This is a genomic window from Corallococcus sp. AB038B (assembly GCF_003668955.1).
Lineage (GTDB): Bacteria > Myxococcota > Myxococcia > Myxococcales > Myxococcaceae > Corallococcus > Corallococcus exiguus.
Genome location: NZ_RAWO01000007.1, coordinates 56,005 through 112,487, shown reverse-complemented (window position 1 = coordinate 112,487; position 56,483 = coordinate 56,005). Strand labels below are relative to the sequence as shown.

Annotated in this window: 50 protein-coding genes (2 of these 50 only partly in view); 31 read left to right on the top strand and 19 right to left on the bottom strand. The window is 69.4% G+C overall.

The genetic code is table 11. From position 1 onward, the window contains the following. Window positions 1-383, top strand: the 3' portion of a protein-coding gene (locus tag D7Y04_RS25855; RefSeq protein ID WP_158627589.1) for a hypothetical protein. It extends 298 nt beyond the left edge of the window; the window shows 383 of its 681 coding nt (coding positions 299-681); its start codon lies beyond the left edge, outside the window; it ends in the stop codon at window positions 381-383. 2 nt (window positions 384-385) lie between these two features. Here D7Y04_RS25855 and D7Y04_RS25850 read toward each other — a convergent pair whose 3' ends face one another. After that, on the bottom strand, window positions 386-1,873 hold the full coding sequence (locus D7Y04_RS25850; RefSeq protein ID WP_121760998.1) for a DUF4397 domain-containing protein: 1,488 nt from the start codon (window positions 1,871-1,873) through the stop codon (window positions 386-388). A gap of 360 nt (window positions 1,874-2,233) precedes the next feature. On the opposite strand from D7Y04_RS25850, the gene D7Y04_RS25845 reads away from it, so the two are divergent. The 5 genes from D7Y04_RS25845 to D7Y04_RS25825 all read left to right on the top strand — a co-directional run bounded on the left by D7Y04_RS25845 (window position 2,234) and on the right by D7Y04_RS25825 (window position 8,311). Then, window positions 2,234-4,267, top strand: a complete 2,034-nt coding sequence (locus D7Y04_RS25845; RefSeq protein WP_121760997.1) for an alpha/beta fold hydrolase — start codon at window positions 2,234-2,236, stop codon at window positions 4,265-4,267. A 90-nt stretch (window positions 4,268-4,357) separates the two neighbouring features. Next, window positions 4,358-4,903, top strand: a complete 546-nt coding sequence (locus D7Y04_RS25840) for a hypothetical protein (RefSeq protein WP_121760996.1) — start codon at window positions 4,358-4,360, stop codon at window positions 4,901-4,903. Window positions 4,904-4,926: 23 nt separating this feature from the next. Further along, entirely contained in the window at window positions 4,927-6,654 is a 1,728-nt protein-coding gene (locus tag D7Y04_RS25835; RefSeq protein WP_147477195.1) for a hypothetical protein, read from the top strand. An 11-nt stretch (window positions 6,655-6,665) separates the two neighbouring features. Further along, the gene (locus tag D7Y04_RS25830; protein WP_121760994.1) at window positions 6,666-7,298 is read left to right on the top strand and encodes a hypothetical protein; all 633 of its coding nucleotides are present in this window, start codon (window positions 6,666-6,668) and stop codon (window positions 7,296-7,298) included. Then, window positions 7,295-8,311, top strand: coding sequence for a hypothetical protein (locus tag D7Y04_RS25825; protein WP_121760993.1), 1,017 nt, complete (start codon window positions 7,295-7,297; stop codon window positions 8,309-8,311). Before D7Y04_RS25830 ends, D7Y04_RS25825 begins: the two co-directional genes overlap by 4 nt. On the opposite strand, the gene D7Y04_RS25820 is transcribed toward D7Y04_RS25825, so the two are convergent. Next, on the bottom strand, window positions 8,308-10,878 hold the full coding sequence (locus D7Y04_RS25820) for a GAF domain-containing protein (RefSeq protein ID WP_121760992.1): 2,571 nt from the start codon (window positions 10,876-10,878) through the stop codon (window positions 8,308-8,310). The two genes, D7Y04_RS25825 and D7Y04_RS25820, sit on opposite strands and share 4 nt — an antisense overlap. Before the next feature lie 182 nt (window positions 10,879-11,060). On the opposite strand from D7Y04_RS25820, the gene D7Y04_RS25815 reads away from it, so the two are divergent. Beyond that, window positions 11,061-13,058, top strand: coding sequence for a potassium transporter Kup (locus D7Y04_RS25815; RefSeq protein ID WP_370457230.1), 1,998 nt, complete (start codon window positions 11,061-11,063; stop codon window positions 13,056-13,058). 401 nt (window positions 13,059-13,459) lie between these two features. After that, complete coding sequence (locus D7Y04_RS25810) at window positions 13,460-14,476, top strand: hypothetical protein (RefSeq protein WP_120595822.1); 1,017 nt, start codon at window positions 13,460-13,462, stop codon at window positions 14,474-14,476. A gap of 64 nt (window positions 14,477-14,540) precedes the next feature. On the opposite strand, the gene D7Y04_RS25805 is transcribed toward D7Y04_RS25810, so the two are convergent. Continuing rightward, window positions 14,541-15,122 carry a DUF2378 family protein gene (locus tag D7Y04_RS25805; RefSeq protein WP_120575540.1) on the bottom strand — a complete coding sequence of 194 codons (582 nt, stop codon included), beginning with the start codon at window positions 15,120-15,122 and terminating at the stop codon, window positions 14,541-14,543. 174 nt (window positions 15,123-15,296) lie between these two features. Beyond that, a complete protein-coding gene (locus D7Y04_RS25800; RefSeq protein WP_120595823.1) occupies window positions 15,297-16,034 on the bottom strand; it encodes a metallophosphoesterase in 738 nt (245 codons plus the stop codon). Window positions 16,035-16,429: 395 nt separating this feature from the next. Here D7Y04_RS25800 and D7Y04_RS25795 point away from each other — a divergent pair, with 395 nt between their 5' ends. Beyond that, a complete protein-coding gene (locus tag D7Y04_RS25795; RefSeq protein WP_121760991.1) occupies window positions 16,430-18,040 on the top strand; it encodes an N-acetylmuramoyl-L-alanine amidase in 1,611 nt (536 codons plus the stop codon). Between the two features lie 76 nt (window positions 18,041-18,116). Further along, window positions 18,117-19,163 (top strand): PD40 domain-containing protein, encoded by a 1,047-nt coding sequence (locus tag D7Y04_RS25790; protein WP_199749731.1) that lies wholly within the window; start codon window positions 18,117-18,119, stop codon window positions 19,161-19,163. Here D7Y04_RS25790 and D7Y04_RS25785 read toward each other — a convergent pair. The 4 genes from D7Y04_RS25785 to D7Y04_RS44565 form a co-directional block, all read right to left on the bottom strand. Further along, window positions 19,160-20,332, bottom strand: coding sequence for a Fic family protein (locus tag D7Y04_RS25785; protein WP_199749727.1), 1,173 nt, complete (start codon window positions 20,330-20,332; stop codon window positions 19,160-19,162). The two genes, D7Y04_RS25790 and D7Y04_RS25785, sit on opposite strands and share 4 nt — an antisense overlap. A gap of 127 nt (window positions 20,333-20,459) precedes the next feature. Beyond that, window positions 20,460-22,433: a cell wall metabolism sensor histidine kinase WalK gene (locus D7Y04_RS25780; protein WP_147477194.1), complete on the bottom strand. Its 1,974-nt coding sequence runs from the start codon at window positions 22,431-22,433 to the stop codon at window positions 20,460-20,462. A 150-nt stretch (window positions 22,434-22,583) separates the two neighbouring features. Continuing rightward, a complete protein-coding gene (locus D7Y04_RS25775) occupies window positions 22,584-23,432 on the bottom strand; it encodes a carboxypeptidase-like regulatory domain-containing protein (protein ID WP_121760988.1) in 849 nt (282 codons plus the stop codon). 218 nt (window positions 23,433-23,650) lie between these two features. Continuing rightward, window positions 23,651-24,604, bottom strand: coding sequence for a hypothetical protein (locus tag D7Y04_RS44565; RefSeq protein WP_158627588.1), 954 nt, complete (start codon window positions 24,602-24,604; stop codon window positions 23,651-23,653). A gap of 184 nt (window positions 24,605-24,788) precedes the next feature. Between D7Y04_RS44565 and D7Y04_RS25765 the strand changes: the two genes are divergently transcribed. Further along, a complete protein-coding gene (locus D7Y04_RS25765; protein WP_121760987.1) occupies window positions 24,789-25,775 on the top strand; it encodes a hypothetical protein in 987 nt (328 codons plus the stop codon). 60 nt (window positions 25,776-25,835) lie between these two features. Here D7Y04_RS25765 and D7Y04_RS25760 read toward each other — a convergent pair whose 3' ends face one another. Beyond that, a complete protein-coding gene (locus D7Y04_RS25760) occupies window positions 25,836-26,507 on the bottom strand; it encodes a DsbA family protein (protein WP_120575548.1) in 672 nt (223 codons plus the stop codon). Window positions 26,508-26,702: 195 nt separating this feature from the next. After that, window positions 26,703-27,722 carry a RimK family alpha-L-glutamate ligase gene (locus D7Y04_RS25755; RefSeq protein ID WP_120597888.1) on the bottom strand — a complete coding sequence of 340 codons (1,020 nt, stop codon included), beginning with the start codon at window positions 27,720-27,722 and terminating at the stop codon, window positions 26,703-26,705. Window positions 27,723-27,799: 77 nt separating this feature from the next. On the opposite strand from D7Y04_RS25755, the gene D7Y04_RS25750 reads away from it, so the two are divergent. The 8 genes from D7Y04_RS25750 to ileS all read left to right on the top strand — a co-directional run bounded on the left by D7Y04_RS25750 (window position 27,800) and on the right by ileS (window position 37,174). After that, window positions 27,800-29,236: a sigma 54-interacting transcriptional regulator gene (locus D7Y04_RS25750; RefSeq protein ID WP_171807157.1), complete on the top strand. Its 1,437-nt coding sequence runs from the start codon at window positions 27,800-27,802 to the stop codon at window positions 29,234-29,236. A gap of 168 nt (window positions 29,237-29,404) precedes the next feature. Then, on the top strand, window positions 29,405-30,196 hold the full coding sequence (locus tag D7Y04_RS25745; protein WP_120597887.1) for a TadE/TadG family type IV pilus assembly protein: 792 nt from the start codon (window positions 29,405-29,407) through the stop codon (window positions 30,194-30,196). Between the two features lie 5 nt (window positions 30,197-30,201). After that, window positions 30,202-31,872, top strand: a complete 1,671-nt coding sequence (locus D7Y04_RS25740; RefSeq protein WP_120597886.1) for a pilus assembly protein TadG-related protein — start codon at window positions 30,202-30,204, stop codon at window positions 31,870-31,872. Then, window positions 31,872-32,864, top strand: coding sequence for a pilus assembly protein (locus D7Y04_RS25735; RefSeq protein WP_120597885.1), 993 nt, complete (start codon window positions 31,872-31,874; stop codon window positions 32,862-32,864). The genes D7Y04_RS25740 and D7Y04_RS25735 overlap by 1 nt, the downstream gene beginning before the upstream one ends. A 2-nt stretch (window positions 32,865-32,866) precedes the next feature. Then, window positions 32,867-33,196, top strand: coding sequence for a hypothetical protein (locus D7Y04_RS25730; protein ID WP_120597884.1), 330 nt, complete (start codon window positions 32,867-32,869; stop codon window positions 33,194-33,196). 13 nt (window positions 33,197-33,209) lie between these two features. Continuing rightward, complete coding sequence (locus D7Y04_RS25725; RefSeq protein WP_120597883.1) at window positions 33,210-33,899, top strand: hypothetical protein; 690 nt, start codon at window positions 33,210-33,212, stop codon at window positions 33,897-33,899. A gap of 30 nt (window positions 33,900-33,929) precedes the next feature. Next, entirely contained in the window at window positions 33,930-34,226 is a 297-nt protein-coding gene (locus tag D7Y04_RS25720) for a hypothetical protein (RefSeq protein ID WP_120575555.1), read from the top strand. A 53-nt stretch (window positions 34,227-34,279) separates the two neighbouring features. Next, on the top strand, window positions 34,280-37,174 hold the full coding sequence (ileS, locus tag D7Y04_RS25715) for an isoleucine--tRNA ligase (protein WP_120597882.1): 2,895 nt from the start codon (window positions 34,280-34,282) through the stop codon (window positions 37,172-37,174). A 62-nt stretch (window positions 37,175-37,236) separates the two neighbouring features. On the opposite strand, the gene D7Y04_RS25710 is transcribed toward ileS, so the two are convergent. Together D7Y04_RS25710 and D7Y04_RS25705 are read right to left on the bottom strand one after the other, a co-directional pair. Continuing rightward, on the bottom strand, window positions 37,237-39,540 hold the full coding sequence (locus tag D7Y04_RS25710; protein WP_120597881.1) for a hypothetical protein: 2,304 nt from the start codon (window positions 39,538-39,540) through the stop codon (window positions 37,237-37,239). Window positions 39,541-39,647: 107 nt separating this feature from the next. Continuing rightward, window positions 39,648-40,403 carry a Mut7-C RNAse domain-containing protein gene (locus D7Y04_RS25705; RefSeq protein ID WP_121760986.1) on the bottom strand — a complete coding sequence of 252 codons (756 nt, stop codon included), beginning with the start codon at window positions 40,401-40,403 and terminating at the stop codon, window positions 39,648-39,650. 240 nt (window positions 40,404-40,643) lie between these two features. On the opposite strand from D7Y04_RS25705, the gene D7Y04_RS25700 reads away from it, so the two are divergent. After that, a complete protein-coding gene (locus D7Y04_RS25700) occupies window positions 40,644-41,867 on the top strand; it encodes an endonuclease/exonuclease/phosphatase family protein (protein WP_121760985.1) in 1,224 nt (407 codons plus the stop codon). A gap of 64 nt (window positions 41,868-41,931) precedes the next feature. On the opposite strand, the gene D7Y04_RS25695 is transcribed toward D7Y04_RS25700, so the two are convergent. Continuing rightward, window positions 41,932-42,288, bottom strand: coding sequence for an FAM210 family protein (locus D7Y04_RS25695; protein ID WP_233601580.1), 357 nt, complete (start codon window positions 42,286-42,288; stop codon window positions 41,932-41,934). Between the two features lie 141 nt (window positions 42,289-42,429). Between D7Y04_RS25695 and lspA (D7Y04_RS25690) the strand changes: the two genes are divergently transcribed. The 7 genes from lspA (D7Y04_RS25690) (at window position 42,430) to D7Y04_RS25660 (ending at window position 47,726) form a co-directional block, all read left to right on the top strand. After that, the gene (gene lspA, locus D7Y04_RS25690; protein WP_120597877.1) at window positions 42,430-43,059 is read left to right on the top strand and encodes a signal peptidase II; all 630 of its coding nucleotides are present in this window, start codon (window positions 42,430-42,432) and stop codon (window positions 43,057-43,059) included. Window positions 43,060-43,091: 32 nt separating this feature from the next. Continuing rightward, window positions 43,092-43,709: a signal peptidase II gene (gene lspA, locus D7Y04_RS25685; RefSeq protein ID WP_121760984.1), complete on the top strand. Its 618-nt coding sequence runs from the start codon at window positions 43,092-43,094 to the stop codon at window positions 43,707-43,709. A gap of 83 nt (window positions 43,710-43,792) precedes the next feature. Beyond that, window positions 43,793-45,094 carry a prolipoprotein diacylglyceryl transferase gene (locus D7Y04_RS25680; protein ID WP_121760983.1) on the top strand — a complete coding sequence of 434 codons (1,302 nt, stop codon included), beginning with the start codon at window positions 43,793-43,795 and terminating at the stop codon, window positions 45,092-45,094. A 39-nt stretch (window positions 45,095-45,133) separates the two neighbouring features. Continuing rightward, on the top strand, window positions 45,134-46,252 hold the full coding sequence (locus D7Y04_RS25675; protein ID WP_120600270.1) for an MXAN_5187 C-terminal domain-containing protein: 1,119 nt from the start codon (window positions 45,134-45,136) through the stop codon (window positions 46,250-46,252). 11 nt (window positions 46,253-46,263) lie between these two features. Then, the gene (locus D7Y04_RS25670) at window positions 46,264-46,779 is read left to right on the top strand and encodes an HAD family hydrolase (RefSeq protein ID WP_120600269.1); all 516 of its coding nucleotides are present in this window, start codon (window positions 46,264-46,266) and stop codon (window positions 46,777-46,779) included. 22 nt (window positions 46,780-46,801) lie between these two features. Then, window positions 46,802-47,152, top strand: coding sequence for a hypothetical protein (locus D7Y04_RS25665; RefSeq protein WP_147477193.1), 351 nt, complete (start codon window positions 46,802-46,804; stop codon window positions 47,150-47,152). Between the two features lie 199 nt (window positions 47,153-47,351). Beyond that, window positions 47,352-47,726 carry a hypothetical protein gene (locus D7Y04_RS25660; RefSeq protein ID WP_233601579.1) on the top strand — a complete coding sequence of 125 codons (375 nt, stop codon included), beginning with the start codon at window positions 47,352-47,354 and terminating at the stop codon, window positions 47,724-47,726. 4 nt (window positions 47,727-47,730) lie between these two features. On the opposite strand, the gene D7Y04_RS25655 is transcribed toward D7Y04_RS25660, so the two are convergent. Continuing rightward, window positions 47,731-48,564, bottom strand: coding sequence for an SDR family NAD(P)-dependent oxidoreductase (locus D7Y04_RS25655; protein ID WP_120598426.1), 834 nt, complete (start codon window positions 48,562-48,564; stop codon window positions 47,731-47,733). A 202-nt stretch (window positions 48,565-48,766) separates the two neighbouring features. On the opposite strand from D7Y04_RS25655, the gene D7Y04_RS25650 reads away from it, so the two are divergent. From D7Y04_RS25650 to D7Y04_RS25640, 3 genes are all read left to right on the top strand, one after another. Next, complete coding sequence (locus tag D7Y04_RS25650) at window positions 48,767-48,994, top strand: hypothetical protein (RefSeq protein WP_171812029.1); 228 nt, start codon at window positions 48,767-48,769, stop codon at window positions 48,992-48,994. Continuing rightward, the gene (locus D7Y04_RS25645; RefSeq protein WP_120575569.1) at window positions 48,994-49,914 is read left to right on the top strand and encodes a tetratricopeptide repeat protein; all 921 of its coding nucleotides are present in this window, start codon (window positions 48,994-48,996) and stop codon (window positions 49,912-49,914) included. Before D7Y04_RS25650 ends, D7Y04_RS25645 begins: the two co-directional genes overlap by 1 nt. 111 nt (window positions 49,915-50,025) lie before the next feature. Further along, window positions 50,026-50,775, top strand: coding sequence for an SDR family NAD(P)-dependent oxidoreductase (locus D7Y04_RS25640; RefSeq protein ID WP_120598427.1), 750 nt, complete (start codon window positions 50,026-50,028; stop codon window positions 50,773-50,775). A 72-nt stretch (window positions 50,776-50,847) separates the two neighbouring features. Here D7Y04_RS25640 and D7Y04_RS25635 read toward each other — a convergent pair whose 3' ends face one another. The 5 genes from D7Y04_RS25635 to D7Y04_RS25615 all read right to left on the bottom strand — a co-directional run bounded on the left by D7Y04_RS25635 (window position 50,848) and on the right by D7Y04_RS25615 (window position 55,745). Continuing rightward, on the bottom strand, window positions 50,848-51,771 hold the full coding sequence (locus D7Y04_RS25635; protein ID WP_121760981.1) for a hypothetical protein: 924 nt from the start codon (window positions 51,769-51,771) through the stop codon (window positions 50,848-50,850). Between the two features lie 21 nt (window positions 51,772-51,792). Beyond that, on the bottom strand, window positions 51,793-53,121 hold the full coding sequence (mgtE, locus tag D7Y04_RS25630) for a magnesium transporter (protein WP_120598429.1): 1,329 nt from the start codon (window positions 53,119-53,121) through the stop codon (window positions 51,793-51,795). A gap of 199 nt (window positions 53,122-53,320) precedes the next feature. Further along, on the bottom strand, window positions 53,321-53,707 hold the full coding sequence (gloA, locus tag D7Y04_RS25625) for a lactoylglutathione lyase (protein ID WP_120575573.1): 387 nt from the start codon (window positions 53,705-53,707) through the stop codon (window positions 53,321-53,323). Window positions 53,708-53,745: 38 nt separating this feature from the next. After that, complete coding sequence (locus tag D7Y04_RS25620) at window positions 53,746-54,441, bottom strand: HNH endonuclease (RefSeq protein ID WP_121760980.1); 696 nt, start codon at window positions 54,439-54,441, stop codon at window positions 53,746-53,748. Beyond that, window positions 54,438-55,745: an AAA family ATPase gene (locus D7Y04_RS25615; RefSeq protein ID WP_120598431.1), complete on the bottom strand. Its 1,308-nt coding sequence runs from the start codon at window positions 55,743-55,745 to the stop codon at window positions 54,438-54,440. The genes D7Y04_RS25620 and D7Y04_RS25615 overlap by 4 nt, the downstream gene beginning before the upstream one ends. Window positions 55,746-55,938: 193 nt before the next feature. Here D7Y04_RS25615 and hemL point away from each other — a divergent pair, with 193 nt between their 5' ends. After that, window positions 55,939-56,483: the 5' end (the start) of a glutamate-1-semialdehyde 2,1-aminomutase gene (hemL, locus tag D7Y04_RS25610; protein WP_121761162.1), read on the top strand. The gene runs 751 nt beyond the window's last position; the window shows 545 of its 1,296 coding nt (coding positions 1-545); its start codon is at window positions 55,939-55,941; its stop codon lies off the right edge, out of view.

The following is a 56,483-nucleotide window of genomic DNA, read 5'->3' as shown; positions in this document are numbered from 1 at the left end:
CCTACCAGTTCGGCCTTGCGCCTTCGGTGCGCTTCTACCTGACGGGACGGGCGCCCCAGGGCCTGTGGGTGTCACCGCGCCTGGAGGCGAGCCTGGGGCGCAGCACGAACGAGACGGTGTTTCGCCCCGAGGAGGGCCAGCCATCGAGCGACAACCCCACGGACATCTGGTCCGTGGGTGGGTCGGCGGTCGTGGGCTACAGCGTGGTGCTGGAGCCCGGCTTCACGGTGCAGGGCGGCGTGGGGTTCGGGGCCCGCCGCGAGGCGCTTGCCTACGACTCGTGGCGCTCCAGTGAGAACGGCCTTCCGGAGCTGACGCGGGTCCACCAGTCGGCGTGGCTGTTCACCCAGCGCATCGTGCTCAACGTGGGCTGGGCCTTCTGACGTCAGGGCGCGTCGGCCTGCGTGCTCACGGTCCATGGCGTGCGGGTGGTGTCCACCCACAGGAGCTGGAGGTCCCAGCTTCCAGGCGCGGCGCCGGGCGTGTCGGTGGCGACGGCGAAGACGCGTGTGTCCGGCTGGGGCGTCACGGAGAAGCTCGTGCGCGGCGCACGGTTGGCGTCGTCGGACGGCACCACGCCCAGCGTGACGGTGCCACCGGAGGGCAACGGCAGGCCGTCCTGCGCGGTGGCGGAGGCGAAGGGCACGTCGAGGAAGGGCGCGTCCGGCAGCACGCGGCGCTCCGAGCCCAGCGGCCCCACGTCCACGGCGGGCGTGTCCGCGGCCGCGTGCACCCAGCGCAGGCGCAGGTTGGACGGGTCGCTCGCGAAGCGGTCCGTGAGGGGCAGCAGCGTGAACGGAGACGCCGCCGGCCGGGGCGGCTCGAGGTAGCCCGCGGCGACCATCAGGTAGCGCTCACCCGGGACGAGCGTGGGCGTCGTCGCCGTCGCCACCGGCGCGTTCGAGGGACGCTCCGTCCCGGACGCGGCGGCGAAGAAGTCCAGCGTGTACGCGCCCGGCGGCACCTGGAGCGGCGAGGACAGCGTGCCGTAGGAGAGGTCACCGGACAGCTCACGCTCGCCAGCGAAGAGGTCCAGCGCGGGCGCGTCCGGTGACGCGTGCAGCACGTACACCGTGGGGTTCTGTCGGAGGATGGCCAACGTGCCGTCGCGGCCCGCGGTGAGCAGCGAGAAGCCGTCGCCCGCGCGCGCGGAGGCGGACATGAGGCCGGTGGCGACGATGAGCGTGTCGGTGCCGGAGCCGGGCGCGGGCACGGTGAAGGACGTCAGTGCCTGGCCGCCCGTGCGGAGGCCCACCTGGAACGCGGCGCCCGAGGGCAGCACCTGGGCCTGCTCGCCGGAGTCGCGGAAGCGCGCGAGCGACGCCACCTCCACCGAGCCGTCATTGCCCAGGTCCACGTCCACCGTCGGCGCGTCCGTGCCAGCGTTGACGATGCGCACGCGCGTCTGGCCTCCGTCAGCGGGCACGGTGTTGTCGCGCAGGAGCAGCGTGCGCATCGCCACGCCAGAGTCCGAGGCGCCGAAGGCCCCCGCGGTCACCACCGTCCAGCGCGTCCCTGCCTCCATGCCCACGCGCTGGGACACGACGGGCGCGGTGCTTGCCGCCGAGCCCGCGGGCCGCAGCTCCACGGTGACAGCGCCCGCGTCGCGCGTGAGGTAGGGCGTGGTGGCGCCATAGGCCACGGCCCGGGCCACGGGCGTGGGGTCGCCCGCGAGGTAGACGTCCATCGCGGGCGAGCCCGGTGCTGCCTGCACGATGCGCAGCTGCGCCTCGGTGGGCGGAACGAGCACCGGCCCGTCCTGGGTGGGCGGCGCGTCGGAGTCCTCCGCCGAGCCGCCGCCGCACGCGGGCGCGAACACCCCCAGCGACGTGAGCGCGACGACGAGCAGTGTCTTCTCCCGCATCCAGGCCATGTCGAAGTCCCCCTTCCTCGGCGGGCCGCGGACGCGGCTCGGCACCGATGTCGACAGGGGTAAGGGTGGGCATCACCCCCACGCGGGCGAACCCCCACGCAAGGGCCACTGTCCGCCCGCGACGTTGTGCACCGGCGCACGTCGCAAGCCCCGGGCATCACAGGCGTGGAGGGCTTCGACGTGAGGCCGGGAGCGATCACCCTGCCCCGCGGTCACGCTCGTTCGGCCGCCGCGGCGCGGCATCCAACAGGGGGGCCGCCCGGGCCATCCAGTGTTCAACACGCATCATCGCGCGGAGATGAGGGAACGGCGCGCGTGGGTGCCGGGGAACGTGACGGCGCTGGTAGGGTCGGCGGCACCATGAACCTCGCGTCCCTTCCACTCATCGTGTCCCTGCTCGCGGCGCAGACGCCCGCGCCGGCCCCGTCGAAGGCGCCCCCCGCGCCGGCCGCCGCGAAGGCACCGTCCGCCGTCCCTGGCATCGCCCCGCTGCCCGGCCTGCCCAACCTGTGGGTGAGCGGCGTGCCGCCGGTGCCGCCCGCGCTCTCCCAGCGCGTGCAGCAGTACCTGGAGTCCCGTTCCGCGCAGTTGCTGGACGTGAGCGGGGATGGCCAGCAGGTGCTCATCTCCACGCGCTTCGCGGACGTCAATCAGCTGCACCTGGTGGAGATGCCGCTGGGCGCGCGCACGCAGCTCACCTTCACGAAGGAGCCCATCAACCGGGCGCGCTTCCTGCCGGGCAATCCGCAGGTTGTCTTCTACCTGCAGGACACGGGCGGCGGAGAATTCTACCAGGTGCTCAAGCTGGACCGGCGCACGGGCCGTTCGGAGCTGCTGACGGACGGCAAGAGCCGGCATGAAGAGCTGGTGGTGTCGAAGGACGGGCGCTGGCTCGCGTACGCGGGAACGGGGCGCAACGGCAAGGACACCGACGTGTACGTGGCGCCCACGGCGGACCCCAAGCAGGCGAAGCGGGTGACGGAGGTGGAGGGCAGCTGGGCGCCGCTGGAGTTCTCCCAGGACGGCTCGAAGCTGCTGGTGCGCCAGTTCCGCGCGGCGGACGACGCGGACCTGAGCGTGGTGGACGTGAAGACGAACGCGCGCACGCAGCTGACGCCCAAGGAGGGCAAGGGCAGCGTGGACGCCGCCGTCTTCACGCACGACGGGCAGGGCGTGTACGTGGCCACGGACCGCTACAGCGACTTCGCGGAGGTGTACCGGCTGCCGCTCACGGGTGCGCCCCAGGCCGCGCCGCCGTCGCTGACGAAGTCGGTGCGCTGGAACGTGCAGAACCTGGAGCTGTCCCCGGACGGACGCAAGCTGGCGGTGGCCATCAACGAGGAGGGCTTCGGCCGGCTGTACCTGCTGGACACGCGCACGCAGGCGCTGTCGCCAGTGGAGACGCCGCGCGGGGTGATTTCACAGGTCCGCTTCCCGGCGAAGCGGTCGGACCGGGTGGCGTTCTCGCTGACGTCGGCGCGCGTGCCGCTGGACATCTTCACGGTGGACCTGGGCACGAAGAAGACCACGCGCTGGACGCGCTCGGAGGTGGGCGGGTTGGATCCGGAGACGTTCGTGGAGCCGGAGCTGGTGCGCTACCCGTCCACGGACGGCGTGAAGGTGCCGGCGTTCCTGTACCTGCCGAAGAACGCGAAGGGGAAGGTGCCGGTGGTGGTGATGTTCCACGGCGGCCCGGAGGGACAGAGCCAGCCCATCTTCAGCGCGCAGACCCAGTTGATGGTGACGGAGCTGGGGATGGCGGTGCTGCTGCCCAACGTGCGCGGCTCGGAAGGGTACGGCAAGGCGTACCGCGCCATGGATGACGGCGTGAAGCGCGAGGCGAGCCTTGCGGACATCGGGGCCACGCTGGACTTCGTCGCCTCCCGGCCGGAGCTGGACGCGGCGCGGGTGGGCATCTACGGCGGCTCGTACGGCGGCTACATGACGCTGGCGGCGGCGGCGTTCTTCCCGGAGCGCATCAAGGCGGCGGTGGACGTGGTGGGCATCTCGTCGCTGCCGTCGTTCCTGCAGAACACGCAGGCGTACCGGCGGGACTTGCGGCGCGCGGAGTACGGCGACGAGCGGGACCCGGAGGTGCGCAAGGTGCAGGAGCGCATCTCGCCGCTGGGGTCGGTGGACAAGATTCGCGCGGCGCTCTTCGTGCAACAAGGGGCCAACGACCCGCGCGTGCCGCAGTCGGAGGCGGAGCAGATCGCCCAGGCGGTGCGCAAGAAGGGCGCGGACGTCTGGTACCTGCTGGCCACGGACGAGGGGCACGGGTTCCAGAAGAAGACCAACCGGGACATGGCCCAGACGACGGCGCTGATGTTCTTCGAAAAGCACCTGCTGGGCCCGGCGGCAGGGCAGGGGAGCGGGGCAGCGGGCGGAAAGTAGCCCCCACTTCGGAGCGACCCGGGCGCGGCCGATATGTCGCCGCCCCGGGGACGTTACACATTGTCCATGTCAGCGAGGAGAGTCCTATCCATGAAGCGAGACAGACAGTCATTGCGTCGGGGTGTGGGAGTGTTGGCGGTACTCGCGGGTGTGGGCGGAGCGTGGGCGTCCTCGGAGCAGGACCAGATTGCCTTCAGCGTGGCGCGGACGCAGTTCAACCTGCGGATGACGCCGGACAACGTCACGGGCCCCGAGTTCCAGGTGTCCCGTCTCCCAGGCGAGCTGCGAGGCCGCGTGGCGGACGCCCCGGTGACGCTGAGGCTGGAGGACGAGAAGGTGAAGGGCAACATCGGGACCTCGGTGGTGAACCTGGAAGTGAAGAAGGACGGCGACACGGTGAAGGCGAAGGGCGGCTTCTACGGGCGCCCCGTCAACCTGACGCTGTCGCCGCAGGAGTTGACGGTGTACGTGCGCGATTGCACATACCGGCTGAAGGCGAAGGAGGAGGGCCGCACCTACGAAGGGAAGCGCAGCTGCGACCGTTCGTTCATGCCGCCCACGGTCATCACGCTGCCGGACGCCTTCCTCGCGGCCTCGCCCGCGGAGCAGGCGTCGCTGCTGCTCCTGGCGCTGTAGTTTCCCCATAGGCTCGGGACGCGATGACGCGTTCCGTTTCCCGTGGAGAGGGGGCCTGGCACCGGATGCCGCCGGTGCTGGGACTCTTGTGTGTATTCGCGCTGGCCGCGTGCGCGAGCGATGGCTCCTTCGAGCGGGAGTCGTTCGAAGCCGCGACGGGTGACGACACCCCGGCCGAGCGCGCGGGCCTCGGATTCACGCGAGAGGGGGCGTTGGAGCGTGCCGGGCCCGTGGGAGATGAGCGCGCCCGGCAGGCGGAAGCGGCCCGGGTGGTGCGTGAACTCTGGGAGGTCGCGGGTGCGCGCGGAGTTCCGGGCGAGGCGTGGACCTTCGACTACCAGGTGCACGACGGCGCGCTGACGTTGGTGTCCTTCCGGCGCACGGCGACGGGCCAGGGTGCCGGTGCGGCCGTGGAGTGGAGCGGGTTCTCCCGCGAGCTGACGCGGAGCCTGTCCACGCTGGTGGGCGTGAAGCCGCGCCGCCTGCGCTTCACGCTGGAGCGCGGGTCGGAGCGCTGGCGCTTCGACCTGGAGACGGTCCGTGGCCCGGTCGCGGTCCACGCGCGAACGGTGCCCGAGTCCCTGCCGGGAGCATCTGAGCCCCTGGTGTCGGATGCGCTGACCGTGGCCCGGCAGTTGCTGCCCGCGTCTCGCGTGCCCTGGGAGGGCCGGGTGCATGAGAGGGCAAGACTCCAGTTCGAAGGACTGCGATTGAAGCCGGAAGTAGAGCTGGGCGTGTTCGAGGTCCAGGAAGGCTCAGGCCGCCGGAGCGCGCCCGGGAGCGCTGACTTGCGCATGCCGGTGGTGCAGGCGCTGTTGCCCTTCTCGAGCGCGGTGGGAAGCCGCACGGTCGAAGTGGAGCTGGAGGGACGGCACGTGCGCGGTGAATCCGAGCCACGCTGGCGGGTGGTGGCGGCGACGACGCTAGAACCCGCCGCGCCTCCTGAGGAGATGCAGGACATCGCCAGGGAGTACCGGGCGATGCAGGAGGAGATCCTCCGGCACTGGCGTGAGGAGGTGAAAGACAGTGCGCGCCTCGCGGGCGTATGGTCCTTCGAGCAGCTCGCGTACTGGTACGTGGGAGGCTTCATCGCGAAGGGCGCGCTCGGAGCGATGGAGGCAGTCGCACCCACGGTGGTCTCGGTGCTGGGGAGGGGCGGGGCGAAGGCCGCGCAGTGGTTCCGCACGGTGTTGATCCGCACGCCGCCTGCCGAGCGCGAAGCCCTCCAGCGCATCTGGATGAAGGTGGAGGCAGAGGGCCTGATGGCACTCAAGGCTGGGGAGCAGGCCGAGCTTCGGCACATCCTGGCTCGGGTGGAAAAGGCCCTGCATGAACCACTCGACCGGCAGGCGAAGAAGCGGCTCCGGCAATGGGCGCGGCGTGAGTACTTCGACACCGTGAACCCCCGGCTCGCTCGGGAGTTGGGACCCTTGAGGATGGAGGAGTATGAAATCCACCACCGCATCCCCTTGGAGTATGCGCGCCTGTTTCCGCGCATGGACATCAACCAGGGCACGAACCTGGTCGCTGTCGAGCGCACGGTGCACCGGAGCATCAACAGGGTCTGGGAGTCCGTGGGGCAGCAAGCCCAGCGACTGGACAACAGACAAGTGGAAGCGCTCTCCCAGGTGATCGATCAGCAATATGGTTCGTGGTTCCATCGCGTCCACGTTCCAGCGGAATCCGCTTCCGCGCTCGCGACCGCGGAGCAGAATGCGCTCCGTGCGGTGAAGGGACTGCTGGCGCGGTGAAGGGAGCGTGGATGGAGTCCTCACTCAAGGGCCTTGAGCGGTTGATGGCACGGTGCCGCGAACAGCGGCTGCCGTTGCGGCTGGGGAGTGCGTCCACGGAAGACTCGACGGGCCAGGAGCTGTTCCCGGGGCAACCCCTGGACCCCCTGCTCGCAGCCGTCTTCAGGCGGGTAGGGGACGCGCGTCTGGCGGAGCTCGTCCTCTACGCCCCGGAAGGAGCGCACGGATTGGAGGCCATCAACAGGACGCTCCGGGAGCAGGGAGCGGCTCCTTTCCCTTCGTGTCTCGTGTTTGGTCAGGCCCCCAGCCTGGCGTATCGGTTCGCGCTCGTGCCCGGGCTGGCGGACTCGCAGGGGCTGCAACCCGTGGTCTTCATTGATGACCACATCGAGAAGGAAGTCCTGCCGGTCGCATCGAATCTCGACCGTTTCTTCGATGCCTATGCCCGAAGCATCGAGAGCGTCGCGATGGGGACAACGCCCTCGCCGGACGCATGGGATGACATGGACTTCCCGCGCTTCGAACCCGAACGCGTCGCGCAGGACACGGCCCTCGTGGAGATGATGCGCGCGGGTCGCTTCGACGGACTCGTGACCCGGGACGAGGAGAGTCAGCGGTGGATGCAACAGGTGCTCGACCTGTGACTCCGCGCAAGCTCAGCCTCCTCATCGCCGTCACCGCGCTCGTGACCGCCGTGGGCACGGGCGTGTGGCTCGCGTGGCCCGGACCGGACCTCACCGCTCAGGCGGACCTGTCGGACGACCCCGTCCGCCTGCACCTCGAATCCAGCGACACCGCGGACAGTGAAGGGAGCGAACCTCCGGACGTCGTCGTGCTGAGCAATGGCATCCGGCTCACCAACATCCCGTCCAACTGCCACGCGGACACCCGGGGCTCCCTCGCCTGCGAGGACCGCTGCAACGCGGACGACGCGTGCCCCGCCGACACCGTGTGCGCGCATCACCCGGACTTCGGCTTCCGCGAATGCCAGCCCCTGCACCGCTTCTGCGACGACGCGTCGGACTGCACCTCGTCCGACACCTGCCACCCCATGGACACGTCCGCCTCGGGCCAGGTCCTCCGGCGCTGCGTGCCACAGGGAACGCTGCGCGCGGGAGAACGCTGCACCGGGTACTCACGGGAGCTGGAGAGCCGCTGCGCTCCAGGGCTCCTCTGCGTCCATGAGTTCTGCGGCCCGCCGTGCAGCGTCCACGACGCAAACGCCTGCGTCACCGGCACCGAGTGCGCCCCCAATCCCTACCGCGTCCGCGGCGCCTGCGTCCCCAGCTGCCGCGACCGCGCCTGTCCGCAAGGCGAACGCTGCGAGACGGACTACGCGGGCGAAGTCCCCACCTGCCGCCCCTTCGTGGGCCCTGCCTGCCTGGACGCCGCGCCCTGCGCCGCGAACCAGGACTGCCTGCGCGGCTTCGCCGAACCCACCCTCGAAACCGGGGCCTTCGAGTGCCGCACCCGCTGTGACGACAAGGCCCCTTGTGCGAAGGGCCTCACCTGCGACGAGACCAGCGGCTACTGCTTCCAGCCCTGCACTCAAGACACAGACTGCCCCACCCCCGAGCGCTGCCACGTCCTCCACCGCCGCGAGTCCCAGCGCGGCTGCGGCTTCATCGCGGAGGGGCTCCCCGCCTTCCACCGCTAGCCACGCGGCAGCTCCACGATGAACGTGGAGCCCTCGCCCAGCACGCTCTCCACCTCGATGTGGCCGCCCATCGCCTCGACAATCTGGCGGGCGATCCACAACCCCAGCCCGAAGCCGCCGTAGTTGCGCTCGGACACCGCGCGCTCGAAGCGGTGGAACAGGCGCGGCAGGTGCTCCTTCGCGATGCCGATGCCGCCGTCCTTCACGCGCAGCCGCGCCCGGTTGGCCTCCACCTCCAGTGACACGTGCACCGGGTTGCCCCGCCCGTACTTCAGCGCGTTGGAGAACAGGTTGGTGAAGACCTGGTCCAACCGCAGCCGGTCCCACTGCCCCAGTACCTCCGGCGCGAGCACCAGCTCCAGCGGCGTGCCCGAGCGCGCGTACTCCTGCTCGAAGCGCTCGGCCACCTCCCGCACCAGCGCCCCCATCTCCAGGGGCTCCAGCACCAGCTCCAGCTTCCCCGCGCTCAACCGGGACACGTCCAGCAGGTCGTTCACCAGCAGCGTCTGCCGCTTCACCTGCCGGTCCACCCGCTCCAGGCCGCGCTTGAGCCGCTCCGGGTCGAAGGCCGCCCCCGACCGATTCAGTCCCGCCAGCAGGCTCTGCACCTGGAGCTGCAGCGCGCTGATGGGCGTCTTCAACTCATGGCTCGCGATGGACAGGAACTCCTCGCGCAGGCGGATGGCCTGACGCGCGTCCCGGTAGAGGCTCGCGTTGTCCAGCGCCAGAGCCGCCCGCCGCGCCAATTCCTGCGCCAGCGCCAGGTCCTGCGCGTCGTACGCCCCCTTCGACGTGACGAACGTCAGCGCCCCCAGCGTGTGCCCGCGCACCCGCAGCGGCACGCACAGGTACGCGCACGTCCCGCCCGCCCGCGCGTACGACGGGTCCCCCTCCGACAGCCCCGAGCGCGACTCCGGCCTCCCGGACTGGATGACCCGCGCCACCACCGCGAGCCCCGGGGGCGGCACGTCACCGTCCCCGACGCCGGCCGTGGCCACGCAGCGCACGCCGCCGGACTCGTCCTCCAGGAACACGCCGCAGGCCTCCGCGTACTGCGGCACCGCCAGGTGCGCCACGCGCTCCAGCGTCTCCTCCTCCTCCAGGCTCCCCGCCAGCACGCCGCCGGCCTCCGCGAGGAAGCGCTGCGCCGCCTCGCCGCGCTGGCGCTCGGTGATGTCCACCATCACGCTCAGGCACTGCGGCGGGCCGCTCGCCGGGTGCACGCGCCCCGTCCACATGGCCACCTGCACCGCGCCACCGTCGCGCCGCCGCGCCGCCAGAGGTGCGCCGTCCAGCACCGTGCCTCGCGTGGCGCGCTCCAGCCCGTGGCGGAACGCCTCCCAGTGCTCAGGCGGAACGGCAGGCAACACCTTCCCCAGCACCTCCTCCGCCGTCCACCCCAGCATCCGCTCCGCGGCCGGATTCCACAGCCGCACCGTGCCGTCCGGATCCAACAGCATGATGGCCGTGGGGCTCGCCTGGATGATGGCCTCCAGCGTCCCGTGCGCCTCGCGCAGCGCCGCCCGAGCCCGCTGCTCCCGCTCCAACAGCCGAGCCCGCGCCAACGCCTGCGCCGCGTGGTGCGCCACCAGTTGGAGGAAGGCCCGCTCGTCGTCGTCGAACCCGTGCGGCAGGCCGAAGGTGAACACCAGGGCCCCCAGCGCCCGCCCGTCCACCACCAGCGGCAGACACGCGGACGAGTTCGCCGGCCGCTCCGCCCCGGACAGCGCGTCCTCCGCCGTCAGCCACACCGGCCGCGACTCGCGCAGCACCCGCGCCACCGGCGAGTCCTCCTCCAGGGACATCCGCTTCAGCCGCTCCGCCGCGTCCGGCGTGCAGCCCGCGCAGCGCAGGAGCGAGGCGCTCATCGCGTCCGGCGCCACGCCCCACAGCGCCCCGGCCTTCGCGTCCGCCACCGCCAGCCCCTGCTCCAGCACCACCTCCGCCACGCGCGCCGCGGTGAGCGCCTCCGACAGCTCCGCGGTGACGTGCTGCAGCCGCGCGAGCCTTCCCGCCGCCACCTCCGCCGCCTGTCGCGCCTGCCGCTCGGACGCGTAAGCTCGCGCCACGTCCAGCGCCAGCGCCGCCCGGTCCGCCAGCTCCTGGAGCAGCAGCTGCTCTCCCGACTCGAACGACGCCGGCTCCGGCGCCTCCCGCCACACCGTCAGCGTCCCCAGCGCGCGTCCCCGGGCCCGCAGCGGCAGCACCAGCACCGCCTCCACCCCCTGCGCCACGCCCGTGTCCAGCACCTCCGCCGCCACGCCCTCGTCCGCGCGCACCCGCTGGGTGAACAGCGCCTGCAGCCGCACGCGCGCCTCCGGCACCGCCGCCGCCGATGCCACCGTGCGCAGCCACAACCCGTCCTCCGACAACAGCCGCAGCGCGCACGCGGAGCCCAGCACGGGCACCACCAACCCGCACAGCCGCTCCATCACCGCCGGGGGCTCCAGCGACGCGTCCGCCAGCACCCGCGAGGCCTCCGCCAGCAGCGCCAGCCGCTCTTCAATCTCCGGAAGCCGCGCCCCGTACTGCCGCGCCTCCCCCAGCCTGGTTGCGACCATCGTCATGCCACGTCCCCCCGTTGCACCCGCCATGGGAGCACGCCCTCGCTCGCGGCGCTCTGCGTCCCAGGTCCCGCCATCCCTGACTTCTGCGGATGCTCGACACCCACCCCCCGGAAGCGTTGGTGACGGGCACCTGTCTCGTTCCGGGGCCCGGCACCCCCGAGGGCAGGGCGCCCAAGGCGCACATGGGAGCACCTGGAGCGGTTGGAAACCAAAGGAGCGGCAAGGCGCCGGTTGCTCCGGGCCCGCGTTCGGCTAAAGCGGGGGCCGTGAACGCACCCTCGGAATCACCGGCCGCCCCTTCGGAGGGGCCGGAATCTCCCAAACGCATCGCGATGCTCGCCCTGAGCGCGCTGGGCATCGTCTACGGAGACATCGGAACCAGTCCGCTCTACGCGCTGCGCGAATGCTTCACCGGAGCGCACGGCGTCACGCCGACGCCGGCCAACGTCCTGGGCGTGCTGTCGCTCATCGTGTGGTCGCTCATCATCGTCGTGTCGGTGAAGTACATCATCTTCGTGATGCGCGCGGACAACCGGGGCGAGGGCGGCATCCTCGCGCTGATGGCGCTGGCCATGCACCGGCCCCGGGGCCAGTCACACCGCGCGCGGCCCGTGCTCATCACCCTGGGCCTCTTCGGCGCGGCGCTCATCTACGGTGACGGCGTCATCACCCCGGCCATCTCCGTGATGAGCGCGGTGGAGGGCCTGAGCGTGGCCACCCCCGTCTTCCAGCCGTACGTGATTCCTATCTCGCTCGTCATCCTGCTGCTGCTGTTCATGGTGCAGCGCAAGGGCACGGCGGGCATCGGCACGGTGTTCGGCCCCTTGATGACCGTGTGGTTCCTGGTGCTGGCGGTGCTGGGCGTGAAGGAGTTGCTGCACAACCCCGCGGTGCTCTGGTCGCTGTCGCCCGTGCACGGCGTGCAGTTCTTCATGGACAACGGGTGGCACGGCTTCCTGGTGCTGGGCGCCGTCATCCTGGTGGTGACGGGCGGCGAGGCGCTCTACGCGGACATGGGCCACTTCGGCGCGGGGCCCATCCGTCGGGCCTGGTTCCTGCTGGTGCTGCCGTCGCTGGTGCTCAACTACCTGGGCCAGGGCGCGCTGCTCCTGCGCCACGCGGAGGCCGCCCGAAACCCCTTCTTCCTCCTGGCCCCGGACTGGGCCCTGTACCCGCTCGTGGCCCTGTCCACCGCCGCGGCCGTCATCGCGTCGCAGGCCCTCATCTCCGGCTCCTTCTCCACCACCCGGCAGGCCATGCAGCTGGGCTACTGCCCGCGCATGGAGGTGGTGCACACGTCCGCGGAGGAGATGGGGCAAATCTATCTGCCCGGCGTCAACGGGGCGCTGCTGGTGGGCGTCATCGCGCTGGTGCTGGGCTTCGGCTCCTCCAGCCGGCTGGCGGCCGCGTACGGCATCGCGGTGACGACGACCATGGGCATCACCACCGTGCTGGCCTACGTGGTGGCCCGGGAGCGCTGGGGCGTCCGCCGCTCCGTGGCCCTGCCCATCGCCAGCCTCTTCATGGTGGTGGACCTGGCCTTCTTCGGCGCCAACGCGGCGAAGATTGCCGACGGCGGCTGGTTCCCGCTGCTGCTCGCGGTCTGCATCTTCACGATGATGACCACCTGGAAGCGCGGCCGGGACATCCTCGCCGGCAAGCTGCGCGCGGCCAGCCTGGGCCTCAAGGACCTGTTGGGCAGCTTCGGGGACCACCCGCCCCTGCGCGTGCCCGGCACCGCCATCTTCATGACGGGCAACCCGGAAGGCACCCCGCCCGCGCTCCTGCACAACCTGAAGCACAACAAGATCCTGCATGAGCAGGTGGTGCTGCTCACCATCATCTCCGAGGAGATTCCCCACGTGGTGGCCCAGGAGCGCGTGGAGGTGGAGCCCCTGGAGCAGGGCTTCGTGCGCGTCGTGGCCCGCTACGGCTTCATGGAGAACCCCAGCATCCCGGACATCCTCAAGCGCTGCCGGGAGAAGGGCCTCCAGTTCCAGCTCATGGGCACCAGCTTCTTCCTGGGCCGCGAAACGCTCATCCCCACCAAGAAGCCCGGGATGGCCGTCTGGCGCGAGGCCCTCTTCACCTGGATGAGCCGCAACGCCCGCAGCGCCACCGCCTACTTCCGGATTCCACCCAACCGCGTGGTGGAGCTGGGCAGTCAGGTGGAGTTGTAACCAAAAGCGTTGCCGCACCCGGACTTCACCCCAGGAGTAGAATTTCTACTCGGGCGGTGTTGCACGTGTTTTACGGGGCTTGAGGTTTATTCCGCCTCGTAAACCCCTGAAAAGACATGAGTAGGGTTCTCAGGGGAGGGGTCGTTCAGACCCAGTGGTGTCAGGAACTGGCTGCCACTCGGCCCTTTACGCAGGGGCTTGCCTGCTTCAGATTGCACCGCCCCCGCCCGTTTTTTTCCGGTTCATATAGAAAAATACGGTAGGGCAGCAACACTTTCGTCGATGAATCGAGAATCTTTTCGCGGGGCAGAGAAAAATACTGTCCCAGCGCAATAGAACTTGGTTACCCTACGGCCAGGTGTCCCCCGACACCCGGCGTCTGAAACGAGGTCAGCCCTTCCATGCTCCAGGCCATCTCCCCCGCCCCCGTGTCGTCCCCGGCCGTCTCTCCGGTGAAGTCCGTCATGTCGTGGATGGCCGAGCCCCGGATGCCGCTGTCGGAGGCGGCGCCGTACACGGTGCTGAGCGCGCAGGAGCTGTACCCGCGCATCTGCGTGCGTGATCCGTACTTCGCGCTGAAGGACGTGACGGTGCTGCCGGGTGAGGTGGTGGCGCGCGTGCCGGTGCAGATGGCGTCGGACGCGGAGGCGATGCCGCTGGGCCTGGGCGAGGCGGGCCGGCACCTGGCCATCCTGGGCTCGTGCGGCGCGGCGCTGGTGGCGCCCAAGGACGGGCAGCACTTCTACCTGGCGAGCGCGGCGCGCGGTCAGTGGCTGCAGCCGGCCCCGCAGGAGCGCGCCACGGACATGCTCTGGGCGCTGGCGCAGGCGGAGTACACCGGCAAGCGCACCTGCACGGCGCGCACGCTGCTGTCCTCGTCGGACGGCACGCCGCTGTTCAAGCTGGAGGTGGACTACAACGTGCTGTCCGCCGCCGCCTTCACCCGCCTGTTCGGCGAGGCGCGCCAGGAGATGCGCCGCGAGCCGCGTCCCTCGGACACCGTGCAGCGCACCCCGGAGGAGTGGGCGAAGCTGCGGCAGAACCCGTACAGCAAGCCGTTGGATCTCCAGGACTTCGGCATGGAGGGCGACATCATGCGCTCGTCGCTCGTCGTCACCCCGGAGCTGTGCAAGGGCCACTTCGCCATGCACCCGGTGATGCCGGTGGCGGTCGTCGCGGGCGGCATGACGCGCATGGCGACCACGCTGGGCCGTTCGCTGGAGCGCGCGCCCGGCGCCCGCTTCGTGGCCAAGGACGTGAAGCTGTCCGCGGACAGCCTGGCCTACGCGGGCCAGACGGTGGTGTTCGGCGCGCACCGCACCCGCGTGCGCGGCGCGGACCACACCTTCGCCTGCTGGGCGTCCGTGGGCGAGCGCGTGGTGGCGCAGCTGGACGTGACCTACACCCGCGTCGACTGAAGCTCCCGGAAGTCCGCTTGAAGCGCACCCGAAGCGCTGTCGACGCGCGGCCCCGCGTCCCGCTTCAGGCCCACTCGATGTCGTAGTCCACGCGGTCGATGCCCTGCGGCTTCGCGGTGGCCTTACCCGTCAGTCCCAACACCTTGAGCGAACCGGTGAGGATGCCCACGTGGTACGCGGGCGGCATCATGTCCCGGCGCATGCGCAGGGTGCCGGACTTGGGGCCCGTCGTGAGGTACTCGCGGTTGCCGTAGGACACCGCCGCGCTGTACGCCATCTGCGCGCCCGCGAAGAGCTTCTGGGGGTCGCCCCGGGAGATGATGCCGAACACCAGCATCCCCGGCCCGGTGGAGTAGCGGGTGATGCTCACCTCGCCGCACGCGTGGAACACCGCGTCCTGGGCGCCGAGCGCGCTCTCCAGCACGTCCGCCGCGCTGTACAGCAGCGTGAGGAACTCCCGCGCCGGGTATGAGCGCAGCTCCGCGTAGTCGTGGTTCAACTCCCCCACGCGCAGCTTCTCCATGCCGATGGCGCCCGAGTGCTGCTGCACCAGGCCGAAGACGGACTTGAAGATGAGTCCACGGATGGAGTCCCCCGACTGGAGGATGGCGATCCGGGCGGCGAGTTCGGCCTTGTCCGACGGCATGACTTCCACTCCTTGGTTCACGAGCGAACCCGGGGCCAGCTTAACGGCCCCTTTTCACCTGTCGACAAAGCGCTTCACCGAGCGTCGCACCCGTCCCGACCTCCCATGTCCGGTGTCCGGGCCGACGCGGCAGGTTCCTTGGGGCTCCCGTGACTTCGGGCCCCGGGGAGGGCGTCAGCGCTCGTCCAGCAGCATCGGCGCGAAGCCGGCCGCGTCACAGGACGCGAGCACGTAGCGCACGCCCGCCCGTTCGCCGGTGAAGCCCGCGGGGATGCCGCTCGAGTGCAGGTGCCCGTACACGCACACCTTGGGGGCGAACGCTTCGATGGGGGCGCTGAAGGCGGTGGCCCGCTCGTTCGCGTACACGGGCGGGAAGTGCACCGCGATGATGCGGGTGAGCGGCGTGGGGGAGGCCGCCTCCTTCTTGAGCGCGTCGTCGATGGACGTATTGAGCCGGCGCGTCTCGCGCTCCACGTAGCCGGAATCCCCCTGCTCGTCGCCCATCTCCCCGCCCGGCATGGGCGGCGCTTCGGGCGCGGTCCACAGCCGCGTGCCGGCGATGACCCAAGGCCCCAGCACCACCGCGTTGTTGTGGAGGAAGCCCTCCAGCGTGCGGAACGGTTCCAGCAGCTTGCGCAGCTTGGACGCGGAGTCGCCCCACCAGTAGTCGTGGTTGCCGCGCACCAGCACCTTGCGCCCCGGCCGCGCGTCCAGCCACGCCAGGTCGTCCATCACCTCGTGGGCGCGAGTGGCCCAGGAGATGTCGCCCGCGACGATGACCGCGTCCTCCGGCCGCACCTGCTCGTCCCACGCGCGCTGCAAGGGCAGCGGGTGGTCCGTCCAGCCGAAGCGGTGCATGTCCTTCTGCCGGGTGGAGGGCAGGTGCGTGTCGCCAATACCGAAGAGCCGCATGATGGTGGCGTCATAGCGGATGCCCTGGCCCCATGTCGGCCCTTCCAGCGCGGCGCGCGCCCGGACGGCTTTCTGGCTCGGTCCGCCAAGGGTGCAAATAGTGATTAATACAAGAAATGATGTAACAAAACGTTACGTCACGGATGTCCTGAATTGCGGCAGTGCGGCATCCGTGTGCCATATCGGACTCCGCGTGAAATGGCGGGTCCTGGGATGTAGGTAATTCCGTGATTTCAGGTGCTTGAAGTCACAAGGAACTTCGAGCGCCGGGTGCGGGTGGAGCATGCATGCACCGGTCGAGGAAGAAAACTGGACGAATGTGACGGATGGAGGCGGCTGGCACGCACGGTGCTGTGAAGGCGTGGAGTTCCTCCCCCCGACTTTGGAGTCCCCTCATGTCAACCTTCCGCAATCCCTTCGCGGCGGCGGCCGTCGCCCTGGTGCTCTCCGCGTGCGGTCCCCAGGCGCAGCAGCCCTCCGAGGCCCCTCCGGCCGAGACGCCGTCGCAGCCCTCCACGGACACGGCGGGCAGCACGCTGCCGCGTGAGATGGACCCGTTGTTCGCGCAGGCCGCGCAGGAGTTCAACGTCCCGGCGGAGCTGCTCAAGGCGGTCTCCTACGCGGAGACGCGCTGGCAGATGGTGCGGGGCGAGGCGGAGTTCCCGGGTCAGCAGCCGGCGTTCGGCCTGATGGCGCTGCGCGGTGAGGACCTGGAGCAGGGCGCGGCGCTGGCGGGCGTGACGGCGGAGGAGGCGCGCACGGACGCGCTGTCCAACCTGCGCGCGGGCGCGGCGCGGCTGTCCCAGCTGGCCACGGACGCGAAGGTGGAGCGCGGGGACCTGGCCGCGTGGGCGCCGGTGGTGGCGCAGCTGAGCGGCATCACCAACCCGGAGGCGCAGGCGGAGCACGTGCACCGCGCCGTGTACGCGGTGATGAACGAGGGCGCGGTGGCGCTCAACCAGGACGGCTCGGTCGCCGTGTCGCTGGAGCCCGTGAAGGTGGAGGCGAAGTTCGAGCGTCCCCAGGTGCGTGCCATGGCGGCGGGCCCGGACTACGCGTCGTCCATCTGGCGCGCGGCGCCGTCGGGCAACTACAGCACGAGCCGGTCGCACAACCCGTTGATGATCATCATCCACACCTGTGAGGGCTCCTACGGCTCGTGCTGGAGCTGGCTCACCAACAGCGCCGCGGGCGTGAGCGCGCACTACGTGGTGAACGAGAGCGGCTCCGAAATCTCCCAGCTGGTGCGCGAGGCGCACCGGGCCTACCACATCGGCGCGAACTACGACTCGTCGCTCAACAGTGGCAAGGAGGCGTGGCTCAACGGCGTGCAGTCCAACAACTTCACCATCGGCATCGAGCACGGTGGCTACGCCAGCCAGACGTCCTTCCCGGCGGGGCAGATTGACGCGTCCGCGAAGCTGTCGTGCGACATCGCGCGCGACAACTCCATCGTGAAGGACAGCTACCACATCGTGGCGCACGGCAAGCTGCAGCCGGCGACGCGCACGGACCCGGGTCCCAACTGGCCGTGGTCCACGTACCTCAGCAAGGTGAACAGCTACTGCGGCACGACGACGCCGACGGGCGACATCATCATCGACAGCAACAGCGCCAACAACGACGCGTCCAAGGCGCGGTTCTCGCTGACGGGCGCGTGGTCGGACGGCTACAGCGCCGGCTACTACGGCAGCGGCTACTACTACGCGACCACGGAGGCCATCTCCGCGCCGGCCACGTTCGAGTTCTACCTGCCCACCGCGCAGACGCGCACCATCTCCGCCTGGTGGGTGGCGGGCACGAACCGCTCCACCACGGCGCCGTTCATCTCCTACAACGCGGCGGGCGCCGAGGTCGGCCGCGTGTCCGTCAACCAGCAGGCCAACGGCGGCAAGTGGGTGACGCTGGGCACGTACAGCTTCACGGCCGGCTGGAACAAGGTGCAGCTGAGCCGCTGGACGACCCCGGGCTACGTGGTCATGGCCGACGCCGTCCGGGTGCAGTGAGGTGATGCACGAGGGCCTCGAACGACGGAAGCGTTCCGGGCCCTCGCGGGCACGGTGGGGTTGGGCCGTGCTCGCCCTGCTGGGCGCCATGGGCTGTCAGGGCCGCTGCGGCGGCGCTGGTGGAGCCCCGGCGCCCGGCACGTTGTCGGAGGCGGAGCGGCGGGCCCTGCCGGGCACCATCGTCTTCCTCTCCGAAAGGGCGGGACAGAAGGACGTCTGGCGGGTGACGCCCGCCGGAGAAGAGACGCAGGTCACCTCCGCGCCGGAGGACGAGTACCCCGGCCCGCCGTCACCGGACGGCCGCACGCTGCTGGTGATTGCGTCGGGCGAGGCGAACGGGCGCGTCTTCCAGCAGCTGCGTCTGCAGCCGCTCGAGGGAGGCCGCCAGGTGGCGCTGCATCCGCCCCGGCCCCGCGCGCGCAACGCGAGCTGGGCGCCGGACGGCACGTGGCTGGTCGCGGAGTCGGACGCGCAGGGCTTCAGCGACGTGGTGCGCGTGCTGCCCGAGGCGAACGCGGTGGACACGCAACTGACGCACGTGAAGGAGGGCTGCTTCGAGCCCGCGGTGTCCCCGGACGGCACGGAGGTGGCGTGCGTGTGCAGCGGTGACGGGGACCCGGAGGTCTACGTCTTCCGAGCGGACGGCACGGGCGAGCCTCGCCGCATCACCACGTTCTACATGGAGGACCGGACGCCGCAGTGGAGCCCGGACGGCAAGTGGCTGCTGTTCGTGAGCAACCGCGAGCGCAAGGAGCGCGTGTACCTGGTGCGCGCGGACGGCGCGGACCTGCGCGCCCTGTCTGGAGAAGGCTTCGCGGGCGACGAGCGCGAGGCGGTCTTCAGCCCGGACGGCAAGCGCGTGGCGTACGTGGCCCGGCACCCGGACGGCAAGAGCCGCATCTGGATGGCGGACGTGGCGGGAGGCGCGCCGGTGGCGCTGACGGACGGACAGCACCGCGACGACATGCCGGCGTGGAGCCCGGACGGCAAGGCGCTGGTGTTCGTCTCCGAGCGCGACGGCGACACCGACCTGTACCTCATGCGCCCGGACGGCACCGGCCAGACGCGGCTCACCACGGCGAAGGGCGCGGACTGGCTGCCGCGCTGGTTCGTGCCGCGCTAATCACCGCTTCCCTGCAATGGAGTTGTCCCCTCGTTCAGGATTTCGAGGTAGCCGCGGTACGCGAAGACGCGGCCTCGCTTGCGCCCGGTGACCTCCTCCACGATGCCCAGTCGCTCCAGGTCCGCGAGCGCTGCGTTGACGGTGGGAGCGGTCAGCCCGGTCCGAGCGACGAGTTGGTTCGACGTCAGGTACGGCTGCGTCTGCAGCAACTCGTGCACACGGAGCGCTGAGCTGGTGCGCTCACTCTTGTTGTTGATGAGCTCCCGGTCCTGCTTGAAGCGCTCGGCGATTCTTGTCGCCGCGTCGAACGCCTGGTTCGCTGTCTTCTCGACGCCCTCCAGGAAGAATTCGAGCCAGGCCTCCCATGCGCCACGTTCGCGGACCTCCTGGATCAGCCGGTAGTAATCGGCCCGGTGCGTCTTCAGGTAGAGGCTCAGGTAGAGCAGGGGCTTCTTGAGCACGCCGTGGACGCACAGATAGAGCGTCACGAGGAGGCGCCCGATACGGCCATTGCCGTCGAGGAAGGGGTGGATGCTCTCGAACTGCACGTGCAGGAGCCCCGCCTTGAGGAGTGGCGGCAGCCGGGACTGCTCCTCGTGCATGAAGTTCTCGAATGCACCGAGGCAGCCGTCGAGCTCCGTCACTGGAGGCGGAACGTACAGCGCGTTTCCAGGCCGCGTTCCTCCGATCCAGTTCTGCGAGCGACGGAACTCCCCCGGATCCATCGTGCCTCCGCGACCGCTTTGCAGCAGCCGCGCATGCATCTCGCGGATGAGCCGGAGCGAGAGTGGCAACTCCTTGAGCCGCTCGAGCCCGTACATCATCGCGTCGACGTAGTTGGAGACCTCTCGGACGTCGTCGATGGGCTGTCCTTCCTGGGCCCCGAGTTCGAACCGGAGCAGGTCGGAGAGCGTCGACTGCGTCCCTTCGATCTGCGAGGAGAGCACCGCCTCCTTCCGCACGTACATGTAGAGGAACAGTTCCTGGCTCGGCAGGAGCACCGTGATTCCATCAAGGCGGCCCAGCGCCCGGTCGGCTCGGCTAAGCCGGTCCAGCAGGCCCAGAACGTCGATGGAGGGGATTGGCGGCAGGGGCGGCGGGACGAACGACCGCACGCGCTCGCCGGCGACAGTGGTCTCCACGAACCGGCCCAGCCTCGAAGGTGCCATTGAGGCGTCAGTCATTCGGCCAGCATTCGAACGAGGACTATTTAAGTCAAACGGCTTTGGCTTAAATAAAATCCGGCCTAAGGAAAGCAGGCTTTAAAAGCCTCATTTCCATAGTGATTCCAGTGTATTAGCCCGCGCGCTGGCGCAGCGGTTCGGGCGCAGTGGGGGCGGCGGGGGCTTCCAGGGGCACGCTGAAGAAGAAGGTGACGCCCCGGTCCGGCTCGCTCTCCACCCAGATGTGGCCACCGTGGGCCTCCACGATGAGCCGGCTGATGTAGAGCCCCAGTCCCAGGCCCTTGCCGTCCGCCGAGCGGCCGTCCTCCGTGCGGTAGTACTTGTCGAACAGGCGCGCCGCGTCCCGGGGGGACAGGCCCGCGCCCTGGTTGGTCACCGACACCACGGCCTGGTCGTGCGCGGCGGAGAGCCGCACGTCCACTGGCGTCTCCTTGGGGCTGTACTTGAGCGCGTTGGTCAGCAGGTTGGTCACCACGCGCTCCAGGCGCGCGGCGTCCATGGGCACCGGCGGCAGCGGATCCACCCGGTGCAGCCGGAAACGGTCGCGCGCGTCGGGCGGCACGTCGCGCTCCAACACCTCCTCCAGGAAGCGGCCCAGGTCGCGCGCCTCGCGGCGCAGGTTCACCCGGCCGGACTCCAGCCGCGAGCCCTCCAGCAGCTCTTCGATCATCGTGCTCATCCACTCCACGTTGTGGATGATGGCCTGGGCCATGATGCCCTCGCGCTCCAGCTTCCGCTCGTGCAGCGCGCGCTGGAGCAGGTGGGCGCGCAGGTTGATGGTGTTCAGCGGGTTGCGCAGGTCATGGGAGATGAGCCCCACGTACTCCTCGCGCAGCTTCTCCAGGTCCCGGCGCTCGGTGACGTCGCGCAGGATGGCGATGCGCGTGGCGTCGTCCTCGCCCTTCATCGGGCTCAGCCGCACCTCCAGCGGCACGCTGGTGCCGTCCTGCCTCTGCCCGACCACCAGCCGCCCTCCCGTAGCGCGCTCCGGGCCCTCTCCGGGGGCGGACGGGCCGTGGAGCCCCTCCGGCACCAGCAGCTCCACCTCGCGGGCCAGCAGGGCCTCCCGGCGGTAACCGAAAACGCGCTCGGCTTCCGCGTTGGCGAAGCGCACGCGGCCGGTGGCGTCCACCACCACCATGGGGTCCGGCGCGGTGTCCAGGAAGGTGCGGAAGCGCTCCTCGGAGGCCTCCAGCGCGGCCGTGGCCCGCATGCGTTCGGTGTCCAGCACGTCCAGCGCCCGCGCCGCCAGCAGCACCAGCGTGACGCCGCCGGCGGCCACCACCGTGGCGAAGAGCGGCAGCTTCGCGTCGTGGCTGAGCCCGCCTATCAGGTGGATCAACACCAGCGTCAGCCCCAGCACCGGCGGCCCCAGCAGCATCACCGGCACCAGCCGCCGCGCCACGAAGCCGCCCAGCGTGTCCCGCGTGAGCCGCGCCATCAGCCCCAGCTCCGGCCGCGCGCACAGCGTGCCCATGGCCAGCAGCATCAGCACGCAGGTGGTGTGCAGACCCATGCTGCGCTCCTGGAAGAACGGAGCGGCGACGGGCGTCACCAGCGGGCCCAGCAAGAAGCCGTTGAGCCCCGTCAGCGCCGCCATCAGCGCGAGCACCACCAGCGCGTCCGACCACGACAGCCGCTGCGGGTGGCCCCGGTCCACCAGCGCCAGCGCCGGGCCCAGGAGCATCAGGCACAACCCCGTCAGGGGCGACGGCATGCTGCCCGGCGACGCGCTGACGTCTTCGCCAAAGAGGCGCAGGAACACCGCGTCCAGGCCGCCGTTGCCTCCCGTGATGACGCCATCCACGAGGCTCGCCGCGCCCAGCAGGGCCGTGGCCAGGGCGAGCGCGGTGCCCAGCCGGTGTTGGATGCGGTGGGGAGTGGCCGGCAGCCGCAGGCCCAGCGCGACCCCACCCAGCATCAACCCCAGCGCTGCGCTGGGGCGCATGGCGGGGAGCGCGGCGCCCATGGACTTGAGGACCATGACATCCAACGCCCAGCCCACCAGCACCAGCAGGCCCACCAGGCAGGAGGCCGCCGCGGAGCTGCGCGCAAGGGCACGGACCAACGCCGTGCTTCGTGGCATGGATTGGCCGCTCATCATCCGCGTCCCCCCGGAACGCCAGCCCTGCATCCTGCCACAACATCTCGCCTCAGGCCTCCCCCCGGCAATGGGACGCCGGGGTTGGGAGGATGTCCGTCCTAGGCGGGGATGTCCGACCTGTCCAGGGTTGGGTCAGGGTGCGTAGCGGCCTGGATACACGGTGAGGACGACACCCAGGCCCGGCCCCACGTCGACGTTGCGCGGCACGTACGTGTCGGTGCCTTCCACGGACAGCTGGAAGGAGGAGGCCCCGGCGCCGGAGTGGACGAAGAGGAACAGCCCATGGGCGGCGGTGCCCGCGGTGTCCACGGACGTCAGGTCACCGGACGGGTAGTAGACGCGGTCCGCCAGCTCGGCGCGGTTCAACGCCACGCGCGCGCCGCTCACGGGCTGACCGTTCAGGTCCACCACTCGCCCCAGCACGAAGCCCGCGGAGGCCAGGGTGGCCGCCGGGTCCCCGGTGTGGCCCTGGAGGCGCGGCGCACCCACTGCGGCGCCCAGCTGATCCACGAACGCGATGGGTAGGGCCCACGCATGCGCGTCGATGACGTCCGTACGCGGACGGGTGCCGGTGAAGGCGGTGTCGTAGACGAGCGTGGTGCTGCGCACGAGGCCTTCGTGCACCAGTCCCACCGCGAGCCCCTGGTGCACGTCGCGCACGGGCACGTCGGTGATGCGGAAGGCGCCGTCCTCGGACACCTCGCCGGTGGCGAAGGTGGCGGCCGCGTCGTTGACGGCCACGCGCAGCGGCTCCTCCACGGTAAGCGCCATCCCCGTGAGCGACGCCGGTGCCGCGGCCGAGTCCTCGGCCTCCGGGAACACGCGTGCCTCGCCTGTCACGAGGATGCGAAGGTTTTCCAGATCCACCGCCTCGGCGTCCTCGGTCCGCACGCCGGGGTCCGGTGTGAAGCCGCCGTCGCCACAGGCCATTGCCAACAGCCCGAGCACGGCACCACCCGCCGCCCGAATGTAGTGTTTCATCGGGCGGCAACATCTTCACGGCGGGGGCGGCACGCAATCCGTCCCCGGGTGGCGTCCGTCCCCTTCACGACGCACCGCCGCGCTCGCGGGCAGGACGCACCGGACACCGGGCCCTTCGGGTGTTGAAAACACGTCGGCACCGGGAGCCTGCCTTCCGCTGGAAACGGAAGGCCGCGCCCGGTGCCGCGGGTCACGCCAGGGAGGAGGAAGCGGAGCGCCTACCAGCCCGATCCGCTCTTGCCGGAGGAGCCGGAGCTCTTGCCGGTGTTCCAACCGCCGCCGCTGCTGCCGCTGTTGCCGCTGCTGCTTCCACTGCTACCGCCGCTGCTCCGGCCACCGCCGCTGCTGCCGCTGCTGCCGCCGCTGTTGCCACTGGGCGGGGTGCTCCAGCCGCCGCTGCTCCGGCCGCTGCCGCTGCTCCCGCTATTGCCGCTGTTGCTGCTCCCGCTGTTGCTGCTCCCGCGGTTGTTGTCCTTGTCGTCGTCGCGGCTCTTGCTGGCCGGGGTGTCCCAGCCGCCGCTGCTGCGGCCGTTGTCCCGGTCGTTGTCCCTGTCCCTGTCGTTGTCCCGAGCGTTGTTGGAGGGAGCGGCGTTGTTGCCGCGGCCCCAGTTGGAGCCGCTGGGAGGCCGGGCGCCGGTGCCCGTACCGCCGGGAGGCGCGTTGCGGCCCTGGTTGACGGGGGCCGGAGCGGGCGCGGGCCGCGAGGGGGCGATGTTGTTGCGGCCGCCAGGGACCGCGGAGGCCGAGTGGCTGTTGCTCCAGCGGTAGCCCCGGGTGCCGCGGTCGTAGGAGTAGCCCGCGCCCCACGAGCCCTGCGGATAGAAGTCGTGCTGGTGGCGGCCGTGGAAGTTGCAGTACGCGCCGCTGGGGGTGGGGTGGTAGTCCCAGTACCAGACCACCGTCGGGCCCCGGTAGTAGTAGACGTCGTCCGTGTAGACGTAGGACGCCTGGGGCGGCTGGTAGTCGTGGACGTGGGCGTAGTCTTCCGGGCACCAGCCACCGCCGTAGTCGTCAGGGACAGGGTGCGCGCCGGCGAACCGGTACTCCACCACGGCGGCGGGGGCGATGTAGGCCGCGCGGCGGACGACGGGGCGGTGCGAGTGGGCCTCGACGACACAGCCCGTCCCCATCAGCAGGGCCACGGGGACGACCAGGGCGAGCAAGCGGTTCATGAAGAGTCTCCTGTCGCGGAAGTGGACCCTCAAAGCATCCCGCTTCGCAACCTCTGCCCCCCATGACGGCCCGCTGCCCCGGAAATTCACCCGGGACGCCTGCCCGCCGGGAAGGGAAGGGGCCCGCCTGATATGACACCCAGGTCGCGGCCCCTGGGGGCGCCGCGCCTTGGGAGGCATACGGATGTCGGATGTGGATTTCGGACGCGCGATGGGGGCGTCCTGCGCGCTGCACCCGGGGCGGGAGGCCACGGGCACCTGCGCCCGCTGCGGCAACTTCACGTGCGACACGTGCAGCCAGAACGGCGCGTCGCCGCGCTGCCCCACGTGCCGGGAGCGCTCCGGCGCCACGTTCCCGCTCCAGCGGGAGAACTGGAACTTCAGCAAGCTGTGGGACGTGTGCTGGGCGGCGTTCCAGCGCGAGTGGGGCATGTTGTCGCTCGCGGTGTTGATCACCCTGGGCGTGTCCCTGGGCGCGAACCTGCTCGTCAACGTGGCCACGGGCATTGGCGCGGCGGTGGACAGTGTCGTCGTCGCCGTGGTGCTGAGCGTGGTGGGGCTCGTGGCGCAGCAGCTGGTGCAGGGCCTGGTGCAGCTGGGCCTCCTGCGCGTGTGCTTCGACGTGCTGCACGGAGGCCGCGCGGACGTGGCGCGCCTCTTCAGCCAGATGCACAAGGCGGTGCCCTACACGCTGACGATGCTCCTCGTCTTCGCCATCGTGATGGTGCCGCTGGCCCTGCTGAGCGTCCTGGTCATCCTCGCGCTCGTGGGCACGGGCATCCTGAGCGGCGTGGACCTGAACTCTTCATCGGATCAGGTCTGGAGCGCGCTGGCACCCATGATTGGAGTGATGGGGCTGGGTTTCCTGGTGCTGCTGGGGCCCATCGCGTACCTGGTGCTGCCGCTGTACCTGGTCCAGCCGGAGCTCGCGTACGAAGAGGTGCCGCCCTCGCCCGTGGAGGTGCTGCGCCGCAGCTGGGAGGCCGCGCGCGGTCAGCGCCTGAGCATCCTGGGCGTGGGGCTCGCGGGGGGCGCCGTCATGGTGGCGGGGTTCTTCGTGTGCTGCGTGGGCTTCATCCCCGGCATGGCGCTGGCCCAGTTGCTCATCGCGGGGATGTTCCTGTCCATGCGCTCCCCGCGCGAGGACGCCGCGGAGTCCTTCCCGGGCTGAAAAGCCGCGGGAAGCAAGGAGGCGCGCCTTCGCGAACAGGGCGAAGGCGCGCGGGCGACCTCAGTGCACCAGCCGCTCGGAGTAACCCGAGCGCGGTGTGACGACCTTGCCCAGGCACGCGAGGATGTGCTCGCGGTACTCAGACAGCTCGCGCAGGCCGCACAGCATCCACCGGCCGCCAATCACCAGCGAGGGCACGCCGCGCACGCCGCGGCTGCCGGCCAGCCGGTGCTCGTCGTAGATGAGCCGGCGCGTCTCTTCCGAACGGAAGGCCGCGGAGAACTGGTTCATGGACAGGCCCACGCGCGACGCCAGCTCGAACACCACATCCGAGCGCGACACGTTGACGCCCTGCTCCAGCGCGGCGCGCTGCATGGACCGGGCGAGGAAGGCCCGCGCCTGCGGTCCCTGCAACCGCGCGGCTTCCAACGCCGCCAACGCCGGCACGCTGGAGCGCGGCGGATCACCGCCAAGCCACAGGTCCGTGGAGAGCAGCGAGGCCGTGGGGTCGGGTTCGCGCTGAGCGCGCTTCACCTCTTCCACCAGCCCGCGCACTTCGCGCTCCGTGGGCAGTACGTCGTGCAGACGCAAAGGGTAGGGACGCACGCTCCAGCGGACGGCATCGCCAAACTCCTGGCGAAGCACCTCCAACCGTTGGTCGGCGAGGTAGCACCAGGCGCAAAGCACATCCTGGTAGACGGTGATCTGCAGCGGCTTGTGCAGCGTTTTCATCGGGGGTCGCCAGATTAGAGGCGCATCCCCACCGCTGCCAACACCCCTCGACAATCCCCGCCCGAAGGCATTCCCGTATTCCTGAGGAGCATCCAAGGCACCGTGCGCACCGTGAAGTCCCGCACGCATGCCATTGAGCAGGCGGGCAGGCACGCCGGCGCTGCTCGCGTGCCTGCTTTCAACACAACATCTCGATCAGGAAGCGCGGCCTGCCCGTGTGCGCAACGCGCTGCCCCGGGTCCCCGCGTACACCAACGCGTGCTCCACGATGTGGCCCGCGATGTCCTGACCGGTGGCGCCCTCCAGGCCCTCGAAGCCGGGGCTGGAGTTGATCTCCATCAGGCGCGGGCCTTCGCGGCCCTCCAGCATGTCCACGCCCGCGACCTCCAGGCCGATGATGCGCGCAGCCTTCACCGCGGCCTCCATGTAGTCGGGGGACAGGGTGATGGCGCGGCCCTCGCCGCCGCGGTGGATGTTGGAGCGGAACTCGCCCTTCTTCGCCTTGCGGCGCATGGCGCCCACCACGGTGTCGCCCACCACCAGCGCGCGCACGTCGCGGCCCTCGCTCTCCGCGACGAACTCCTGGAGGACGATCTCCTGGCCCAGGTCCCAGAAGGTGTCGAGGATGGTCTGCACCTCCGGCAGCGTGTGGGCGATCATCACGCCCACGCCCTGGGTGCCCCTGATCAGCTTGATGATGACGGGCAGTCCGCCCACCTCCTGCACCAGCTTGCGCACGTTGCCGCGGTCGTGCGCCATCACCGTGCGAGGCATGTCCAGGCCCGCGCGGGCGAGGAACTGGAGCGCGCGCAGCTTGTCGCGGCTGCGCGCGATGGCCGTGGGCGGGTTGAGCACCGGCACGTCCATCATCTCGAAGTGGTTCACCACGGCCAGGCCGTACGCGGTGATGGACGCGCCGATGCGCGGAATCACCACGTCCACGCCCTTCACCTCCGCGCCGCGGTAGGTCATGCGCGGCTGGCCCCGCGCCAGCAGCAGGCAGCAGCGCAGCGTGTCGAACACGAGCGCCCGGTGCCCCCGGGCCTTGATGGCCTCCACCAGCCGACGCGTCGAGTACAGCGAGCGCTTGCGGGACAGGATGGCCACGGTCTTCTTCACGCGGGGCCGCTTGGGTCGCGGTGCGTCACCGCGCTCGGGTGCCTGTGCGCCAGGCAGAACCGGCGCCTTCTTCGGCTGGGCTTTTCGGGGGGGCATGCGGGGCGCGGGACACTAGCACGCACGGGCGTGGAGGCACGGCACGTGGGCACCCTTTGCTATCCTCGCGTTCACTGATGACCGCACCCAACCCGCATCCCGACGACATCCACACCAATCCAGGAGACGTCGGCCTCGAGCTGTCCTCCCAGTCCCCTCTGTTGGGGGAGACACTGGTGGTGGATCCGCGCGCCAGCGTGAAGATGCACAAGTGCCGGTTGCTGGTGACGTCGGGACCGGACACCGGGCGCTCCATGGTCAGCGACAAGGAGCGGCTGCGCTGCGGGGCCCACCCGGGCAACGACCTGGTGCTGGTGGAGGATCGCACCGCCAGCCGCCACCACTTCGAGGTGCAATACACCGAGCGCGGCCACCTCCTGGTGGACCTGAACTCCACCAACGGCACCTTCCTGGACGGCCGCCGCATCGAACGCGCCTACCTGTCCCCGGGCTCGCAGATTCGCGCCGGCTCCTCCGTCATCACCTTCGCTCCGCTGGACGAAGAGGTGGCGGTGGAGCCCGACCGCGAGGGCGAGCTGTGCGGCATGGTGGGCCAGAGCGTGAAGATGCGGCAGGTGTTCGGGCTCATCAAGCGCATCGCGCCCATGGACGTGTCCGTCATCATCCAGGGCGAGACGGGCACCGGGAAGGAGCTGGTCTCCAGCGCCATCCATGAGTTGTCCGGCCGCGAGAAGGGCCCCATGGTGGTGCTGGACTGCGGCGCCATCCCGCCCAACCTCATCGAGAGCGAGCTGTTCGGCCACGAGAAGGGCGCCTTCACCGGCGCCACGTCCAGCCGCCCCGGCGCCTTCGAGCGCGCGCAAGGGGGCACCATCTTCCTGGACGAGCTGGGCGAGCTGCGCCTGGACCTGCAGCCCAAGCTGTTGCGCGTGCTGGAGAACCGCGAGGTGCGCCGGGTGGGCGGCAACGACGTCATCGAGGTGGACTGCCGCGTCATCGCCGCCACCCACCGCGACCTGGTGAAGGAGATCGCCGCGGGCAACTTCCGCGAGGACCTCTACTTCCGTCTGTCCGTCATCCACATCCAGCTGCCGCCGCTGCGCCAGCGCCGGGACGACATCCCGCTCATCCTCAAGCGGGCGCTGGCGGAGCCGGAGGTGGTGGACACCCACGGCCGCAAGCGCTTCTCCGCGGAGGCCCTGGGGCTGCTCATGGCCTACGCCTGGCCCGGCAACGTGCGCGAGCTGATGAACGTGCTCTCCCACGTGCTGACCTTCTCCGACGAGGGCGAGGAGATCCTCCCCTCCCACCTGCCCCCGCGCGTCCGGGGCCAGGCCCGCGAGGGGCCGCTGCCCTTCAACGAGCACCTGGCCTTCAAGGACGCCAAGGAGCAGCTCCTGGAGAACTTCGAGCGCGAGTACGTCACCAGCGTCCTCACCCGCTGCGAGGGCAACCTGTCCCGCGCCGCCCGGGAGAGCGGGCTGCACCGAAAGTCCATCGAGCGGCTGGTGAAGAAGTATCAGCTCGACGCCAAGGGGCTGAAACCGCGCTGAAACAGCGTCGTCACACGGTTTCACTGAGGGTGTTGAATCCGCAGGAAGTTTTCACTGGGCCCATCCTCTGCGACAATCCCGGCCCCCCTTTCGGACCCCGACGCAGTGTGTCGGCGGTCACTTGACGGATACTGCGAGATTCCCCCATCCCGCAGGATGAGTCTCCGTATGAGCGCACGATCCCCCCGTGAAGCAGGCGAATCCGGCCAGGCCCTGGTGGAGGCCGCGCTGTCGCTGCCACTGGTGACGTTCCTCATCCTGGGCGCGTTGCAGCTGTTCCTGATGATGCAGGCGCGGGTGATGACGCACTACGCGGCCTTCCGGGCGACGCGCGCGGGCAGCGTGGCGCACGGGGACTGCGAGCGGATGACCCACGCGGCCATCCTGGCGCTGATTCCGACCTTCCACTCGTTCATGGGGCAGGGGACGGGTTCGCTCAACGGTCCGCTGGCCCGCGGCGCGGGTTCGGACGCGCCCCGGCTGTTGGCGGAGGCGTTCGCGGCGCGGATGAACAACCGCTACTCGGGCCCGGGCCTGGACGGCGTGCACAACCGCAGCATCGTGTGGATCCAGCGGGACCTGGCGGGCGGCGGTGTGGACAGCCCGGAGGACAGCGACTTCGACCGGCCGGGGCACCTGCGGCGGTTGGAGGTGCAGCTGGTGTTCTGGTACCCGCTGCGCATCCCGTTCGCCAACTGGGTGATGTCGCGCATGTTCCTGGCGCACTTCAACCTGCGTCCCTACACGGACGCGAACCCGCTCATCGTCGCCGAGCGCAACGCCAACTGGAACGGCAGTGACGTGACGGCGGTGCACGAGCTGGACGGCGAGCTGGGCATGGAGCTGGCGGACCGCGTGCTCAACCGGCAGTACGTGTTCCCCATCATCACCACGTTCACCATGCGAATGATGACGCCCGTGAAGTCGCGTTTCTTCGCCACCATGGCCTGTCCCCGGTGAAAACGATGAAGCGCTCCTCCCCCCAGCGCGGTCAGACCCTGGTGCTGTTCGTCCTCAGCATGTTGCTGCTGATGCTGATGGTGGCCCTCACGCTGTCGTTCACCATGAAGGTGCGCGAGCGCATCGAGGTGCAGACGGTGGCGGACGCGGCCGCGTACTCCAACGCGGTGGCCACGGCGCGCACGTTCAACACCATCGCCGTCAGCAACCGCGCCGAAATCGCCCACATGGTGGCGAACGCCGGCGCGGCCAGCCTCTTGAACTGGGCGAGCCTCTACCGCGGCGAGCTGAACGCGGCGAAGTTCGGTTACGCGGCGTGGGTGCCCGTCTACCAGGCGTTCGCCACCGCGGGCTGCCCCTGCGCCTGGTCCAACGGCTTCTGCGCCCGCATGTGCCAGTGCGGCATCCGTGGGGTGACGGACCTGGGCCGGCTGATGACCATGCTCCAGCGCGAGGACCTGCGTGTGGAGGCCGTCTTCCAGGCCCTGGACCCGATGGTGGGCCTGCAGATGCGCCTGCACCAGGTGGCGGCGGGCGCGCTGTACGCCTCCTCGTATGCGGACTTCAGGAGCCTCAAGGACAAGGTGAACGATCAGGGCTTCGCCAACGACATCCTGGGAGACCTGGTGGCGGGGAGGAACCCTCACGACGCGGGGTGGCTGGCGCCGTCCGCGGGCAACATCTCCAAGAAGGAGCTGGCGGACAACACGGCGTGCCTGGGTGGCGGCGCGGTCTGTGATCCGCTGCCGCTGACGGTGGCCCACAGCGTGGACGCGGCCATGGGAAGCCGTGGCTTCACCTTCGTCACGTCGCGGACCATCGAGCAGTACGTCGCGCACGAGGCGAACCTGGCCTTCGTCATCCTGCCGCCGGACATCGTCTCGCTCCCGCTCGCCGCGGGCACGTCCCACTTCGGCAAGCCGATCCTCCAGTACGGGCTCTTCCCCCCCTACGCTCCCGCCGTCACGGCCGAAGACGAGGGCGTCGTGGCCTTCATCTACAACCACATCGCGCATGGCGGTGGACCGCCGTGCCCGGTGATGGTGGGCGGTACGGTCCCGACCCTTGCCCTGTTCGCGGCCTCCGGTGGCGTCATGCCCACGCCCACGCATATGTGGTTTGGCGGCACGGACCCCGCGCCCTTCGCGCGGCACATGCTGGCGCCGTGTCTGGGCGGCCCGTCCAGCTGCCCGGGAATCTGGCCGCCGTTCCTGGACTACAACCTGACGGAGCTGTGGCCCAACGGCGCGGACAACAACTTCGGGCAGCCGAAGAACTTCGCGGTCATCCAGCGCGACCGCAGCACCATGTCCGCGATGGATCAGGACCCGTGGAACCTGGCGTTCCGCTTCCGCTTCAAGGCGGCCAATCCGAACCCGAACGCGGGCAAGTTCGACAACACCAGCGTCACCATGGCGGACGGCGTCACGCCGCTGGGCGTCCAGACGGCGTTGTCCACGGGCATCGCGTACTACCACCGTGGCCGCAGCCTGGGCGTCTCCCACTGGAGTGAGCCGCCCAACCTGCTCAACCCCTACTGGCGCGCCACGCTGGTGCCGGTGGACACGGACGAGTCGGGTCTTCAGGACGCCATCGACGCGTTGGGTTCCAGCTCTCCTTCCTCCGCCGCCACCATCCAGGAGTTGCGGCGCGTGGGCTTCAGGGGGTTCCAGTGATGCACCGCCAGCTTCGTCGTCACCGCCGGCAGGCGCGGGGCCAGTCCATCGTCGAGGCGGCCCTCGGCGTCACGCTGTTCATCACCATCCTGGTGTTCGGCATCCACTTCGCGGAGGTGGGCTTCCTGTCGCTGAAGGTGCAGGAGGCCGCCGTGTCAGCACTGTGGAACGGTACGCACGGGGAGATGCACGACATCCCCGCGGATTACGGCTCCGCGCATGACTCCATGCGGCGCGCGGGCGAGGACGCGCAGGCGCGCTACGCGGACTTCAACGGCCTGTCGTCCGTCAACCACGGCGACACCATCACGCAGGTGTTCACGCAGGGCTCGGGCCTGCGCGTGAACTGCCGCCGGAACGGGGGCCTGGACTGGGACGGCCCCGTGCTGACCCGGCTGATCTACCGCGACGAGGGCGGCACGGCGTGCACGTCCCAGGCGAACCTGAGCTCCTGGAACATCCCCACCCGGTTCCTGGACCAGTCCTCGGAGACGGGCCTGTACAACGAGCAGCACCAGGAAGCGGCCAACGCCAACATCCAGGTGTGTGGCATTGGCCGCGCGGTGGGCGGTACCTGCCGGGGCAGCTTCTCCATGCTCGTGGATGACTGGGGCCTGTCGAACGAGCTCGAATCCTCTACCTGCTTGCTGTTCCAGGACCTGGCGCTGCCGTGCACCAACGGGCCGTTCTACGCGGCCACGAAGGGCGTCTACGAGCCCACCACGCTGCCCATCCCGACCTACGCCAGCTTCCTGGCCATGGATGCCCTCTTCTTGAATCCGCTGCCGCCCCTGGTCTTGATGCAGCGGGAGAACACCTTCTGGATGAGCGCGGCGGGTGAGGAGAGCCAATTCATGCAGGCCTGGATCAAGCTGACGCCACTGGGCAATATTTGGAATACGTCGCCCGGCGCGCTGATTGGCATCACCACGCCCCATTACGGTCTGGGCTATCTGGACCGTAACGGCTGCTTCCTTGGAAAGGATTGCTGAAGATGAAGATGCGAAGCCTGCTGTCGGGTGGAGTGCTGGCGTTCGTGCTGGGTGTGTGTCTGACGGCGTCTCCCGCGCGCGCGGACAGCAACTCATGCAACACCGACTGCGCGACGAAGAACGGGGACACGCTCAACGCCTGCATCACCGCCTGTCCGGCGCCGAGCAGCCCGGGGTCTGCGAAGGACAGCAGCCGCACTTGCTCCGCGCGCTGCGCGCAGAAGTTCCAGGCCCAGTTCAACCAGTGCAAGTCCCGCTGCCCCAAGCCGGAGGGCGACACGGGTCCGAAGTCGGGCAAGTCCGTCAAGGCCGCGCGGTCGCACCGCCAGTAGGAAGGGACCGGAGATGAAGCGTGGAATCGGGCGCTGGGCCCTGTTGCTGGCGCTGGCGGGGGCCGTCCCCGCGTGGGCACAACGGGCCAACTTCACCTGGGACATCCCGAAGACCGTCAGCGTCGTGGACGTGCCGGGGCAGGTGGACGCCAATGGCGTGCCGGTGAAGCTGCTCGCGGTGCGCAGCAAGGAGAAGGCGCAGGTCATCCTCCAGAGTGTGGTGGACCGCTTCCAGTCCTGGGGCTTCTCGGTGCAGGAGGCATACAAGCAGCCGCAGCTCTTGCGCGAACCGATGGTGACGGGCCTCGACACGCGCAACTTCATCTCCTACACGGCCATCCTCCAGGTGAACCCGGACGGCACCACTACAGTGTTCCTGGGGCAGGCGAACCTGGGCGCGGCGAAGGCCCCGCAGCCCGCCGGGCTGCCCGTCTTCCCCGGCGGCTCCGGGGTGCTGACGGCGCAGACGGAGGGCTCGCACACGGTGAGCTACTCGGTGCCGGGCAAGACGACCGCGGACGTGGAGGCCTTCTACCGCGAGGTGCTCATCAAGGCGGGGTTCAAGGAGATCCAGCCCCGCGTGTTCAAGTCCTCCACGGAGGAGGTCTCGCTCACCCTGGGCGTCACCAAGGAAGGTCCGGTGGCGGTGCGGCTGGTGCGCCGGGCCGTGGCGGCGGACGATGACATTCGCCCGGGCGAGTGACGCCATCGGGCAAGGGAAGACGAGAGCGACATGATGACGCGTATCGCGGTGCGGGGCTGGCTGGGACTGATGGCGTTGGGCGCGGTGCTGGTGGCGCCCCAGGCGCTCGCGCAGACGTGCGACGAGAAGTGCTCCATCAACGCCGGCCCCACGATGCAGGCCTGTGTGAAGAAGTGCTCCGCCAAGGACAGGAACTGCACGGACAAGTGCACCAAGGCGTTCCAGGCCGCGAAGGCGAAGTGCGCCAAGAAGTGTCCCAAGGGCAAGGGCAAGAACACGCCCCAGCCGCACACGCACGAACACGGCGACGACCACCACGACGAGTGAGTCCGCGGGTGTGATTGAAGGACCGGCGGGAGGGTGTTACGGGCGCTCAAGCCATGAGCGACGCCCCCTCCCGCAAGGACCTCGACGCCACCGTCCACCTGCCGCGCACGGAGTTCCCCATGAAGGGGAACCTGGGCCAGCTCGAACCGCGCCTGCTTGCCTGGTGGCGGGAGCAGGACGTGTGGACACAGTTGCTCGCGAAGAACGCGGGCCGTGAGCCCTTCGTGCTGGCGGACGGGCCGCCGTACGCCAACGGCCACCTGCATGCCGGGCATGCGCTCAACAAGGTGCTGAAGGACATCGTGGTGAAGTTCCGGAACCTCTCCGGACGCCCATGTGACTTCATCCCCGGCTGGGACACCCACGGTCTGCCCATCGAGCAGGCGGTGGAGAAGCGCCTCAAGGAACAGAAGCTGGACAAGCGCACGCTGTCACGCGACGCGCTGCTGGAGCGCTGCCGCGAGTACGCGCTGGAGTTCGTGGACATCCAGCGCGTGGAGTTCCAGCGGCTGGGCGTCTTCGGGACGTGGGACGCGCCCTATCGGACGCTCGACTTCAGCTACGAGGCGCAGGAGGTCCGCGAGCTGGCCGCGTTCGCGCGCCGGGGCATGTTGTACCGGCGCAAGAAGCCCGTGGCGTGGTGCCTCCAGGACCAGACCGCGCTCGCGGAGGCAGAGGTGGAGTACGCGGAGCACACCTCGCCGTCCGCGTACGTGGCCTTCGATGCGGGGCCGGCGCTGGTGGAGAAGCTGCCGCAGCTGAAGGGGCAGCGTGTGTCCTTCGTCATCTGGACCACCACGCCCTGGACGCTGCCAGCCAACCTGGCCATCGCGGTGAACGCCGAGTTCGAATACGTCTTCTACCGGCTGGAGGACCGCGTCCTCTGCGTGGCGAAGGACCTGCTGGCGAAGGTGCTGGCGGAGGTGAAGTCGGACGAGCTGGCCGTGAAGCACGTGCAGCTGCCCACGGGCGAGGTGTCGTCTCCGGCGCTGGTGGATCCATCCCGCATCCTCGCGTACGCGACGGGCGAGGACCTGGAGCACGTGACGTATCAGCACCCGTTCCTGGAGCGGCAGGGGCGCGTGGTGCTGGGCGAGCACGTCACGTTGGACGCGGGCACGGGGCTGGTGCACACGGCGCCGGGACATGGCCAGGAGGACTACGAGGTCGGCCTGAAGTACGGCCTGGACATCTACAACCCGGTGCGTGCGGACGGCCGCTACGACGACACGGTGGGCGAGGTGCTCGCGGGCCGGCGCGTGTTCGAAGCGAACCCGGTGGTGTTGGACCTGCTGGTGCAGCGGGGCGCGCTGCTCAATGACAGGTCGGACACCGTCACGCACAGCTATCCGCACTGCTGGCGCTGCCACCAGCCGGTCATCCAGGCGGCGACCTACCAGTGGTTCATCCCGATGGATGCGCCGTTCCACGGCACGCAGACGTTCCGGCAGGTGGTGCTGGAACAGGTGGAGCAGGTGCAGTGGGTGCCGTCATGGGGACAGTCACGCATTCGGGGCATGCTGGAGGGCCGCCCGGACTGGTGCATCAGCCGGCAGCGCAGCTGGGGCGTGCCGATTCCCATCGCGTACTGCGACGGGTGCGACGACGCGGTGGTGTCTCCGGAGGTGATGGAGCGTGTGGCGGCGGCGGTGGAGAAGGAGGGCGCGGGCGTGTGGTACCGCACGCCGGTGAAGGACTTCCTCGGGCAGGACTTCACGTGTCCGCGCTGCGGCAAGGGCGAGTTCCACCGCGAGACGGACATCCTGGATGTGTGGTTCGACTCGGCGTGCATGGCGTCCGCGGTGCTGGCGAAGCGGCAGCGCGTGCCGGCGGACCTGTTCCTGGAGGGGAGTGATCAGCACCGGGGCTGGTTTCATTCCTCGCTGCTGGTGTCGGTGGGCACGCGCGACGTGGCGCCCTACAAGGCGTGCCTGACGCATGGCTTCGTGGTGGATGGCCAGGGCGAGAAGATGTCCAAGAGCCGGGGCAACACGGTGGCACCGGACAAGGTCATCCAGCAGTACGGCGCGGAGGTGCTGCGCCTGTGGGTGGCGGCGAGCGACTACCGCAACGACGTGCGCCTGTCGGACGCCATCCTCAAGGGTCTGTCGGAGGGCTACCGGAAGATCCGCAACACATTGCGGTACGCGCTGGGCAACCTGCACGACTTCGACCCGGCGAAGGACGCGGTGGCCGGGGACAAGCTGTTGCCCTTGGACCAGTGGGCGCGAGGTCGGCTGGCTCAGGTGGCCGCGCGGGTGCGGCAGGCGTACGAGGATTATGAGTTCCACCTCGTCTACGCGACGGTGGTGGACTTCTGCGCCAATGATTTGTCGGCCGTGTACTTCGACATCCTGAAGGACCGGCTCTACACGGCGAAGCAGGACGGCCCCGCGCGCCGGGGTGCGCAGACCGTGCTGCACGAGGTGCTCACGGTGCTGCTGCCGCTCCTGGCGCCGGTGATGAGCTTCACGGCGGAGGAGGCCTGGCAGCACCTGCCGGGCGAGCGCACCAAGAGCGTGTTCCTGGCGGGCTTCGCGGAACTGAAGGCCACGATGCCGCCGGCGCTGGAGGCCCGCTACGCGAAGCTCTTCGCGGTGCGCAGCGCGGTGCAGGGCGTGCTGGAGGTGGCGCGGCGGGACAAGCGCATCGGCGCGTCGCTGGAGGCCCGCGTGGTGCTGAGTGCCACGGGCGCGGTGCGGGAGGTGCTGGAGGCTCACCTCGCGGAGCTGCCCGGGCTGTTCATCGTGAGCCAGGTGGAGCTGGCGGAGGCTCCGTCCGAGGCCTCGAAGGCACTGGATGTTTCACAGACCTTCGGTGACGGCGCGTCCCTGTCCGCGGAGGTGCTTCCGGCGAAGGGCACCAAGTGCCCGCGCTGCTGGGTGTACTCGGAAGCGGTAGGGCAGGGCGGGGATGTCTGTCTCAAGTGCCGTGAGGCATTGAGCTGAGACGGTGCGAAGAAGACGCCACCGCGAGGAATACTCGCGGTGGCATGGCCCTACCACTTCGTTCAATCAGGGTAGGTCGTCACCGTCCGGATGGGTGTGCACGGAGGCTCGGTCCAAACCGGAAGGGTGTACTTGTCGCTGGCGCAAATCTTCTTGATGCATTCTCCACGACCGGAAGCTGCGCCAAGATGGCGACCGTTAGTGCCCGCGTTAAATCCAGTACCGTATCGGGTTGAGCAGAGCGTGTTTCCATAGGGCTCCGGATTGTGACCTGTTAGGAAGTAGCGCTTGTATCGTTCATTGGCCGGGTTCAAATGAACCAGGACGTCTGCTCGGTAACGCATGATGCAGTCATGGGCTCCTGAGAACACGCTCTGGGTTCCATCCTGGTTGCATCGCGCCGCGATGAGGAAGTAGGGATCCGTAGCCAGTTCCCGGGGAGGCTGAGCCCGCGTTAGCGGCTCCAGGTAGACTTCAACGCCTCCCGGTGAGAGGGTATTGTCGATAGGGGTCTCTTTTCTGAGTGTTCCAGTGCCCGTGATGGTCGCAATGAAAATTCCCCCTTCACCGTGATGCGGAACATTGACGGAATGCGCCAGTTCATGCGCGATGATGGAGGCGCGTCCCTCCGCGGGAATGTCGTTGAGGGTGCCGGTCGCAATGCCGATGTGTGTGATGTTGCGCGGATTGCTGGGGCCTCCATGTGCCTTGGATGTCCCATTGACGCCTGTCTGCTCACGAAGAATGACGAGATGCTGGTCGTTCTGGTGGGTTGCCTTGTTGTAAGCAGAATTGATGATGCGAGTTGATGTCTCGAAGTCATCTTCGCTCACGAAATGCACCTTGATTCCAGTGAGGCTGCTGAAGAGGTTGATGCCTCCACTGGCGGCGCCGCCTATTTTATTGTTGAGGAAGTAATCAACGTCAGTTGGCTTGGTTCGGACGTGCTCATTGTTCAGGATGAAGCCTCTGTACTCCTCATAGAGGGTCAGTCCGTCTCCGGGACAGCCGGGATCTCCTCGTCCCTCACCCAGTACATCACTGTCGTCTAGATCCGCTTTCGACAGGCTGTTCGTATCAGCCTTCCACTTGTCCGCGATGAAGGAGTCCGACGCACGTTTGGGCAGGAGGAGCGGCCCCTCAATGGGGGGAAGGGGAACTCCAGGCGTACTGCCTGGATTCTCAAGCATTGACAAGACGGACTCACCGTCTTCGGTTTCGCCCCAGGCGACGATTTCTCCATATCCGCCAAAGTCGAAGGAAGAAACAACAGCCTCGGCTTCCGTGTACTCACCTTCGGGGGTCTGTACCGTCGCGATATCAATGAAGTCCAACCCATGAAGGGCGTTCTTGTCCTGCTCAAACTGCAGGTCCCGGTTGACGTCTCCGAAAGGAGGCGTGTTCTCGTAGGGCGTGTTCATTGCAATGCCCGGGACATTGGAAGACTTGAGATAGAACGTGATCTTCTTCAGTTTGGGCGTCGACGAGGAGTCAGGTTTGGGAACTGCCTCAGCCTTTACAACCAGGGTTGAGCCGGGCTCCAGAGAACCTGCCGTCAGGGACGAACCGATAACGGGTTCGAGCTTGGCAAGCGGCAGCCAGTCATTGTAGTTCTCCGCGCTCAAGACGAGGTCCAGGTCATCACTCTCAGGCCGGAGGTCCCACTCGATGTCCCATTCCACGGGGGTCATGCCGTAGGGGATGGGATTCGGGATGTTTGCCAGGACGGTGGAGTCGCTGGTGATGAGGTGCTTCGTCCCGTGGATGCGCAGGGGGGCGTCGACCGCGGGAAGGTCGAAGACGAAGTGGCTGCCGAACTGGATGGGGCTCAGCGTGTACCACGTGAACTCGGTGTCGGTCGTGGTCCCATATTGCGTCACCGTTCCCTTGCACGGAAGGCCGGTAAACGGCGTCAACTGCATCTTGTAGGAGCTGTCCGTGGGGAACTCTATAAAAGCCGTTCTGGCGAGAGCGCTGTCCGAACACCGGGCCACTTGGGTCGAGATCGTCTGCCCCTGGAATATGTCCTGCCCGGTCCGGCTGAAGTTGTAGAAGCCTCGCTTGATGGTGCTTAACCCGAAGTTCGACCCCTCCAACATGGATATTTCGATGGGCGCGAGGTACGTCAGGTCGTCCTTCCACTGGTGAGAGGTGTAGGGCGTCGTCCACTGGCCACTCGTCCTGCTTCGGGCCTTCAGTACGCCCACCCATTTGGGAACGGCCAGGACCCGGCTCGCGGGCGTGTCCAGGCGCTGGAGAATCGATTGCGGTGCAGGGGCCACCTCTTCAGGCGGCGCGTCCTGCGCGGTGCATCCCGCGAGGAATGCAAGGCCAATGATGAGGATTCGGCGAAGCTGGGCTGTCATGCTGGGAGTGTCTGCCTGGGTGAGGGTGTCTGGAGTTGCAGGCCTTCAGACGCTCCCCCGCCCAATCCCTGAGCTTTGCCTTTAAATTATTTCCAGACGTCTGCTTTTCAGCTGGACTGTTCCAGCTTGCGCAGCGTCTCCACCAGGTTCTGCATGCGTTCGTGGTGCGTGCCGGGCCAGAAGACGCGCTGGCAGCCGGGGCACTGTTGAAAGTGGCTGTGGCGTTGGGCCACGCCTTCCGGGACGCGGCCCTGCACTTCTTCCGGGGTCGCGGTGGACAGCGGCGCGTTGCACGCGATGCAGCGGGAGAAGGGCCTCATGCGTGACGTCAGGCCGTACCTCCGCACCACCTCCACCAGCTGGTGCGCTGGATCCGTTTCTCGCGGGAAGTAGCCGAGCACGACCTCCGAGCGCTTCAGCACGCCCAGGTCCCTCGTGAGGAGGACTCGCGATTCGTCGTGGGACAGGCGCGCGAGCTGGTCGTCCGCGTAGTCGTTGCGCCAGAGCGTGTCGAAGCCGAGCATCCGCAGGAAGCCCGACAGCCTCCCCAACCCCACGTCCAGGATGAAGCGCGGCATCTCCGGAATGGGCGGACCCACGCGCTCCACCCGCGGCACCGATGGATCCGACGCCGGATACACGTCGAGGCTCGTGCCCTCCTCCGCGCGGTGCGCGAAGTCCACCGGCGCTCCATCCACCAACACCACGTCCACCTCCGGGTGCGGTGGACCCAGCGACTCGATGAGGTCCTTCACGGACGGGCTGCCTTGCAGCACGTGCGTGAACGCCTGCCCCCGGCGCTCCGGTGCGACGAAGTCGTTCAGTGCGCCGTGGATCCGCACCGTGAGCTGCCTTGATGACATCCTGGACTCCTCACGTCCTGCTGCGTCGTAGCCAATGCCCGTGATGCCTTTCTTTGAATCCCCGCCTTCCCCAGCTGCGGAGCGACGAAAATCTCGGATTCTTGAAAGGCAGTGACGCAATCCTCACGGGCGGTCAGAGGACAGCCTTCTTGCAAACTTCTATACTCACGCGCCAGTCGGCGCGCCGAAGCCGATGGGTCACCCCCTCGACACCCTCGGAAGCAAGGATCCAGGCCCTGCATGGCAATGAAGCTCCCCCCGTATCTCCGCCCCCTCCTGGCGATGGGCTTCTTGGCCCTCGCTTGCGGCGAGGGTGAAGAGCCCACCGCGCCTCCGGACTCGGGGACCTCCGTCGATGCCGGGACCCGCACCGACGCGGGCACCACCGTCGATGCCGGATCCGACGCGGGTCAGTCCACGGACGATGCGGGCACCACCGAGGACGCCGGATCCGATGTGGATTCAGGCACCAATGATGCCGGCACCGAGGTCGAGGTGGACGCGGGCACCACGGTCGATGCGGGCACCACCGAGGATGCGGGCACCACGGTCGATGCGGGCACCACGGTCGATGCGGGCACCACGGTCGACGCGGGCACCACCGAGGACGCGGGCACCACGACCGACGGTGGCTCCGCGGACGCGGGCCCGATTGGCGAGACGGATACCGACGGTGGCTACACGCAGATCCGCCTGATGGCCGCCAATCTCTCCAGCGGTAACGGCCAGGACTACGACCCGGGCCACGGCATCCGGCTGATGCAGGGCGTGAAGCCCGACGTCGTGATGATCCAGGAGTTCAACTACAAGTCGGACTCCGCCTCGGACATGCGCTCCATGGTCGATATGATCGGCGCGGGCTTCTACTACTACCGCGAGACCGGCGCGCAGATCCCCAACGGCATCATCAGCCGCTACCCCATCATCGAGTCGGGCGAGTGGAAGGATGCCAAGGTCTCCAACCGCGACTTCGCCTGGGCCCGCATCGACATCCCCGGGCCTCGCGACCTCTGGGCCATCAGCGTCCACCTGCTCACCACCAGCTCCAGCAACCGCAACGCGGAAGCCACCCAGCTCGTGGGCTACATCCGGGCGAACATCCCCGAGGGCGACTACCTGGCCATCGGCGGTGACTTCAACACCGACTCCCGCTCCGAGGCGTGCCTCACCACCTTCAAGCAGGTGGTCGACATCGCGGGCCCGCACCCCGCGGACAAGAACGGCAAGGAGGGCACCAACGCCGGCCGCAGCAAGCCCTACGACCATGTCATCGTGGACTCCGACCTGCGGCAGTACCAGGTGCCCACCGTCATCGGGGCCAGCACCTTCAACAACGGACTGGTGCTCGACAGCCGCGTGTACACGCCCATCTCGGAGATCTACCCGGCGCTGAACTCCGACAGCGGCGCGTCCAGCATGCAGCACATGGGTGTCATCAAGACGTTCCGCACGCCCAACTTCTAACGGGCACCCCGCAGGCAACTCGGGCCGGTCATCGGGAGCTCCCCGGTGCCCGGCCCGTGCCGTTTCAGAGCAGGTTGCTCCACTTGTGCCGGTTGCGCTCCAGGAAGCGCGCCACCGGCGGGATGCGGGCCACCAGCGGCGTCAGCACGAACACCGCGCCCAGGCGCAGCGGCTTGATGACCTGCGTGGCCACGTACGCCGCGCCCCACGCACCCGCCTGCGCCCCCGTGCCCTCCGGCTGGAAGCCGGCGCGGATGGCCGCCCAGAAGCCCGCCAGCGACAGGAAGAAGCTCAGCCAGTACAGGCCAAAGGCCACCGGGCCGTACTCCAGGAGCAACGCCTTGAAGCGAGCCATCAACGTCGGCTTCGCCGGCGGCGTGGTGGTTTCGGGTGGGGCAATGTCGGGAGTGGAAGGTTTCACGTCGGGCTCAACAGGCGCCATGGGCGCACCATGCCCGAAACGGGCGGACTCCGGGAGTAAGAGGGCAGGCGGGCCGGCGGCGTGCGGCCCGGGTCCGGGTTGTCAGGGCTCCCGGGGGCACGATAGAGGTTCGGGTACCCCATGAAAGCCTCCTTCCGTCTTCTCCTCGTGGTGGTCCTCGCCGTGCTGGCGGCGGATCAGGTGACCAAGTACCTGGCCGTGTCCCGGCTGACGGAAGCGCTGGATGGCCGCAGCGGCATGGCGCGCGTGTCCGGTTTCCTGAGCGAGCAGAACCTGGACAACGACCCTCCGGTGGAGGGCGTGTTCCGCAAGAACACCCGGCCGTACCGCTTCATCGAGGACTACTGGCACTTCCGCTACGTGGAGAACCCGGGCGCGGCGTGGGGCATGTTCTCCAACCTTCCGGAGACGGCGCGCAAGGCGTTCTTCCACGTGGTGAGCCTGGTGGCGCTGGGGTTCATCCTGACGCTGTACCGGAAGACGGAGCCGTCGCAGAAGCTGGTGCGCGTGGCGCTGGCTCTCATCACCGGCGGCGCGCTGGGCAACTTCGTGGACCGGCTCATCCGGGGCTACGTCATCGACTTCATCGACTGGCATTGGCGCAACCAGCCGGGCATGCGCTGGCCCACGTTCAACGTGGCGGACGCGGCCATCTGCGTGGGCGTGGCGCTGATGCTGCTGGACTCGGTGCGCCGGCCGGAAGTCGCGACCGCGCAGCCGCTGCCCCAGGGCACGAGCCCCCAGCCGTGACGCGCGGGGGTGGGCTGATATAAGCCCTCTCCGTGCCGCGCAAATACGTCATCCTCCTCGCCCTCACGTTGGGCGTCATCGTGCTGGACCAGTGGACGAAGTACCTGGTCGTGCGCGATCTCACGACCCGCTTCGACGGGGCTACCACCCTGTCGGAACGGCTGGGCGAGTTCTATTCGCCCGCGGAAGAGCCGGGCTTCCGAGGCCTGCACTTCCAGCCGAAAACGCACGTGGAGGTGGCGGAGAACTTCTTCCGGCTGCGCTACGCGGAGAACCCGGGCGCGGCGTGGGGCATGTTCAGGAACCTGGCCCCGAACGTGCGCGGCCCGCTCTTCCACCTGGTGAGCCTGGGCGCGGTGCTGCTCATCGTCTTCTACTTCCGGAAGCTGTCCGGCAAGGACCCCGCGGAGGTGTGGGCGCTGTGGGGCCTGCCGCTGGTGCTGGGCGGCGCGCTGGGCAACTACATCGACCGCGTGGCGCGGGCCTTCGTCATCGATTTCCTGGAGGCCCATTGGTACGACAAGGCCGCCTGGCCGTCGTTCAACGTCGCGGACATGGCCATCTGCATCGGCGTGGGCATGCTCGTGGTGGATGCCTTCGTGCGCAAGGAGAAGCCGGAGGCCGCCACCCCCGCGAAGGCCGCGCAGTGACGTGACGGCGGGCCGGGAATGTCCCTCCCGCCCGTCCCGGTTGTCCCCGCCGTTCGTCCGGGCCTCCCGGGCCAGAGGTCCCCATGCTCCCCGTCCTGTTCCGCCTGTCCTTCACCACGCTGTGGATGCAGCTGTTGCTGTACGCCGCCGCGGTGGGGGTGGTGGCCTCCGTCGCCGTCAACGGCTGGCGCGGCACGCTGGGGCCGGTGGACGCGAAGACGGGCAAGGAGGGCCCCGCGTCGCTCCAGGACAAGCTCCTGCGCGCGGTGGCGTTCGCGGCGGTGGGCGGCTTCCTCGCGTACTTCGGCCTGATGTACGCGCTGCCCGCGGACGCGTTCCCCGGGGGTCGGGGCGAGGGCATCCCGCTGCACACCTACGGCGTGCTCCTGGCCGCGGGCTTCGTCACCGCGGTGTCGGTGGCGGGCCGGCTGGCGCAGGACGAGTGGCGCCGGGTGAGCTTCGTGGAGGGCCGGGGCTGGGTGGACACGGAGGGGCCCCAGAAGCGCGAGCAGGTGCTGGACATGGCGTTCTGGGTGCTGGTGGGCGGGCTCGTGGGCAGCCGCGTGCTGTTCGTGCTGGTGAACTGGCAGGACTACGCGCGCGACTGGACGCAGGTCTTCTCCCTGGGCGGCGGGCTGGTGTTCTACGGCGGCCTGATGGGCGCGGGGCTGGCGGCGTTCCTCTTCGCCCGCAGGCACGGCCTGGACTTCCTGCGGCTGGCGGACGTGTGCATCCCCACCGTGTCGCTGGGGCAGTGCCTGGGGCGCCTGGGGTGCTTCTCCGCCGGGTGCTGCTGGGGCGACATGGCCGGGAGCCACTCGCACACGGGGGTCACCTTCCCGGGCTCCGGGCTGGCCCAGGACCTGTTCGGCCAGCTGGGGCGTGCGTCCAGCCTGGCGTATGGCTCGCAGGCCGGGGATGACCGCTTCGTGGTGGAGGCCACCGGGCAGGTGCTTCACCAGGCGGCGCCCGGCGCGGTGCGCATCTCCGACTGGGTGGCCCAGCACGGGACCACGTTGCCGGTGTACCCCACGCAGCTCTTCGAGTCGGTGGGGCAGCTGGTGCTCTTCGTGGCGCTCTTGTACGCGCGCCGCTTCCGCCGCTTCCACGGGCACATCTTCGCCCTGTGGCTGATGGCCTACGCCTGCCTGCGCACCACGGTGGAGCTGTTCCGGGGCGACGTGGAGCGCGGAACCCTGCACGGCCTGCTGGAGTCGCTGGGGGCCCAGGGGCTGGCCGGGGCGGTGCCCCTGGAGGCCTGGTACAACGTGTCCACCAGCCAGTTCATCTCCCTGTGCATGTTCACCTTCGGTGCGCTGCTGATGGCGCGCCACCGACCGGCGGGTGAGGCTGCTGGCCTGGGGCCTACACCGTCAGCGGCCTGAGGTTGCGAGCCGCGCCCGGGTTGGGGACACTCCGGGAACATGCCGCCGCCCGACAACGCACGGTCCGCCGCCAAAGGTGGGGTCCGGCCCGCGCAACTGGACGCCAGTTCCTCCAGCGAAGCCGCCCTTCAGCAATGTGAAGAGCTGGAGGCGGCCATCGCGGAGCTGCGCCACAGCTACGAGCAGTACTTCATGGGCATGGAGCGCCAGGCGCCCATCCGCGCGCATGAGGACCTGAAGAAGCGGATGCTGAAGCTCAAGGGGGCTTTCATCCGCAGCACGTCGGTGAAGTTCCGCGTGCAGAGCCTCCACAACAAGTTCCTCACCTACGAGCGGCTGTGGGTGCGCACCATCCAGGAGATTGAAGCCGGCACCTACCGCCGCGACCTGGCCAAGGCCCGTCGCCGCTCCGGGGTGAAGCAGGCCGGTGCCACGGGCGACCGCCAGAAGGGCGTGGTGGAGATCCCCGAAGAAATCGACGACATGGACTTCGAGGAGATTGAAGAGCTCACCGGCCGCCGCCCCATCAACGAGCCGAAGCTCTCCTCGGAGTACCTGGCGGAGCAGCAGTCCGCGGGCGGTACGCCCTTCCGCGGCAGTCCGTCGGTGGCCCCTGTCGCGGCGCAGCCGGCCGGCGCGCCCCGGGGCACGCCCGCGGGGCTGGTGCCGCCGAAGCAGGGGACCCCGGCGGTCGTGCCCGTGAGCGGGATGCCGTCCATCGCGCCCGTGGCGGGCACGCCGCAGAAGGGGACCCCGGCGGTGGGGACGTCGAAGATGCCCTCGGTGACGCCGGCGGTGGCTCCGGGCGGGACTCCGGCGGCGGGGCGTCCGGCGGTGCCTCCGGGCATGGCCACGAAGGCTCCGGCGGCGGCTCCGCAGCAGCCCGCGCGTCCGGCGGCGGCGGCTGCCGCGCCCCGTCCCGCGGCCGCGGGCCCCGGTGGCGGCATGTCCGACGACAAGCTGCGCGCGGTGTACGACGCCTACGTCACCGCGAAGCGCCGCTGCCAGGAGGACACGTCCAAGCTGTCCTACGAGTCGGTGGCCGCCACGCTGCGCAAGCAGGTGCCGGAGTTGCTCAAGCAGCACAACGCGAAGGCCGTGGAGTTCAAGGTCGTCATCAAGGACGGCAAGGCCTCGCTCAAGGCCGTGCCCAAGTAGCGGAGGCACGGGTGAACCAGGACCTGGAGTCGCTCAAGGCGCGGGTGGCGCGCCTGTCGGTGATGATCTTCGACATCGACGGCACGCTCACCGACGGCCGCATCTTCTGGGTGCCCAACTCCGGCTGGACGCAGATGTACAGCGTGCGCGACGGCATGGGCATCAAGCGCCTGCAGGAGGTGGGCATCGAGGTGGCCGCCATCTCCGGCGGCGACAGCCTCTCCGCGCAGATGCGCATGCAGTCGCTGGGCTTGCGCCACGTGCACTTCGGCAGCCAGGACAAGGTGGCGCACTTCGAGAAGCTGCTCGCCATCCTCAACGTGTCCGCCGAGCACTGCGGCTACATGGGTGACGAGGTCGTGGACCTGCCGCTGCTCAAGGCGGTGGGCTTCTCCGCCACCGTGCCGGAAGCGCCGGATGAGGTGCGCGCCCAGGTGCACTACGTGGCCCAGCGCGCCGCGGGCTTTGGCGCCGCGCGCGAAGTGTGTGAGTTCATCCTGAAGCACCGGACGCGCGTCGCGCCGTGATGTGAAGAAGGGGAAGCACCGCATGAAGTGGGGGATGTTGTTGGGGGTGGGCGTCCTGGGGCTGACGGGTTGCGCGAGCGTCATGGGGCCGAAGGAGCCCGACTCGCCGCCCATCGGGCGTGCCACCGTGAAGTGCATCATCACGAAGAAGGGCCGGGCGGAGCAGTGCCGCGCCATCACGTGGGACCCGACCGTCAGCAACGCGCGTCTGGCGCAGGGCATCCGCGACATCGAGTCGACCCAGTACGGACCCGAAGAGGGAGAACGGTTCGGATGGTACGCGGAGGACCACCCGTACACGTTCGAGCTCAGGTTCAGGGATCCGCCCGTCACGGATGGCGGGGTTGCGGCGTCCACTTCTTCGCAGCTGTAGCGGTATGAAGGGCGCGGTCCTTTCTGCCTCACCGTCAAACCGGTGGGACAGGAAAGATGCCCAAACGTTCGCTCCTGGAAACGCCTACCTCCCCGGCTGGCGTTCGGGTTGTCGCTCCCAGGGCCCGTTCCTACCTTGCGCTGCCTGAAGGCCGGTGGACGGCCCGAGACACCTGGGAGGCGATGTGGGGATGCGGCGGATGTGGCTCGGACTGGCGGTGGCCGTAGGGGTCGCCGTGGCCACCGGATGCGGGCAGTCCCCCGAGGATTCCGAAGCGCGGCTCGCGGCCCTGGAGGCCGAGGGCAAGCAGATGGACCACGCCTTGGACGCGGTCGAGGACCGGCTCCTGGGCAGCCAGGGACGGCTCGCCATGTGGAACGAGCTGGGGCGGCGTCACCAGGAGGTGAGCGCCATCCAATGCAAGGTGGCCGACGCTCACATGGCCGCCATCCTCAAGCACGAGGACAAGCAGAACCAGAAGGCGCGGATGGTGAAGCAGCGCAACTCGATGGCGTCCGTGGACACCACCGTGCTCACGTCCGGCAAGGCGCCCACGCAGCAGCGCAGCAACTGAGGTTCTAGCCGGGGATGCGCGCGGAGCGCTCGCGGATGCGCTTCTCCACCGCGATGACGCCCCGGAGGAACAGCCCGGGCGCCAGCCGCCGCAGACGCCAGAACCAGCGCGCATCCGCCATGGGCAGCACGTGCGGCGCGCCCTGGTCCACTGCCTTGAGCAGCCGCTCGGCGACCCACTCCGCGCCAATCTTGGACTGGTCCACCAGCTTGATGCTCATGCGGCGCGTCTCCGGGTCGGAGTAGGGCGCGGCCGCGGCGGCGATGTTCGTGCGGAAGAACGTGGGGCACGCCACCGTGACGCCCAGTCCCAGCGGCTGCAGCTCCGCGTAGAGCGTCTCCGACAGCGCGACGACCGCGGCCTTGGACGTGTTGTAGGCCGCCAGATTCGGCGCGTACACGAGCCCCGCCGCGGACGCGATGTTGAGCACGTGTCCGGAGCCCTGCTTCTTCAGGCGGGGCACGAACGCGTGGCAGCCGTGGATGACGCCCCACAGGTTCACGTCCAGCACGCGCTTCCATTCCGCCAGGGGCAGGGTGCCCACCGCGCCTCCGGTGGCGACGCCCGCGTTGTTCACCACCAGGTCCACGCCGCCAAACGCTTCGTCCGTGGCGCGCGCCAGCGCCTCCACCGCGTCCGGGTCCGTCACGTCACACGGGTGCACGCGCGCCTCGCCGCCCAGCTCCGTGACGCGGCGGGCGGTCTCCTCCGCGCTGGCCGCGTTCATGTCCGACACCATGACCCGCGCCTGACGGGCCGCCAGCGCTTCACACAGCGCACGGCCCAGGCCGCTGCCGGCGCCCGTCACCACCGCGCGAGGACGAGAGGGAAGGCTCATGGTTTTCGGACTCCTGGGGCGAGAAGGGGACGTCGTGACGCGACAGGGCTAGCACGGCGGGCGAAACGCTGGCCATGCATGGGTGCTCGCTTTCTCGGGGAACTCCTGCTTCCGGACGGGCGGGCAGGCGGGCGCACGGTTCGTGACCCGGGGTCGGAAGTTGGCTAGAACCACAGCCGTGCAACGCGCCTTGGTGGCAGCAATGGCAGTCGTGGCGGCGGCGCTCCTGGGATGCAATGACCTGGAGAACTGCGGCTCGACGGCGGTGGACATCACCCGGACCGACGGGGGCCTCTACCGTTGTGTGACGTCGGAGGACTGCCCCAGGACGTCGCGCGTCTCCGTGTGCGTGACGGACGTCTCCTCGGAGCGCGAGTGCGTGCGCTGCGACGAGACGCGCTGCGTGCGCGTCATCCCGGAGTCCTGCTGATGACGCGCGCGCTGTCGCGGTGGGCATGTGTCCTGGCGGTGGGGGCGCTCGCCGTCACGGGTTGCCGCGACAAGCCGGTGGACCACATGCAGCGCGCCCGCGACGCCATCTTCGAGAAGCGTCCGGACGAAGCGCTGGTGGAGTACCGCAAGGCCTACGAGATGCTGCTGCGCGACGAGACCCCGGAGGCGCTGGTGATGCGCGCCCGGGCGCTCAAGGGCGCGGCCGACGTGTACTGGCTGGAGCAGCGCAAGGTGAAGGAGGCGGTGAGCGTCTACCGCCAGCTCATCCAGCAGTGCCCGGAGGCGCCGGAGTCGCTGGAGGCGCGCATCATCCTGGCGGAGCTGCTGCGGGTGCACTACCGCGACCTGCGCGGCTCCATTGATCAGCTCACCGCCGCGCTGCACCGCAACCCGCCGCAGGGCGCGGAGCTGCAGTACCAGGTGGCCAAGACGTACTTCGAGCTCCAGGACTATCCGCAGTGCGAGCTGGAGGCGAAGAAGCTGCCGGACCGCTTCGCCACCAGTCCCTACGTGGACGACGCGCTCTTCCTCCAGGCGCAGGCCCTGGCCATGGTGGACGGCAAGCGCCAGGAAGCGCTGAAGACGTACGCGGACCTGCGCACGCGCTTCCCGGACTCGGAGCTGGCGCCGCACGCCCTCTTCGAGATGGGCAAGCTGCGCGCGGACGCGGGCGACAACGAGAAGGCCATCGAGACCTGGGTGGAGTGCTTGAAGACGCACCCCGACCCGTCGCTGGTGCAGGACGCCATCACCCGGGCACGCCGCCGCCTGGCCAACCTCACGGTGGAGGGGATTGGCAAGAAGGAGGTGGCGTTCGACCGCAGCAAGCAGGCGCGCACCTCCGTGGAAGCCATGGGCGGCAGCGCCGAAGAGGCCGCCCGCGACCGCGGCGACTGACGTGGTTCCTCCGGGCGCATTCGCGTGCGCCCGTTCCTCCCGCGTGCCATGTAACGGCCGGGCCGTGCCCTGATGGGGCGCAACGGCCCTTCTCGCGTGGGAGGCATTCACATGATCGTGCTGGTGACAGGGGCCACGGCGGGCATCGGGCAGGCCATCGCGCGCCGCTTCGTGAAGGAGGGCGCGCGGGTCATCGCCGCCGGACGGCGCAGCGACCGGCTGGACGCGCTCAAGGCGGAGCTGGGCGAACGGCTGCTGCCGGTGACGCTGGACGTGACGGACAAGGCGGCGGTGAAGGCGGCGTTCGCCTCGCTGCCGGCGGACTTCGCGCAGGTGGACGTGCTGGTGAACAACGCGGGGCTCGCGCTGGGGCTGGAGCCCGCGCAGGCGGCGCGGCTGGAGGACTGGGACGTGGTGGTGGACACCAACGTGAAGGGCCTCCTGTACTGCACGCGTGAGGCGCTCGCGGGCATGGTGGCGCGCGACCGGGGGCACGTCATCAACATCGGCTCCATCGCGGGCGAGTTCCCGTACCCCGGAGGCAACGTGTACGGCGCGACGAAGGCGTTCGTGCATCAGTTCACGCTCAACCTGCGCGCGGACCTGCACGGCACCGCGGTGCGCGTCACGGACATCCAGCCGGGGTTGCTGGGCGGCACGGAGTTCTCCAACGTGCGCTTCCGCGGCGACGAGGCGAAGGCCGCCGCGCTCTACGACAAGACCCAGCCGCTCACGCCCGAGGACGTCGCGGACACGGCGTACTGGGTGGCCACGCGCCCGGCACACGTGAACATCAACGTCATCTCCATGATGCCGGTGGCGCAGGCTTTCGGGCCGCTGCTGGTGAAGCGCGGCGGCTGAACAAGCGAAGGCGCCACGATGTCGGCGTGAGGCTCAAGGCCTCGCCGCGACGCTGGCGGCGCGCCAGGCGCTTCAGCCCGGCACGGGCAACGCGGCTTCCAGGAGCGGCGCGGGCACCGACGGGTCGTCCGCGTCCGCCACCAGCAGCACGTGGACGCGGCCACCCTCCACGCGCGCGTCCACGCCCTCCAGCTTCACGGGTACGTCCACCGCGTCCAGGTACACGGGCGTGCCGTCCGGCGCGAGCACCCCCACCGCCGAACCCTTCACAGGCCCATCCGCCACGCGGTCGCGAGACGCCTCCGCCGTGGCGGTGAACACCACGCGCCCGTCCGGCAGCGGCGACGCGTCCGTGAAGGACAGCCGCACGCCGTTGGCTTCACCCAGCTCCCACCGGCGCACGGTGCGCACGGCCTCCGGCCCCATCACGCCCACGTCCAGGCTGGCCAGCACGCGGTCCAGGTCCAGGTCCACCAGCGCGTCCACGCCGCCCTCGCCGTTGCCCCGGTTGAGCAGTCGCAGCCGCTTGCCCGCCACCGCCGCGCCCTCCACGTTGAGCGCCACCAGCTCGCGCTCCAACTGCACGTAGAGCGACGTGCAGTCCACCGTGCGCGGCTCACCCGCGAGCGTCCCGTCCGCGTTCAAGGGCAGCACCGACGCCCGGCGCCGCGCGGGCGTGGACCCCGAGGGCAGGGCCAACAGCGCCCCGTGCGTGAAGGACGCGGAGGGGCCCAGCCTGCACAGCGCCTCCAGGTCCGGCTTCGCCGCCTTGCGCTCCGCGTGTCCTGCCGGAAGCTCTCCGGGAAAGAGGCGCACGGTGTGGCCCGGCGCATCTCCGGCCGCGGGGAACACCGCGAGGTGGAGCGCGTCGTCCGCGACGACGTAGAGCCAGTCCCCCGCGCGCACCAGGCCACTGGCGGCGGAGACGTGCGTGGGACGGCCTGGGGCTTCGGGCGCCGCGAGGGTGAGCGTGCGCCGACGGATGGTGGGAATCATGGGGGCCGGGATCGTCGCCGACTACAGCAGGGTGCCGCTCAGGAAGAGGCTCGCGGCCGTGAAGTAGATGACGAGTCCGGACACGTCCACCAGCGTGGCCACGAAGGGCGCGGACGCGCTCGCGGGGTCGAAGCCCACGCGCCGGAGGATGAACGGCAGCATGGAACCGGACAGCGTGCCGAAGATGACCACGCCCACCAGGGAGACGCCCACCGTCATGCCAATGAGGAACGCGTGGTCGCCGTAGCTGTGGAACAGGGCCTGCCACGCAATCACGCGCAGGAAGCCCACGATTCCCAGGATCGCGCCCAGCGCCAGGCCCGTGCTGAGTTCGCGCCGGGCCACGCGCCACCAGTCCTTCAGCCGCATCTCCGACAGCGCCAGCGACCGGATGATGAGCGTGGTGGCCTGGCTGCCGGAGTTGCCTCCGGAGCTGATGATGAGCGGGATGAAGAGGCTCAGCACGACGGCGCGAGCAATCTCATGCTCGAAGTAGCCCATGGCGGTGGCGGTGAGCATCTCCCCCAGGAAGAGCACCATCAGCCAGCCGGCGCGCTTCTTGAGCATGGCCAGGAAGCCCACGTCGAAGTAGGGCGCGTCCAGGGCCTCCATACCGCCGACCTTCTGGATGTCCTCCGTGGCCTCTTCCTGGACCACGTCCACGATGTCGTCCACCGTGACGATGCCCTTCATGCGCCGCTGCTCGTCCACCACGGGCATGGCCATGAAGCTGTGCTCGGAGAAGGTGCGGCTCACCGCCTCCTGGTCCGTGTTCTCCGCCACGGTGATGACGTCGCGAATCATCACGTCCGCCACGCGCTTGTCCGGCGCGGCCTGGAAGAGCTGGCGCAGGGACAGCACGCCCTGGAGCCGCTGCTCGGCGTCCAGCACGTACGCGTAGTAGACGGTCTCCACCTTCTCGCGCGCCTGCTTGCGCAGATACCCGATGGCCTCGTCGATGCTCATGTCCGGGCGCACGCGGGCGAAGCGCGGGTTCATCAGACCGCCGGCGTCGTCCTCCGAGTACGCCAGGAGGACGTTCACCTCGCGGCGGCTGGCGTCGTCCAGCTGCGACAGGATGGCGTCCACCTGCTCCGGCTCCACGGCCTGGACCAGGTCGGCCAGGTCGTCCGGGGGGAGCAGGCGGACCCAGGTGCGGCGCTCGCCCTGGGGGAGGCTGAGGATGAGCTCGGATTGCTCGCGCGCGGTGAGGCCCAGGAAGAAGTCGTCCGCCACCGCCGCGGGCAGCAGGCGGAACCCCTCCAGGCGCTCGTCCATGGAGAGCACGGCCCACGCCTCGTGAAGCTCGTCGGGGGACAGCGCGTTCTGGCTCTGGGGACTCTCCACCATGACGACGGCCTCGAAAGAAGGGGGGGAGGGTGCGCGCCTCGCTGCATCGCGCGCGGGCCTCTCTACACCCCCGCAGGGGGCGCGGCGAGCGGAAGGCGCGAAACATCGCGCTTAAATCGCGTCCGCCTGCCTGCCCATGCCGCCCGTGTCCACGGGTTCACGGGAGGGCGCCCCGGTTGTTGGGGGCGCCACGGATGGGTCAGGCCTTCTGCTGGATGAGCTCCACCTTGTAGCCGTCCGGGTCCTCCACGAAGGCGATGACGGTGGTGCCGTGTTTCATGGGGCCGGGCTCACGGACGACCTTGCCGCCGGCCTGCCGGATGGCGTTGGCGGTGGCGTGGATGTCGCTGACGCCCAGGGCGATGTGGCCGTAGGCGGAGCCCAGCTCGTACTTCGCCGTGTCCCAGTTGTGGGTGAGCTCCAGGGCGGGGTGGGTGTCCTCCGGGCCGTAACCGACGAAGGCGAGGGTGAACCGGCCGTCCGGGTAGTCCTGGCGGCGCAGGAGCTTCATGCCGATGACACGGGTGTAGAAGTCGAGCGACTTCTCCAGGTCGCCGACCCGGAGCATGGTGTGGAGGATGCGCATGCGGTCGCTATAACCGCGCCAGCGTGTAGGTGCGCAGGCTAAAGCGCGCCGCCCGCGCGGGGGACGGGCCGGGTGGCCGCATCGAAGCAGGCCCGGGCGGTGCCGGTGAACGCGGCGATGAGCCGCTGGCGCATGTCCGCGTCCGCCGCGAAGACAGTCATCCAGATGGACCAATGGCCCAGCGCCGTGGCCTGCCGGATGACCAGCCTCCGCATGTGGGGCGTGTCCGAGGCAGCGAGGCAGTCCCGGGCTTCTTCCGCTCGTGCCCACGCCTCCCTGCGATGCTGCCAGCGGCGGTCGCTGGCCCTGGGGTGGTGGGGCGGCAGCTTGTCGAGCCCCGTGAGCTGAAGCGTCCGCTCCGCGCGCCTCCGCTCCTGGGGATTCAGGCTGGGCGCCGCGGTCACGACCCCGTCCGCGGCGTGGACGAAGGCCCGGGCCGTGTTGTCGCGGTCCGGCCAGTAGTAGCTCCCCAGGCGGATGCGTTTGGCGCTCTTGGTGCTGTTGCAGTTCACGCAGGCGAGCAGGAAGTTGTGCCACTCCCGCGAGAGCCCGGGGTGATGCTCCTGGGGAAGCATGTGCTCCACGGCGAGGCTGGCGTTCATCCTGCCTTCGCAGAACGAGCAGTACTCACCCATCCGCTCGATGAGGGCGCCGCGCGCCTCCGGGTAGTCGGAGAAGGTCCGGCGCACGCCCTCGTTGTCGACGGGCCAGTCCCCCCGCTCCACGGGCCTCACGATTCGTCTCCAGGGAGCCCGGCTTTGCCTCGCTGCATCTCCAGGAAGGCGTGATAGGCGACATCGTCGCTGAAGGGCGCGGAGAGCTCGTCGAGCTCCTGCTTGAGGCGCTGGAGCTCCTTGCCCTTGGAGCCCTTCGCCTGCTCCAGCGCCGCGTAGTACTTCCGCGCCGCCTCCATCATCACCTGATGGCGATGGCTGCGCTGGGGAAGGTCCACGCCCATCACCTCCTGCGCGATGTCCTCGATGCTCCGGCTGGGGAGCGTCTCGCGGGATTGATCATCCAGGTTGATGAGCTCGTTCTCGCGCAGCGACTGGATGATGAAGGGCGAGTGGGTCGTGGCCACGAACTGCATCTGGGGGAAGACCTTGCGCAGGTCGTCCACCACTTCGCGTTGCCAGTTGGGGTGCAGGTGCAGGTCCAGCTCGTCGATGAGGACGATGCCCGGCGTCTGGGAGGGCGCCTGCTCACGCAGGTGCGGATTGAGGGTGGCGGTGCGGTAGGCGATGTTGCCCACCATGGCCAGCATGCTCCGGGCGCCGTCGCTCAGCATGTCGAAGGGCAGCTGGGCGCCGTCCTTCTTGCTCGCGACCAGCATGCCCAGCCGCAGGTCGTAGCGGACGTCCGTCCAGTCCCGCATGCACTCGCGAAGCGCGTGCTTCACCGCGCCCAGCGTGCCGAGCGCGCGCCCCTCCTGGAGCTGGATCAACTCCATGGTCTTGAACCAGGAGACGAAGTCCTTGTGATTGGAGGAGGGGTCGAGGCACCCGTGATAGCCCCTGAACCGCGAGCGGGGCTTGAGGACCCTGGCTCCATCCGACGCCGTGGACTGACGGGCCCGGCGTTGCAGCCAGAGGCGTCCCGTGCCGTAGTAGGCGATGAGCGGCAGGACGACGTCCTTGCCCTTGCGCACCTGCGACCGCCAGGACAGCGTCCGCTTGGACAGGTCGGATGTCTGTCCATGGGTGGTGTGCTTGTTGGGGCCTTCGAGCGTCCGCGCCCACTCCAGGATCTTCCCCTCGATGAGGCCTTTGCAGCGCACCTCCACGGGATAGAGGGCCTCCAGCGTGGGGACCTCGCCACTGGTGTGCATCACGCGCCGCACGTCATCGCGATGGATGCCGGGCGGGGTGGCGCCCTCCATTCCCAGGAAGATGGCGCCCGCCGCGATGGAGAGCGCGTCGAGGATGGCCGTCTTCCCCGTGCCGTTGTCGCCGATGAGCACGTTGAACGAGGGCGAGAACTCGAAGGCTCGCGACGCGAATCCACGGAAGTTCTTGACCTCGATGCGCTCGATTCTCATCGGTGCTTTCGTCGGGACCTGTGGGACATCGTGTCCGCCAGTATCTTCCAGGTCCCTGGCGACGCACGTGAATTCCCTACGTTGCGAGCGCGCCCCGGTCAGCCAGGCAGGCGTCCGCTCTGGGGTGAAAAGGCGACATCGGCGGGCCACTCGGGGCAGGGACGCGCGTCCGGCGCGTGCTATGCCCACCAGCATGAAACACGCTCAAAGCCAGGCCCTCTTCGCCCGTGCGCAGGCGCGCATCCCGGGTGGCGTGAACTCTCCGGTGCGTGCCTTCCGTGGCGTGGGAGGCGACCCCGTCTTCTTCAAGGAGGGCTCCGGCGCGTGGCTCACCGACGTGGACGGCAACCGCTACGTGGACCTGGTGGGCAGCTGGGGCCCGCTCATCCTGGGCCACGCGTACCCGCCCATCGTGGAGGCCATCCTGGAGGCCGCCCGGCGCGGCACCACGTTCGGCGCGCCTGTCGCCGCGGAGGTGGAGTTCGCGGAGCTGCTCTGCGCCACGGTGCCTTCGGTGGAGAAGGTGCGCCTGGTGTCCAGCGGCACGGAGGCCACGGTGGCCGCCGTCCGCGTGGCGCGTGGCTTCACCGGCCGCGACTACATCCTCAAGTTCGAAGGCTGCTTCCACGGCGCGGGTGACCCGTTCCTCGTGAAGGCGGGCAGCGGCGTGGAGACGCTGGGCCTGCCGGATTCGCCGGGCGTGCCGTCCGCGCTGGCGTCGCTCACGCTCACCGCGCC

Coding starts and splice junctions, on each gene's coding strand:
- D7Y04_RS25850 (WP_121760998.1), bottom strand. CDS start 1,873: ATGGCCTGGATGCGGGAGAAGACACTGCTCGTCGTCGCGCTCACGTCG.
- D7Y04_RS25845 (WP_121760997.1), top strand. CDS start 2,234: ATGAACCTCGCGTCCCTTCCACTCATCGTGTCCCTGCTCGCGGCGCAG.
- D7Y04_RS25840 (WP_121760996.1), top strand. CDS start 4,358: ATGAAGCGAGACAGACAGTCATTGCGTCGGGGTGTGGGAGTGTTGGCG.
- D7Y04_RS25835 (WP_147477195.1), top strand. CDS start 4,927: ATGACGCGTTCCGTTTCCCGTGGAGAGGGGGCCTGGCACCGGATGCCG.
- D7Y04_RS25830 (WP_121760994.1), top strand. CDS start 6,666: ATGGAGTCCTCACTCAAGGGCCTTGAGCGGTTGATGGCACGGTGCCGC.
- D7Y04_RS25820 (WP_121760992.1), bottom strand. CDS start 10,878: ATGACGATGGTCGCAACCAGGCTGGGGGAGGCGCGGCAGTACGGGGCG.
- D7Y04_RS25815 (WP_370457230.1), top strand. CDS start 11,061: ATGGGAGCACCTGGAGCGGTTGGAAACCAAAGGAGCGGCAAGGCGCCG.
- D7Y04_RS25810 (WP_120595822.1), top strand. CDS start 13,460: ATGCTCCAGGCCATCTCCCCCGCCCCCGTGTCGTCCCCGGCCGTCTCT.
- D7Y04_RS25805 (WP_120575540.1), bottom strand. CDS start 15,122: ATGCCGTCGGACAAGGCCGAACTCGCCGCCCGGATCGCCATCCTCCAG.
- D7Y04_RS25800 (WP_120595823.1), bottom strand. CDS start 16,034: ATGCGGCTCTTCGGTATTGGCGACACGCACCTGCCCTCCACCCGGCAG.
- D7Y04_RS25795 (WP_121760991.1), top strand. CDS start 16,430: ATGTCAACCTTCCGCAATCCCTTCGCGGCGGCGGCCGTCGCCCTGGTG.
- D7Y04_RS25785 (WP_199749727.1), bottom strand. CDS start 20,332: ATGGCACCTTCGAGGCTGGGCCGGTTCGTGGAGACCACTGTCGCCGGC.
- D7Y04_RS25780 (WP_147477194.1), bottom strand. CDS start 22,433: ATGCCACGAAGCACGGCGTTGGTCCGTGCCCTTGCGCGCAGCTCCGCG.
- D7Y04_RS25775 (WP_121760988.1), bottom strand. CDS start 23,432: ATGAAACACTACATTCGGGCGGCGGGTGGTGCCGTGCTCGGGCTGTTG.
- D7Y04_RS44565 (WP_158627588.1), bottom strand. CDS start 24,604: ATGAACCGCTTGCTCGCCCTGGTCGTCCCCGTGGCCCTGCTGATGGGG.
- D7Y04_RS25765 (WP_121760987.1), top strand. CDS start 24,789: ATGTCGGATGTGGATTTCGGACGCGCGATGGGGGCGTCCTGCGCGCTG.
- D7Y04_RS25760 (WP_120575548.1), bottom strand. CDS start 26,507: ATGAAAACGCTGCACAAGCCGCTGCAGATCACCGTCTACCAGGATGTG.
- D7Y04_RS25755 (WP_120597888.1), bottom strand. CDS start 27,722: ATGCCCCCCCGAAAAGCCCAGCCGAAGAAGGCGCCGGTTCTGCCTGGC.
- D7Y04_RS25750 (WP_171807157.1), top strand. CDS start 27,800: ATGACCGCACCCAACCCGCATCCCGACGACATCCACACCAATCCAGGA.
- D7Y04_RS25745 (WP_120597887.1), top strand. CDS start 29,405: ATGAGCGCACGATCCCCCCGTGAAGCAGGCGAATCCGGCCAGGCCCTG.
- D7Y04_RS25740 (WP_120597886.1), top strand. CDS start 30,202: ATGAAGCGCTCCTCCCCCCAGCGCGGTCAGACCCTGGTGCTGTTCGTC.
- D7Y04_RS25735 (WP_120597885.1), top strand. CDS start 31,872: ATGCACCGCCAGCTTCGTCGTCACCGCCGGCAGGCGCGGGGCCAGTCC.
- D7Y04_RS25730 (WP_120597884.1), top strand. CDS start 32,867: ATGAAGATGCGAAGCCTGCTGTCGGGTGGAGTGCTGGCGTTCGTGCTG.
- D7Y04_RS25725 (WP_120597883.1), top strand. CDS start 33,210: ATGAAGCGTGGAATCGGGCGCTGGGCCCTGTTGCTGGCGCTGGCGGGG.
- D7Y04_RS25720 (WP_120575555.1), top strand. CDS start 33,930: ATGATGACGCGTATCGCGGTGCGGGGCTGGCTGGGACTGATGGCGTTG.
- ileS (WP_120597882.1), top strand. CDS start 34,280: ATGAGCGACGCCCCCTCCCGCAAGGACCTCGACGCCACCGTCCACCTG.
- D7Y04_RS25710 (WP_120597881.1), bottom strand. CDS start 39,540: ATGACAGCCCAGCTTCGCCGAATCCTCATCATTGGCCTTGCATTCCTC.
- D7Y04_RS25705 (WP_121760986.1), bottom strand. CDS start 40,403: ATGTCATCAAGGCAGCTCACGGTGCGGATCCACGGCGCACTGAACGAC.
- D7Y04_RS25700 (WP_121760985.1), top strand. CDS start 40,644: ATGGCAATGAAGCTCCCCCCGTATCTCCGCCCCCTCCTGGCGATGGGC.
- lspA (WP_120597877.1), top strand. CDS start 42,430: ATGAAAGCCTCCTTCCGTCTTCTCCTCGTGGTGGTCCTCGCCGTGCTG.
- D7Y04_RS25680 (WP_121760983.1), top strand. CDS start 43,793: ATGCTCCCCGTCCTGTTCCGCCTGTCCTTCACCACGCTGTGGATGCAG.
- D7Y04_RS25675 (WP_120600270.1), top strand. CDS start 45,134: ATGCCGCCGCCCGACAACGCACGGTCCGCCGCCAAAGGTGGGGTCCGG.
- D7Y04_RS25665 (WP_147477193.1), top strand. CDS start 46,802: ATGAAGTGGGGGATGTTGTTGGGGGTGGGCGTCCTGGGGCTGACGGGT.
- D7Y04_RS25660 (WP_233601579.1), top strand. CDS start 47,352: ATGTGGCTCGGACTGGCGGTGGCCGTAGGGGTCGCCGTGGCCACCGGA.
- D7Y04_RS25655 (WP_120598426.1), bottom strand. CDS start 48,564: ATGAGCCTTCCCTCTCGTCCTCGCGCGGTGGTGACGGGCGCCGGCAGC.
- D7Y04_RS25650 (WP_171812029.1), top strand. CDS start 48,767: ATGGCAGTCGTGGCGGCGGCGCTCCTGGGATGCAATGACCTGGAGAAC.
- D7Y04_RS25645 (WP_120575569.1), top strand. CDS start 48,994: ATGACGCGCGCGCTGTCGCGGTGGGCATGTGTCCTGGCGGTGGGGGCG.
- D7Y04_RS25640 (WP_120598427.1), top strand. CDS start 50,026: ATGATCGTGCTGGTGACAGGGGCCACGGCGGGCATCGGGCAGGCCATC.
- D7Y04_RS25635 (WP_121760981.1), bottom strand. CDS start 51,771: ATGATTCCCACCATCCGTCGGCGCACGCTCACCCTCGCGGCGCCCGAA.
- mgtE (WP_120598429.1), bottom strand. CDS start 53,121: ATGGTGGAGAGTCCCCAGAGCCAGAACGCGCTGTCCCCCGACGAGCTT.
- gloA (WP_120575573.1), bottom strand. CDS start 53,707: ATGCGCATCCTCCACACCATGCTCCGGGTCGGCGACCTGGAGAAGTCG.
- D7Y04_RS25615 (WP_120598431.1), bottom strand. CDS start 55,745: ATGAGAATCGAGCGCATCGAGGTCAAGAACTTCCGTGGATTCGCGTCG.